This window comes from Bacillus sp. ISO11 (assembly GCF_003458115.1).
Classification (GTDB): Bacteria; Bacillota; Bacilli; order Bacillales; family Bacillaceae_G; genus Bacillus_A; species Bacillus_A cereus.
On sequence record NZ_QXCO01000011.1, the window covers coordinates 115343 to 162867 of the forward strand.

Below are 47525 nucleotides of genomic sequence, written 5' to 3' on the forward strand. Positions count from 1 at the left end.
AAACTCCTCTCGTATGTGCGGAATTTTGTTGGACAACGTACATTGCATAGTTTGTCTACATTTTATAGTATAGAGCACTTTTTACTATAAATGAAATGAGATGATTGTGTGCCTTTTATAAACCGTTTTACAACAACAGTACCTGGTGCCGTCACGTTCACTGGGAACACGTTAGGGCTTAGCCCTACATCACCTGCGCCAGGTAATATTTTTGGTACACTTGCTGTATTTACTACGGTAAATACAGCGCTGCAAGTACCAGGGTTCCCAGCAGGAACGACGGATGAATGGCAATTGAATTCTTCAAGTGCAATTTTAAATCTTCCGGCGGGGAGTAGTGTGCTATATGCAGAGTTAGTTTGGGCTGGTACTTTTCGGACTGATACGGAAGATGTTTTACCATTTTTAAATGATGATATTACATTTACAACACCATCAGGGACGTTTGCTGTTACGCCAGATCCCGCTACCGCGCAGCAAGGTTCAGTAGGAAATCAGTTTTATTATGCTCGCTCTGCTAATGTAACGAATCTTGTTAGTGCAGGTGGGGCAGGCACATATACAACAGGTGCTGTGCCCGCTGCAAGAACTTCAGCTGATCCAACAATCAGTCGTTCAGCTGGCTGGACGCTTGAGGTTGTATATCAAAATGCAAGTTTACCTCTTCGGAATTTGTCAGTTTATGCAGGCCAAGAAATTATTGATGCTTCATCCCCGCCTGTTGATGCTACTATTTCAGGATTTGCTACGCCGGCAACAGGAGCTGTTACAGGAAGAGTGCTCGTAACTGCTCAAGAAGGCGATTCTAACATTGTTGGAGATCAACTTCGCTTTGGACCGAATGCAAATGCTACAGTTGCATTATTCGGACCGAGAAACCCTGCGAATAATTTCTTCCAGTCTCAAATTTGTAATGACATTGGAGAGTTAGATACAACCGGGACATTTGGAGATTTGAATCAGCCGTTAGGGATAGCTTTAGCTGTCCGAAGACAAGGGTGGGATATTACGAATGTAAATGCCTCTGCATCATTAGTAAATAATCAAACGTCAGCAACGGTTCGATTTGTTACAAATGGAGATGGATACGCTGCAGCTGGTTTTGGTGTTCAAATTGATGCAACAGGTCCAATTATTAATCCTGTTAAATCAGTTAATAGAACAATCGCAGGGGTAGGGGATACCCTCACTTATACGATTACGGTCCCAAATACAGGAACAGGAAGTGCAGAAAACGTTGTATTACGTGATAGTATTCCGAACGGAACGACGTTTGTTGCAGGTAGTGTTACGGTAGGGGGAGTAACACAGCCGAATGCAAACCCTGCTAATGGAATTAATTTAGGTACAATCCCAAATAACACGCAAAGAATTGTTACATTTCAAGTTCGAATAACATCATTCCCGAATCCCAATCCTATTTTAAATCGTGCAATGGTGTCATATCAATTTCGTCCTTTCGTTGGTAGTCCTCCTATTACAAGTACGTCTTCTTCAAACACAGTACAAACGACAGTGAATCAAGCAACTATAAGTATGCAGAAATCTGTAGATTTACAGACGGCAACGCTTAATGATGTATTAACGTACACAGTTAATGTCACAAATAATGGAAATGTCACTGCGAGCAATGTTATTTTTGTTGATAGTATCCCTGCTGGAACAACATTTGTCGCAAATAGCGTTACGGTAAATGGAGTAGCACGTCCAGGAGCGAATCCAGCAAGTAGTATTAATCTAGGAAGTATTAATGCTTCGCAAACGACTGTAGTGCGCTTTCAAGTTCGAGTAACATCGAACCCTCTTGTCAATCCAATTCCAAACCGTGCAAGTGCAACATTTACTTTTACCCCAGTGCCTGGTCAACAACCAGTTTCAGGGCAAGCGACAAGTAATACTGTAGTTACGACAATTAATATAGCTGATATAACAACGAGAAAAACAGTGGATAAAGCTTTTGCAACGGTTAACGACGTTCTTACGTACACGGTAACAATTCAAAATACAGGAAATGTACTTGCAACGAACGTTATTTTTCAAGACCCAATCCCAATTGGAACGACTTTTATCGCAAATAGTGTGACTGTGGACGGGGTTTCACAACCTGGGGCAAATCCAGCGAGTGGGTTTACGGTAGCTAATATATCTCCTGGCGGAAGTAGGACTGTTACATTTCAAGTACGAGTAACATCTACGCCGTCAGGAGGTACGATTCCGAATCGCGGAAATGTGTCTGCTAATTTTGTCGTTATTCCAAATCAGCCACCGATAACAATTAATAGACTAACGAATACAGTTGTGACACAAGTTAATACAGGTGGTTTGAATGTAATAAAAGAAGTGAATACAATGCAAGCAGCAGTAGGGGATACTTTAACATACACAATTGCCGTCCAAAATACAGGGAACGTTCCGTTAACAAATGTATTTTTCCAAGACCCTATTTCTTCTGCTGTTTCATTTGTTGCAAATTCTGTAACAATTAATGGAGTACAGCAAAGTGGACTAAATCCGAATACAGGATTTTCTCTTCCGAATATTCCTGCGGCTCAAACAGTTGTAGTCACATTTGACGTGTTAATTGTACAGGATCCAGAAAATGAAGATATTTTAAATCAAGCGAATGTAACAGCAAGCTTTCAAGTGAATCCGAGTGAACCACCAGTGACAATTAATGTTCCGAGTAATGTTGTGAATACGACAGTACAATCAGGAAACTTTGAAGTTGTGAAATCAGTGAATACAGATGTTGCGACGGTAGGAGATGTTTTAGTATATACAATCGAAGTTATAAATGCAGGTAGTGTACCAGCTACAAATGTATTTTTTCAAGATTCAATTCCACAAGGGACATTATTTATTGAAAATAGTGTATTGGTTAATGGTGTTTTACAAGAGGGGGCAGATCCAGGACTTGGATTCCCATTAAATGATTTACCTACTGGCGCCAGTGTTATTGTTACGTTTGAAGTATTAATTGATGAAATTCCCCAAGGAAATAATGTCGTAAATAATGCGAATGTAACTGGAGATTTCCTTGTAAATCCAACAGAGCCACCGATTACTGTAACAGTACCAAGTAATACTGTTATGACGGTCGTGAATTCTTCAGGGTTAAATGTAAGGAAAAGTGTAAGTGCTACTGAAGCCGGTGTAGGAGATACGTTAACGTATACAGTCCGTATACAAAATAGTGGAACGGTGGCAGCGACAAATGTATCATTCCTTGATCCGATTCCAGTTGGAACCACTTTTGTAGCGAATAGTGTAACAATAAACGGGACACCTCAACCAGGTTTAAACCCGACAACTGGATTTCCACTTGCTAATATTCCAGTAGGAGGTATGGTGACGGTCACTTTTCAAGTGACAATCACGAGTATACCACCAAATAGAGTTCTTCCGAATAATGCGAATGTCACTGCTGATTTCCAAGTAAGTCCTCTCCAGCCACCAATTACAATTGTAACGATTAGTAATATTGTTGTGACGCGAGTGAATGTAGGATCACTTAATGTAATGAAGAGTGTAAATACACCACAAGCCGGTGTAGGAGATACGTTAACGTATACGATTCTTATTCAAAATACAGGAACTGTTCCTGCAACGAATATTGTTTTTCAAGATCCAATTCCGTCTGGTACTGCCTTTGTATCAAATAGTGTGACGATAAATGGAGTCGTTCAGCAAGGTGCGGATCCTATGGTAGGTTTCCCAGTACCAAATATTCCGGTCGGGCAAACATCTACGATTACGTTTCAAGTTACAGTGACGAGTATTCCGAGCGGTGGAAATATAAGAAACCAATCGAACGTTACTGCAAGTTTTCTTATAAATCCAGCAAACCCTCCAATAACGACTGTTACAAATAGTAATTTTGTAGTGACGCAAGTAAACACAGCACAGTTAAATATACAAAAATCTTCATCTGTACAACAAGCAGCACTTGGAGAAACTTACACGTATTCTGTTGTCATTCGAAATAACGGTACAGTAACAGCAACGAATGTCTCTTTCCTTGATCCAATTGCTTTAGAAACACCATTTGTAGCAAATAGTGTAACGATAAATGGAACGCCTCAACCTGGATTTGATCCAAATATTGGTTTCCCGCTTCCTAATATTGCAGCTGGAACATCATTGACAGTAACGCTCCAAGTTACGGTAGTTGCACCGTCTACACGTGGAGCAGTATTAAATACAGCATCTGCTACAGCTACTTTCTTATTGAATCCTTTACAACCACCTGTAACAACAACGAATTCAAGTAATACAACGGTAGTTACAATACCGTTACCTCCTCCTGGTGAAGTAACAGCAACAAAAACAGTTGATGTTGCAACTGGGGCTGTCGGGGATGTATTAACGTATACAGTGCTAATAACGAATGTAGGAATTATCCCTGTTACAGATGTACTCTTCCAAGATGTCATTCCAGAAGGGACGACGTTTGTTGACAATAGTGTAACGATAGGTGGAGTGCAGCAACCAGGATTAAATCCAGAAATAGGATTTACAGTTACTCCATTATTAATCGCTGGTGGAAGTATTGAGGTCACATTCCAAGTGACGATTACAGAAATTCCAGATAATGAAGTCATATTAAATGATGCAGATGTTACATTTACTTCACAACCAAATCCGCAGGAACCACCGATTACGGAAACGATATTAACAAATTTAGTCGTTACGACAATTAATATAGCGTTTATTTTTCCATTGAAACTAGTAGATAAAGAAGTAGCGACGGTAGGAGAAATATTAACGTATGATGTATTGATTTTTAATTTCGGAACAGTGCCAGCGACGAATGTTCAATTTATCGATACTACTTCCGCGGGTGTAGCATTTGTACCAGGAAGTGTGAGCATAAACGGGGTACCAGCACCAGGATTAAATCCTTTCATTGGTTTTACAGTTCCAGATATACCTGTCGATGATTTTGTACTTGTCACATATCAGGAAGTGGTTACAAGCATACCAGAAGGTGGAACGATTGTTAATTTTGTAGACGTTACAGCTACATTTGCTGTAAGTGAAACAGAACCGCCTATTACGGAAACAACGACAAGTAATACGACATTAACAGAAATCAATGAATCTGGTTTGAATGTTTTAAAATCAGTAAGTCAGCCGGTTGTTGCAGTAGGCGATACAATCACATATACAACAGTAGTTCAAAATACGGGAACAGTGATAGCGACGAATGTTCAATATAGTGATGTATTACCATCCTCTATAACATTCGTACCAAATAGTGTAACGATAAACGGTGTGTTACAGCCTGGATTAGACCCTAACACTGGCTTCTCACTTCCCGATATAACTCCAGGTGAAAGTGTAGAAGTCACATTCCAAGTAACAGTTGTTAGCGTTCCGTCAAACGGAACAATTGCCAATACGGCAAATGTTACTGGAAGCTTTATTTTAGTACCAGGAGAACCACCAGTTATAGTAAATCAGCCAAGTAATACAACACTCACAACTGTAAATAGAGGACGCTTTAATGTTATTAAACAAGTAAATAGAGCCGCTACTCTAGTTGGAGATGTATTGACGTATACAGTGCAAATAACGAATACAGGAACAGTAACAGCTAACAATGTTCAGTTTATTGATACGATTTCAACAGGTGCGTCATTTTTACCAAATAGTGTAACAATAAATGGAGCCCCGCAACCAAACTTAAATCCGATTACTGGATTTGGAGTTGGAGATATTCCAGTTGGTGAAACAGTTATAGTGACGTTTCAAGCGACAGTTACAAACATACCGTCATCAGGAACAATTACGAACGTTGCAAATATAACAGGAAGCTTTACTTTAGTGTCAGGAGAGCCACCGGTTATAGTAACAGAGCCGAGTAATACGACGATAACTAGAGTGAATAGAGGACGATTCAGCGTTATAAAATCTGTAAATAAAGAAGCGACACGATTAGGAGATACGTTAACGTATAGTGTGCAAGTTACAAATACGGGAACGGTAACAGCGACGAACGTTCAGTTTAGCGATGTTCCATCACCTAGTTTAGAATTCGTTCTTGGAAGTGTACAAATAAATGGGATTCCGCAAGTAGGTTTAGATCCATTTATAGGCTTTGCATTGCCTAATCTTGCAGTAGGGGATAGTGTATTAATTACATTTGAAGTAAATATAATCGCAGTTCCGCCTTCTAGTAGCATTATGAATACAGCAAGAGTAACGGGTGATTTCGAATTGATTCCAGGAGAACCTCCGTCTACAATTACAAATTCAAGTAATACGACAGTCACACCAGTAAATAGAGGCAGTTTAGATATGCAAAAAGAAGTAGATCATTCAATTGTTGGAGTAGGAGAAACAGTAAAGTATACGGTTCGAATATTAAATACTGGTACTGCTGATGCGATGAATATTCAATTTATCGATGTCCTATCTCCGGAAGCTGTTTTTGTACCAAATAGTGTAACTGTAAATGGAGTAGCTCGTCCGGGAGTGAATCCGCAGGTTGGATTTACGATTGTAGACATTCCAGTCGGTGAGACGGCGATTGTAACATATGAAGCTACGATTACGAGCTTTCCAGATGGTGGTACAGTAGTGAACGTTGCTGGGGCGTTAGCAGAATATATTTTAGTACCAGGGGAGCCGCCAGTTACAGTGATGGATACGAGTAATACAGTTATAGTGACGGTAAATACTGCAATCTTATTTGTTGCAAAAGGAGCAAACTTTGAAGTAGCAATGATAGGGGATGTTGTCACTTACGGAATCGCTGTTATAAATGATAGTACAGTTCCTGTGACCAACATTGTGTTAACAGATATCATTGATCCGAATACGCTATTTATAAATGGCACGGTAACGGTAAATGATGTACCTCTTCCATTTGCTAATCCGAATACCGGTATTCCGTTAGGTGATTTTCAGCCAAATGACGCAGCAATTATTAATTTCCAAGTTGTAATAACAGGAGGACAAATAAATAATTTAGTTACAAATACTGCTATAGCAAATGGGCTCGCAACTGTAAATCCGAATGAGCCGCCAGTAGTAGTTGAAGGTGATAGCAATACAGTTGTTATCCCGTTTATTCCTCAAAATGTCTCAACGACAGTCGTAAAAACGGCAAATTTACAGGCAGCAACAATTGGCGATGTTATTACGTTTACGACAGTTATTACAAATACGGGGGATACAGCAATACAAAATATTCGTTTTCAAGATATGTTAGATAGTAGTGTTCAATTTGTCCTTGGAACTGTAACGATTGATAATACGCCAGTGCCAAATGTAAACCCAGTATCAGGTTTTATTATAGGAAATTTAAATCCAGGTGAAGCACGGACAGTTTCGTTCCAAGTAGTAGTGCAGAGCGCGCCAAATGGTTCAGGAAATTATATAAATCAAGCGAGTATTCGTTTCGAACATCAAGTAGGCACAGTATTGCCACCTGTTACACAAATGGTAGAAAGTAACATAGTTGTCATTCCATTTGTTCCAACGATAGAACAAATTTGTGAAACGAATCTTAATTGCTTAAGGAAAATTCCTTTTCAATGTTCTCCGTGTAATCATTTGCAAATAAATAAAAAATAAATACAGAAAGAGCATCCGGAAAAAAGGATGCTCTTTCTGTATTTATCATGTAGATTCTTTTTCGGGTGAGGTGAAAAATTCGTCGATTTTGTCGGAGAGTAGTAATGGAATGGCTCCTTTTATAACAGAAATGTCCCAGTCCCACCATGCGAGATTCTCTAGTTTGTCAATCGTTTCTTGTGGGAAACGATATCGAACAAATTTTGCAGGATTACCAGCCACAATTGCATATGGAGGGACGTCTTTTGTAACAACACTTTTTGCACCAATAATGGCACCGTTACCAATTGTAACACCAGATAAAATGCAGGATTGATAACCAATCCATACATCATTGCCGACTACGATATCACCTTTTGAAGAAGGGTGACCAGTAATATGTGCTCCTTCATCAAAAAGTGCATTAAATGGATAAGTTGTTATCCAGTCTGCGCGATGTTCACCGCCAAGTATGAAAACGACTTCTTCTGCTAATGAACAAAACTTACCTATTTTTAATTTTGTTTCATCGTTCCAAGAAAAAATGGTTGGCCCTACTTTACTATAAGTATAATCACCAATATCATATTTATTATATTCAGGTTTTTGATTTAAATATAACATGCTTCTTCAGCCTCCTTTCTCAATTAAGTGATACGTATGGAATATTATATGCAAGATGTAGTAATGTGAACTGTATTAATAGGTGAAATGAACAAAAGGAAGTGGGATGTATGCGATACGAAATGGGTCTATATAATAAACCGTTTCAGTCAATTCAATCAGGAAAAAAAGTATATGAAGTACGCCTATACGATGAAAAACGTCAACTAATAAACAAAGGCGATGAAATCGTATTTACGAATCTTACGACAAAAGAAATGATGACGGTAAAAGTAACGGAAATAAAGCGATACGAGAGCTTTAAAGCCATGTATGAACAAATCGATAAAAAATTATTGGATTGTGAAAATGATAGTTTAGAGGAAATGTTAGAAAGTACATACAAAATATATACGAAAGAACAAGAAAAAGAGTGGGGAACAGTTGCGATTTGTATTGAGGTAATAAAATGATAAGAAATCGCGGGGCGGCTATCATTGTACAGGAAGGAAAAATCGCTCTTATAAAACGTATTCGAGAAGAGGAAACATATTATGTTTTTCCGGGCGGAGGGATTGAGGAAGGTGAAACGCCTGAAGAAGCAATGAAAAGAGAGGTATACGAAGAATTAGGGGTACATATAAAAGTGGAGCACCTCATTGCAAAGGTAAAATATAAAGGAAATGAATATTATTATGCTGCCTATATTACAGGCGGAGTGTTCGGAAGCGGAACAGCTGAGGAATTTCAGTGGGAAGGTAGAGGAAGTTATATTCCGTTATGGCTACCGATAAACGAGTTGGAAAAAGTGAATATAAAACCTTATGAAGTGGTCGAAAATATATTTAGTCATTATAAAATATAACGTCTGACAACATACAAAAAAAACCATTGACATAGGCTTCTGATTTAAGTATTGTATTCGAGTATGTTTATAATCAGGAGGTTTATATGAGCAATCAAACTACTACACATCATGTGAAAATGACAACAGCGGATCCATCTGGAATTGGTCTATTTGGATTAGCGATGGTAACACTTGTAGCATCATCTCAAAAGTTAGGCTTAACAGATGGCGTTTCACTTGTATTACCATGGGCAATCTTTTTAGGAGGATTCGCACAAATCTTTGCTTGCATTCACGATGCAAAGCATAACAATACATTCGGTACAACAGCATTCGGTGCGTACGGTCTATTTTGGCTAGGTGTTGGAATGACTTGGTTAATTCAACTTGGAGTATTTGGCGAAAAATTAGCACAAGCTGCAGATTCAAAACAGCTTGGTGTAGCCTTTATCGGATATTTGATTTTCACAATCTTTATGACAATTGGTGCAATGGAAACACATAAAGTATTATTTATGATCTTCGTCCTTATTGATTTCTTATTTATCGGTCTTTCATTAAGTACTTTAGGTGTTATGCCGCATGCAATGCATAATTTAGCAGCATATTCTGAACTTCTTATTTCATTATTATCTTTCTATGGTTCAGCAGCAGCAGTGTTAAACACACACTTTGGAAAAGTTGTTTTACCAGTTGGAAAGCCGTTTGGTATTTTTAAAAAGTAATAAAAAAGCACAGATGATTGTATAGTCATCTGTGCTTTTTTATTTATTCCGCTCTTTGTGGGCTGTCTGAAAAAGCTTGATTGGTGAGGACTCATTAAACTTTCACTTTATTTGAAATAAGTAATGTGAAATGTAAATAAAAGTAGAAAAAAATAATTGAAATTGATTCTCATTATTAATATAATGAGAATGAGAATCATTTATTGTTAGAGGGGGATGCCAAAGTGGCAAAGATTTTAATAGCTTATGCAAGTATGTCAGGAAATACAGAGAGTATTGCTGATTTAATTAAAGTTAGTTTAGATGCTTTTGATCATGAAGTAGTATTGCAAGAAATGGAAGGCATGGATGCTGAAGAATTATTAGCTTATGATGGAATCATTTTAGGATCTTATACGTGGGGCGATGGTGAATTACCATTTGAAGCGGAAGATTTTCATGATGACTTAGAAAATATAGATTTAGCTGGGAAAAAGGTAGCGGTATTCGGATCGGGTGATACGGCGTATGAACTGTTTTGTGAAGCGGTAACGATATTTGAAGAACGTCTTGTGGAACGCGGTGCAGAGCTTGTACAAGAAGGGCTGAAAATTGAATTAGCTCCAGAAGATGAAGAGGATGTTGAAAAATGCAGTAATTTTGCAATTGCATTTGCTGAGAAGTTCTAAGAATGGGAGTGTCAACGTGGAGACAATGTTAAGTGCAACTGCTATTACAAAGTTAAGAGATGGAAAACTGTTGTTAGCTACTACATATAATGGCTTATTTGTTGAACAAGACGGAGAATGGAAACGAATTTTAAATGGTTTTCAAAAACGAATTAGGGATTTACATAGCGAAGATAATGTAGTTTATGGTGTAGGTGACGAAGGGATTTTTATTCGTAGTATGAATGGTGGAGAGAATTGGACAATTCAGCGTTTTCCAACAAAAGCAACGAGTTGGAATGTATGTAGCAATGTACAAGGAACTGTTGTTGCTCATGGAGAAAAAATGCTGTATCTTTCTAATAATTTCGGTTCGACATGGGAAACTATTCATCCGTTTCTTGAGTATGGCAGTGCGGCACCGTCTATTCGATCGTTATTTTTATATAAACATTACTTATTTATTGGTACGAAAATTCATGCTAAATATGGTGGTGTTTGGCTCTTTGATTTGAAGACACGTAAATTAAAGAGGATTAAAATTGCGATGAATCAAATGATCTCTGCGTTGACTTTACACAATTCTTATTTAGTAGCGGCAAGTGGATCGTGCAAGGGAGTTAGCGGGAATATTTCTTATTGTAAAATAGATGAAAGTATTGCAAGTGAAAAAATATATTGGCACACATGTCAAAGTGAGCAGAAAGCAAGTAGTTATTTAGACTTAAGTGTAGATCAACATATTTTATATACAACTTCAACGCAAAATAAGGCGGGTATTAGTAGTGTGTGCCGTGTGCTTCTTGAAGAAGGTATTGTTACAGTATGTGATTCGGTTAAAGGGCACGGATGGCGCATTGTTAATCAAAAAGATGGCTATGTAGTAGCCGGATCAGGTGAATTAAAAGCAATGCAGTGGGAACAAAAAATAATTTAAGAAAAAAACTTTACTTTTATTATATTGATATGATATAGTATATTTAAACCATTTTACTTTTAATAATATAGAGATTTAAATGAGCTGTAACTTCCGAGGAGGATAGCAATGTTAAATCTCCTCAGGGGTTGCAGTTTTTTAATATCTGGCTTATTATTGTAAGGTGGTTGAAAATGAATATGTACATATAGGTACATTGTAGGAGGATTTTTTTCATGCAAAACGGTAAAGTAAAATGGTTTAACTCAGAAAAAGGTTTCGGTTTCATCGAAGTTGAAGGCGGAGAAGACGTATTCGTTCATTTCTCAGCTATCCAAGGCGAAGGCTTCAAAACTTTAGAAGAAGGTCAAGAAGTTACTTTCGAAGTAGAACAAGGTAACCGTGGACCTCAAGCTACTAACGTAAACAAGAAGTAATTTTTGAAAAAAGAAGGGCTCGCCCTTCTTTTTTTTTGCATTTTTATAGATGTCCTCCTACTTACATATCATAACGAGACTGAATTTTCATTTATTTATTCGGAGTATTTTTGTATAAAGTACATGAATAAATAAATACTGAAAATAAAGTGTTTGTGTGAAAAGGAATTTAGAAAGAGGTAAATAAATTGAAAAACGCTACACATTTTATTGTGTTTGATATTGAGAGGAATTTCAGACCGTATAAATCAGAAGATCCGTCAGAAATAGTTGATATCGGAGCTGTAAAAATAGAAATAGGTACAATGAAGATAATTGAAGAATTTTCGGAGTTAGTAAAACCAAGTGCACGATTAACTCGTCATACAACAAAATTAACCGGTATTACGAAAAAAGATTTAATGGGTGTAGAAAAATTCCCTCAAATTATAGAGAAATTTATTCAGTTCATCGGCGAAGGTTCTATATTTGTTTCATGGGGAAAAGAAGATTATCGCTTTCTATCTCATGATTGTACATTATATGGTGTTGAATGCCCAAGTATAGAAAAAGAAAATAGAATTGATTTGCAAAAATTTGTTTTCCAAGCATATGAGGAATTGTTTGAACATACGCCAAGTTTACAATTTGCGGTAGAACAGCTCGCTTTAACGTGGGAAGGAAAACAGCACCGTGCTTTAGCAGATGCTGAAAATACAGCAAATATACTTCTTAAAGTGTATAGCGAGAGAGATATTAATAAGCGATACAAAAGACATGGTGAACTTGAACTTGTAAAAAACGGAAAACTAACAGAAAAAGCGAAAAAAAAGATGCGAAAATGGGTGTTTAAAGAACTAAAGAAAAATACAGAACGCCCTTTTGAATGGAGTACATTTGAAAGTGGTGACACGTGGGAAAGTATAACGGAAAGATATTATATAAGTGAAAATACAGTAGAACTCCTGAAAAAACATTTTCGTACAGCAGTGAGAAAAGCGGAACGGCAGATTAGGTATTTGGCTGAGGTGGAGGAGAATACAGAGGTTAAATGAATTGCTCCTCCATCTCTAACTACATACATGTAATAACAGCGTATTGATATTAAATAGGCATCAACTTGTTGTTGTGATTGTGCATTATAATTGCTTTGGGAGTGTTAAGACGTAATAAGAGTTTTAAACTGTATTAATAAAATAAAAATATATATAAAGAAAAGAGTGTAGTTTAATGGAAACAATCTTTAACATTTAAACTGTTTTAGTTTTTTGGATAATATTTACTACACAATTAGCATTAACTACACTTTCTTTCATAGTAAAGAAGAATTGGAAAAAACTTAATATCTCTTTAAGTTGTGGTGTATTAAAGTTTAAAATAGAAGAGTAAGATTGAGTTTTGTATAAGGGAGGTATGATAGTGGTAGACTTGGATATTAAAGATGTCACAGTAAAGATGGAATTAAACGGTGTCTTTTGGAATGAGGATCGGATTGCTGAAATGAAGGTGACTACAAAAGAAGAGCATTCTGTTATTCTTCGTCTAGTAGTTGATTTAGAAAGTAAAACTATTAGGGCGACGAGTGCGGAAATAGTGAATGGATTCTGCCCTCTGTGCAAACAGAAAAAGGACGAATGTAGTGAACTTAATGACTTGCAAAACAAAATGGAAATTTTAGAAGAAGCCTACGATTGGGTGAGAGAACATCCGGAATATCGTTTTCAATTATCTTTTTACGAGTATAATAAATTTGAGGTAGTAAAGTGAAATTTGTATTTTAACAACTTATAGAAGGACTTGGTCAACTAGAAATATTGAAGTAGATATTTCTAATAGAAATAAGCTTGTATAACAAGGAAGGGATATATTTGATTCTGCAACAAATGTCATCTTGCATCAAAAAAATTTGAAAATAAGCATGTTTTATTATAAAGCAGAAAAATCGATTCTTAGTAGAATCGATTTTTAATATAAATAAAAGAGCGCTTATTAAAAGCGCCCAGTAACAACAGTTATATGGAAGTATTTATCCCGTAAAAGCCCGATTGGTGAGGGCTAATAATTAGTGGGGATGAACAAAACCCCACTGATTAAAGTTTCACTTTATTCAATACCGCTCGGATCAAACGAATACTGCTGCTTATTCTCAATCCGCTCAATCACATCTTGCAGCTCATCCGGCTTCAGAAACTCAATAGGAGAGAAGCCTTTTTCAAATGTAAGTGTGTCTGCTTCAATCATAAGTACGTATCGATCATTTACCTTCGCAATATGTATTTGATCCCCGAAATCCGCAAGCAACGCCTTCACAGAGATATGATCGGCTTTTAGTTTTAATTCCACTTCAGGAGCATGCTCGACGATTTGAGCGGTTGCTTCCATTACTTCTTCGGTTGAAAATTGTTCCATAATTTCGCGTTTCGGACTGGCAGCCCATACTTCCATCGCTTGGTCGAATTGTTCGCGTTCTTCCGTACCTTCTTCAAATACATCTTCAATTTGGTCGTATACCATGTCCATTACTTGTGTTTTCATAATTTCAGGCATAGAGCGTTCATATTCGACGAATTTTAAGAAGTCTTCAAAGTAGCGGGCATGTGATGCTTGATGTATTTTTAGTTCGCCTACTTCAGCCATCCCTTCTTCAGGCATGTACGGATATTGGACAGATTTCATATTCTTTGTTGTGATGGCCATTTCAACGTTACGAATCAGTGTTGATTCATCAGAAATAGAAGCAACCTTTGGTTCGAAGTCGCATTTCATTACGAATACAAATGGATCATCAAAGTATTTGCGTAGTTTTGCCTGAGCAATTAAAAATACACCACCACGTACAGCGCTTGTGTCAAGATATGTATAAACGAGAGGTTCGCTCATATCTTTAAAGTTTTCTTTTGTTTCTGCAAAGCGAATACGATTAAAAAGGTTGTAATGAGGGTTTGAATCAAGTTCGTGCCCTTCTTCTACAATAAAGCGACCAATTTTTGTTGGGGCTTGTTCTGTTTTTGCATGACGTTCTACTTTTCGCTTCGATATTTTTAATAACTCACCATTCAAAAATTCTTTTAAGGAACTATCTTCATATTCTTCAGCGTCTAAAGTTTGAAAATGTTTGTAGCGTTTATCAACTGCTTCACCTTTTCCTTCTACTTGTACAACATAAAAGGAAAGATAATTTATTTCAAAATCCATATTTATCACCTTGTTTCATTTCATTAACTCTTATCAGTATAGAGATGGAAAAAACTTTCGTCAATTTATATAAGGAAGGGGGAGCCCCTTCCTTATATAATTTTTATTTTTTCAATTAAAATCCGTCTTCTAATGCTGCGAATGGAATGTTTAGTCTGTTTTCTACTGTGCGTAAACGTTGGTTTAAGCGGTTGAGTCTACGTGTATGGCGCTCAACTGTATTTTCTAGTTGACGTACTCTTTGTTCAAGCTCATTTACGCGTCTTTCTAATTGACGATTTCCAGTGCCAGGAAAAGAGATTGGAAGTTGGAATTGTCTATTTTGGTCGTATGGATTCGTGTGCTCTGCTTGATCTATATAAGATTGATATTGTGTTTGTAAGTCATACTGTGGTTGTTGGTACGCATATTGATTATATGGATCATATGGATTGTAGGGATACATAATAACATCCTCCATTTCTTTAAAATAGGTTGAATACACCATAATGTATGTGCAAAAGCGGAGCGGTGGCACGGCAAATACCTATTTATGTTGACGGGATTTCTCTTTATCCCGCTATTTGCTGGGCAATAAGACCCCCACTGATTACAGTTTCACTTTATAAAAAATAGCTTGAGGGTTTTTGATTTGTATTTCTTTTGTATGATGGTATATACTGGATAAAAGGGAGAGTTTACATAAAAGTTACAATTCTATCAAACTCAAACTTTTATGTAAATATGTATAGACATTTATAAAAGAAAAGAGTAATTTATATAGAGTGAAAAATAACTTGTAACATTTTATAAACATATTGTAAAATGATTGTAACAAAACATACATAAAAATGAAATAAATACATAATAGTGATGTTGGGGAAAGGGAGAGAGTATATTGTTCCGTAAAGTAAAGGGTATATTAGTTGGGGTGTTATGTGTAGCTATAATGAGTGGCTGTGGTGCAAAAGTAAGTGATGTTGCATTTGTAAGTGATATTGGTGGGCACACTGTAGAGGCTAAAGCAGAAGTACAGGATACTATTAGTTTAGTTGATGGTCGAACTGGTACTGAAGTGAAAAAATTAGATTTATCTAGTTTAGGCTATTTTGAAGATGAAGCGAAATTTAAAAAGTCTGTCACAAAGGTTGTTGGTGAGGTTGGAAAAAGCGTCGACAAAAAAATGGTTCCTTCACGTATAGCACCTGATGGAAGTTGGCAAGAAGGAAAACCTTCTTATGAATTAATGGAAAAAGAATTAGTAGATAAATTGTTAAACGTTGGTATGTGGGATGCTACGTATCAGTTGCCGATCGTGGAGAAAAAACCAGTCGCAACATTAAGTGATGCGCAAGGAAATGGTACGGTAATTGGTAGATATGAAACGAACTTAGGTGGTTCAACAGGTGGCCGTATTGAGAATATTCGTTTGTCAGCAGCGAGCATAAACGGAGTTGTGTTAGCAAAAGGAGACCGTTTCTCTTTTAATTCATTAATCGGTGATACAACACCAGATAAAGGATATCAATTAGGGAAAGAAATAGTTGATGGTAAATTAGTAGATGGATATGGCGGTGGTGTTTGTCAAACATCTTCAACTTTATACAATGCAGCAGATCAAGCTGGCCTGAAAATGGTGGAGAGAACTACACATTCTAAAACGGTAGGTTATGTTCCACAAGGAAGAGATGCTACAATTGCATATCCATATTTAGATTTAGTATTTGAAAATACGAATGATGCACCTGTGAAGCTTTATATGGGCATTCAGGGTGGAAAGCTAGTTGCTGAAGTACATAAAATGAGATAAGAGTTATAAAGCCACCTTTTCTGAAATTTAGAAAAGGTGGCTTTTTTATTATGAAAATAAAAATGTATGTAAATTCTGACTTTTCTTATTTACATAGGATGATTTTAGTTGTATCCTTCATAGTAACGGTTATATGTAATGGAAAAATATAGGGATAAGGAGATGGAGTTATTCATGGTACAAATTCATCCGAAAACACGTATTGGTCATGTTGAATTTAAAGTGAAAGACTTAGAGCGTCAAATTGCTTTTTATGAGAATGTTGTAGGATTAGAGGTAATTAAGCAAGAGGGGAATAAAGCATATTTATCTGGAAAAGGTGGAAAGAACGCGTTACTTGTTCTTGAAAAGTTAGAGGACGGGGTACTGCAAGAACCGCGTACGACTGGTATATATCATGTAGCCTTTTTAGTTCCGACTCGTGAAGCTTTTGCTTCTGCGCTATTTGGGGTTCTTCGTAATAAGAATGTAATTGACAGCCCGGATGAGCAAGAAGGGCGTTATACATATTCAAATGAAATTTTACCAATTTCAAGGTTTAATAGTGCAAGTGATCATACATATAGCGAAGCTTTTTATTTGCAAGATTTAGAGGGGAATGGTATTGAAATTTATGCAGACCGTCCGCGTGATCAATGGGGAGAAGGGTCAGGAGGAAGTACACCACTTGATTTAAAAGAATTGGCAACACTCGTTGATTATGAGTTTGATGGTTTGCCTGCTAATACTGTCGTTGGGCACGTACATTTACGAATAGCTGATGTAGAGAAATCACATGAATTTTATGTGGAAACAGTAGGTTTTGAAGTACAACAGCGTGAAGAGGGTTGCTTATTTATTTCAGCAGGGGGATATCATCACCATATTGGTGCAAATACGTGGAACGGAGTAAACAATCCACACCCACCAGTATATGCAACTGGACTAAAGGTATATGCTATTGTACTACCGCATAAAGAAGCGTTAGACGATGTGAAAGAAAGATTAATAGAAAAACAACATGAAATAAATGAAACTACAAATGGGTTTGTGGTGGTAGATCCAAGTGGTATTACAGTGCAGTTTGAAATAGAAGCAGTGTAAAATAAGCGAGAAAGTGTATAATCACTTTCTCGCTTATTTGTGATCATTCATAGCTCAATCCAATATCTTCTTACTATATTCCCATCTTCCTCAGTGAAATCATCATCACGAAGCCCGCCGTTATGTAAAATCGTTTTTTCAGAAGCGGTGTTCACTGCGTCGCAAACGACAAGTACTTTCGTGATGTCTAATTCCTTCGTTTTTTCTAATGATAATGCTAGTAATTTCGTAGCATAACCTTTTCTTCTTTCAGAAGGGCGAATACCATAACCGATATGACCGCCAGCGTTAAATAAATGTTTGGTTAAACTATGACGTATATTAACAGCTCCCACAATTTTATTTTCATCTGTAACAAGCCAATATGTAGAGTCTGGTACCCAATTTTTAGGGATATTTATTCCGTTATGCGCATCGAGAAGTTCTTGAACCATAGCTGGGAAGTTGGCAGGATTTTTTGAGATAACCCACGGAATCATTGTTTCACCGCTATCTTTCCATTCGTTATAGAAATCTAAGTATTCTTCTTGTAAATCAGTAGTAGGTGTGAGTAATGAGACGTTCATTGTTAGTAAGCTCCTTTATTTATATAGTTTTTATAAAAAATTACGATACAAAATGAAAGCGTTTTCTATAATTTCTCAACCTAATTTTATGTAATCCATCTTTGTTTTTTTAAAAAATTAGTGGAGGTTTAAAATTAGAAGTTATTTATTTTATGTTAATATTTTAAATATTAACATAAAATAGTCGGAGTATTAAGTGTATTTTAGTGGTATTCCTTCATGTTGATAAATGGATATTTGTGATAATTTTTGTTTTATCTATCTATAATGAATGAAAGGGGGAAGTGCCCGTGAGTGTAGATTTTGATTTTATTATACGAATCGGTGTTGCTGGCTTGTTAGGAGCAATGATTGGTATTGAAAGAGAAATTCGATCGAAAGAAGCTGGATTAAAGACTCATTTCCTCGTAGCGGTAGGAAGTGCGTTAATAATGGTTGTTTCGAAATATGCCTTTTCAGATATTGTGTTTGAAGAGCATATGTCTCTAGACCCAAGTCGTATTGCAGCACAAGTCGTTAGTGGAGTTGGTTTTTTAGGTGCAGGCACAATTATTATTCAAAAGCAGGCGGTGAAAGGATTAACGACCGCGGCTGGTTTATGGGCTACTGCCGGCATAGGATTAGCAATTGGAGCGGGAATGTATGTAGTAGGCATTGGAGCGACGATTCTCGTTTTAATTGGTTTAGAAATTGTAAGTCGTATTTTTAAGGTGCAATGTTTATTTCCACAAAATATAGCAGTGCAAATGTTTGTAAATAAACATGAAGCGGTACAACAAATATTAGAAACACTACAAGTGAAAGGCATCCCAATACTTTCATATGAGGTGGAAGCTTCACAGCAAGGTACAGAAACTGTTTATAAGGTAGGGATGCAACTGAAAAATATATCGTCAGAAGAAAAGAATGAGTTTATTCAGCATATACAAACATTACCGGAAGTTACATTTATAAAGTTAAAATCATAGTGTTGAAAACGGGGATAGATGTAGCAGGAATTTTGCTATTATCTATCTTTTTTTGATATAAAATGCACGGAAAGTCAAGCGTTAATTTTATATGGAATGGATACATGTGTGAACGTTACCTTATTTTTCTCAATACAGGACAAAAAGTAAAAATAGTAAAATAATGGAGCGGGACACTAAAAATGTAAGGTAGGGGAGAGCATGAAAGGCTATTCAAAGAAAATGTTAGTAGGGGTAAGTTTTGCTAGTTTAATGTTAGGGAGTTTTCAAGGGGTAAGTTTGGCAGAAGATACTAAGGGAGAGCAAGTTTCTTATCGAAATGTGCTCAAAATGGAGCCAGTCGGTGTACAACTACCAGTACAAGAATTAGCTCATTCATCGAAAGTGCTCGAAAGCAAGTCTTTTGAGAAAAGGTTACAATTTGCCGATTTATCACAAAGACCACCTGAGGTGAAAAAAGAAAGTAAGCAATTAGCTGTAGCGAAAACTTATACAATTGCTGAATTAAATCAATTAAGCAATCAGCAGTTAGTAGATTTACTTGTAACAATTGATTGGGAGCAAATTACGGGGCTATTTCAGTTTAATACAGACAGTCTAGCATTCTATCAAAATGATAGTAGGATGCAGGCGATTATTGATAAATTGAAGCAGCAAGGACAAGCCTATACGAAGGATGATTCAAAAGGGATTGAGACATTAGTAGAGGTATTACGTTCAGGATTTTATTTAGGATTTTATAATTCAGAACTTAGTAAATTAAATGAACGGAGTTATCATGATAAATGCTTACCTGCATTAAAAGCGATGGCTAACAATTCAAATTTCAAGCTGGGTACATTAGAGCAAAATAGAGTGGTATCATCATACGGAAAGTTAATAGGAAACGCTTCAAGTGATGTGGAAACGATAACATCGGCTGCAAAGATTTTTAAACAATATAATGATAATTTTTCTACATTAGTAGATAATCTTTCAGCTGGAAATGCTATTTACGATATTATGCAAGGTGTTGATTACGACATTCAATCGTATTTGTACGATACGAGGAAAGCACCGAAAGATACAGTATGGTATCAGAAAATAGATAGTTATATTAATGAATTAAGTCGTTTTGCATTAATGGGAACGATTACAGCAAAAAACGGTTGGCTTATTAATAATGGCATTTATTATACAGGTAGACTCGGTATGTTCCATAGTACAGGAACGAAAGGGTTACAAGTTGTAACAGATGCGATGAAAATGTATCCGTATTTAGGGGAGCAATATTTCGTAGCTGCTGAGCAAATTGCAACGAATTATGGCGGAAAAGATGCAAATGGTAAAGTGGTGAATTTAGATCAAATAAGAGAAGATGGAAAGAAAAAATATTTGCCAAAAACGTATACGTTTGATGATGGGGCAATTGTTTTAAAAGCTGGAGATAAAGTGACAGAAGAAAAAGTAAAACGTTTATATTGGGCGGCAAAAGAAGTAAAGGCACAATTCCATCGTACGGTTGAAAGTGATCAACCTTTAGAAAAAGGAAATCCTGATGATGTATTAACGATGGTTATTTATAATAGCCCAGCAGAATATCAATTTAATCGTCAATTGTACGGTTATGAAACGAATAACGGTGGTCTTTATATAGAAGGAACAGGTACGTTCTTTACTTATGAGCGTACGCCAGAAGAAAGTATTTATAGTTTAGAAGAATTATTCAGACACGAGTTCACGCATTATTTACAAGGTAGATATGAAGTACCAGGGTTATGGGGACAAGGGAAAATATATGAAAATGAAAGATTATCTTGGTTTGAAGAAGGAAATGCTGAATTTTTTGCAGGGGCAACGAGAACGGATAATGTTGTACCGAGAAAGAGTATTATAGGAGGATTATCTTCAAATCCAGCAGAGCGTTATACGGCAGAGCGAACGTTAAATGCAAAGTATGGAACGTGGGATTTCTATAATTATTCCTTTGCTTTACAATCGTATATGTACAATAAGAGATATGATATGTTCGATAAAATACATGATCTTATTAGGAAAAATGATGTAACAGCATATGATGCATATCGCTCTACATTAAGTAAAGATGCGAATTTAAATAAAGAATATCAAGACTATATGCAAATGCTAGTTGATAATCGTGAGAAATATAATGTGCCATTAGTATCAGACGATTATTTAGCGAATCATGCATCGAAGCCAGTTTCAGATATTGCAGCAGAAATAACAGCGGAAGCAAAATTGAAAAATGTATCAGTGAAGAAAAATAAATCACAGTTCTTTAATACATTCACACTACAAGGAACATATACAGGAACTGCAGCAAAAGGAGAATATGAAGATTGGAAAACAATTACACAAAACGTTAATGATACGTTAAAACGTTTAAGTGCAAAGGAATGGACAGGCTATAAAACAGTAACAGCATACTTCGTAAATTATCGCGTGAATGCATCAGGACAATTTGAATATGATGTTGTGTTCCATGGTATTAATACGGAAGAAGGGGCAGAGAATAAAGCACCAGCTGCAGTTATAAATGGTCCGTATAGTGGAAATGTAAATGAAGCAATTTCATTTAAAAGCGACGGTTCAAAAGATGAAGACGGGAAAATTACTTTGTATAGATGGGAGTTTGGTGATGGAGCAGTAAGTAATGAGCAAAATCCAACTCACGTATATACAAAAGAAGGAACGTATACGACGAAATTAACGGTAACAGACGATAAAGGAGCAACTAATACTGCTACAGCGACTGTAACTGTTCAAAAGAAAGAAGATAACAGTGTAGAAAAAGAACCGAATAACTCATTCCAAACAGCAAACAAACTGCAGTTAAATCAAGTTTTACGTGCTAGTTTAGGAAATGGCGATACAAGTGACTTCTTTGAAATTAATATGGAGAATGCTAAAAACCTTCAAATTAACGTAACGAATGAAAATAATATCGGAATGAACTGGGTACTTTATTCTGAAGCAGATTTAAATAATTATGTTACGTATGCTCAGCAACAAGGGAATAAACTAGTAGGTAGTTACTATACGTATCCAGGGAAGTATTATTTACATGTGTATCAGTATGGCGGGGGGACAGGGAATTATACGGTGGAAGTGAAGTAGTAAAAGGGGAGTTATCTTGTTCAATGAATGGAAAAAGGTCTGTACTTTAATGAAAAAACAACTGCAGGCAATGTCTCTAATGATAATAAAAAATTAAGTGTCGCGAGATGTTATATTTATATTAAACCAATCTAATCAGTAAATAAGATAAAATCGATGAACTAGTATTTCATCACGATGTAAGAAAAGTTATAAATATTAAGTGTTTTTAATTGAATTAAACTAAAGGATCAGAGTGTATCTGTAACAATAGATAGGCTCTGATCCTTATTATATTTAATTAACGCATATGAATTTAAGATAATTAATAAGTAAGCTAGCTAGCGGGATTCTTAAAATTCATTTATGTAATTAACTAAACAGAAAATTGTTATCACATTAGCAAGGGATACTAATAGAAAAGCGTGTCCCTTTACCTAATTCACTCTCTATTTCTATATCTCCGTTTAATTCTCTAATAATACTATAAGCAATCATAGTACCAAGCCCAGTTCCTTTTTCTGTTGTTGAATAGAATGGCAAAGCAATTCGTTTTATTTGTTGAGATGACATCCCAATTCCTGAATCAATAATATCAATTATGATATTTCCTTTTACTTTTTGTATATTTATTTGTAATAATCCACCATTTTTCATAGCCTCAATTCCGTTTTGGATGATGTTGTTTAGACAGAGTTTGAATTTTTCGGGGTCCCCATTTATATAAAAGGAATCTGTACTATTTTGTTTGATTTCAACTTTGTATGATAGAGCGAGTGGTGAAATAGTATCTTTCACCTGATTTAAAATGTGATTAATATCTATTTTTTCTTTTAGGGTATTCTGTGGTTTGGTTAAAGATAAATAGTTATTAATAGTAGATTGTATTTGCTGCATTTCAATTAACATGATTTCTAAGTATTGATCCTGAGATAGCTTAGAGGCATGTTTTTCATTTAATAATTGAGTGAATCCATGTACCGTGGTTAGTGGATTGTGGATTTCGTGTGCAATTGACGCTGCTAGTTCGCTAGCTATATAAAATTTTTCAGCCCGTTGCAGTTTTTCTTTCATTTTATATTTCTCAATCATTTCCTCTATAAAATAAACTGATAATAATACTGTGAAAATATTAATGACTATATAATTTAATAAAAATTCTATGAGAGTAGAGTCTATTTTACCTCCTGTATTTATTTGAGTTACAATACCGCAAATAGAAAGGGAAGCTGTACATACTAAAATAAGAAGTAAGCTTAATAATATCTTTTTTTCTTTAAAATACATAGGTAATAAGTAACGAAAGAGCATTGTTATAACAGAAATGATAGTAAAGATAATAAATGATGGAAGAACGCCATTTCCGCCTAAGTAAAACCGGTAAGAAAGATATAAAATTCCTATAAAAACAATGTTTTTTGTATTTCCATATAGAAAAACTAATATTATAGGAATAAAACGTAAATCATAAATAAATCCCACATGTAAATGAAAAGGAAAAGTCATACAAAAAATAATAGCAATGGAGGAAAGGATAGAAAATAACATATTATTACATGTTATTTTTTCTTTAAACTCTAGCCAAAATACGTGATAGCTAAGGATACAAATTATTATAATAAAGGTATTTAATAAAAGAGTAGAAATTCCCATAGTTTTGCATCTCCGATAGTTTGTAAGTAGAATTATGTATGAGTTGGACATAGATGTTTAGTATTAGTAGACTTTTTATCTAAAAAAGGAAGGGTACTTGAAAAGTGCTGTTATATTACTCGTATTAAAATTGATAAGGAAAATAGAAAAAAATAATAGATAAAAAATCTATTTAAATTTATGTACATATGAAATCATAAACTAACTTTTGTATAGGTGAAATTTGGATTGAGTTACTGATAAAATAAGTCTTTTTAAGTATGAATATTCTGTGAAAAAGATATGCGTGGTGACTCCTGTTTTGTAGCCTTCGTTATATTAACATGGAATATATCAAATTACAAAGTGAAATTTTAGAAAAATTTTATTAGTACATTTTATCTGAAATAGAAATGCTATTTATTTGAGTATTTTGGTACTTACTCGTATAAAACTTTGTTAGAAAAAGACTTTAAAATTTACATGTTTTTTATGAAGTGTAATATTGTAGCTTTATCTATGGGGCTTTCTCAATAACTATTAAGGCGAAAAGTTAAAATATATAGGTTTATAGATATGAATTATTACATAAAAACGCACTTAAAAAAGGATGTATGATGGTAATAGAATACAAACATCAAGGGGGAACTTAAAATGAAGTTAAATAAACTAGTGCTTAGTTGTGGAGTAGTTTCAGCATTAACACTTGGTGTGTTAGGGAATAATACTTATGCTGAAGAAGTACACAAAACGAATGATCCAATTCATGTAGTTGAACATGTTTCTGCAGACTTATTATTAACCCAAACAATGAATTATAGTGGCGAGGCTGTAACTTCTTTCGTATATGATGGGAGTACTGACTTAAGCTTCTCTATGAAAAATAATGGTCAAAATACAATGGGATATAGTGTAAAAGGTCCAAATACAGAGCTAATTGTTGGTGGTTATATAAAACCTGGAGAACAACAAATTAATGTTACAAATGTACGGAATGCTTTATCTCCATTACCGAATGGAACATATAAAATTTACGTTTCAAATGATGATGGTTCTAAGGGGCAATTCCAAGTTTCAGTAAGATCTATGAATTAAATTTAAAACGCTTTGTTTTTAAGTTAATTTAATCTTTGCTTATTGGAAAGAAGCTAAAATGAATTGAGAATTACCGATAAAAATGAAAACGAGCACCTTATCTAATTGTGAGAGGGTGTTCGTTTTTTGCTATTAAACAGAAAATAATTATAAATATATTTTGATATCCCCATTGCTAACCTACTAGATTGTGTCAACGAGAGAATGTCTACTATAAAAGATATTTAAATAAAGATGATGTAACATTCTGCTAAATTATATGGGGAAATAGAAAAACCACCCTTATATGAGTGGTTTTTAGTAATTATTTTTAGGTTATACATTTAAAATTAGGCTAAGTTATAGAAATAATAAACATTTAATCCGTTGTTATTATTTTGGTTCTGGATAATGATTATAGTATGAGATTCTAATAAATTCTTGGTAGACATTTGTTAATTTGGCATCTCTAAGAGCATCGTTGAATTTTTGCATACGTACACTCCCTTGAGCGTAGCCTCCACCTGGAGTATAAGGGTTTCTAGCTTCAAAGTCATCCAAAAATACTTTTAATTTTTTATAGTCTTGAGATTGATAGAAAGCCACGGCCTCTTCAGGAGTGACATCAAAGTAAGAGGATGACGTTGAGTTATAAGAAGCTGCTTGAGCAGTAGGTGCCTCTAGCATAGTTGCAGCTCCACCGAACATAGTAAGCGCCATAGAAGATACAATAATTTTTTTAAACATAATAAAACCTCCATGTAGAATATTAGATTAATAGTAATCCTGTAATCATTATAGTTACAATGAAAATGATTATCAAATGCAATATTGCATAATATATCCCGTTATTTTTGGGCAGTAAGACTCCCGCCCAAAAATTCAATGAAAGCAAAGCAGTTAGGTGGGAATCGGGCGGATTAAAGTTTCACTTTATTATTTGAACGAGAAGTCACCTTTATATTTAAATGGAGGAGTGTAATAGATTAAAAGAGGTGTATAAATTACTCAGGTTAACAAGAAAATGAAAAGGCTATTTTTAATAGGGGAAAGCTTAATAACTGGAGTAAAGGAATTGCTATTTATATATTTAACATACATATTTGTCTTTTAAATTGTAGGCGTGTTTTAGAATTTGTATATAGTAAATTCGTTAAAAAACTTGATAAATAATAAAATGTGTAAATTTTTTGACTATTTCATTAAAATTATTTAATATTTGTAATTTATTGTTTTATAATGATAATTGGGTCGATCGTGAATGTTTTAGATATTGCGATATATACTCGGATTAATTTATTTTAGGGAGGTTACAAAATTGGGTAAGAGAGTCATTATAAGAGTTTTTACATTATTATCAGTACTGGCATTATTCCTTAATGTATTTTTACCTAGGGCTAGTGCAGAGGTTATGACGCATGAGAAATATTCAATGGACTGGAGTTATAGTAATAGTCTAGGTAAGTACATTCGCACTGAAATGATTAAAAATTCAAGTGGTCAAATTGCTTATTGCTTAACCCTTGGATTAAAATCACCAAATGGTGAAGATCTTCCTGAAATGGGGAAAACAGATAATGTAGTATATAGAGTCTTATTAAATGGTTTCCCGCAAAAAAGTGCTGAACAGCTGGGAGTAGCTAATAAAAATGAAGCGCATTATGCAACGCAACTTGCGGTTTGGAATGCATTAGGTCAACTCGATGTAAATGAATTAACACATGAGAATAAAAATGTTGAAAAAGCAGCTAAGGCTATTATTAGTAATGCTAACAATAGTGAAGAGACTCAAGATGTTTTTATGAATGTGATTCCTGCTGAAAAGCAAAAAGCAGAATTAAAGGGTGAATTCTTCGAAACAAATCTATATTCAGTACAAACAAATGCTAAGAGTGGTTCTTATAAGGTAGTAGTGAAAAATGCACCTAATGGAGTTAGAATTGTTAGTGAAAATGGAGAAGTGAAAGATCAGCTTTTAGTTGGAGAAAAATTTCGTATCCAAATTCCTAAGAATACAAAAACGGGTGAATTTAATTTAAGTGTTGCTGCTAATTTAACTAAAGTTCAAGCAATTGCTTATCGTGGTACGGATACTGTTCAGAATGCTACAGTACTATTAGAGAGAAATGAAGAAAAGCTTAGTAGTGATCTTGCAGTAAATTGGGAAGCAGCTGGTTCTTTAAAAATTAAAAAGGTTGGAGAAAATGGAGAAGTTTTAGCTGGTGCAGTATTTGAGGTCTTTAATGCAAATAATGAATCAGTCGGAAAAATCACGACTGGTGCTGATGGTATGGCAGAATTAAACAACTTACCAATTGGTACTTACACATTAAAAGAAATTAAAGCACCAACAGGCTATGTTTCAGATGATAAACCACAAACTATTGAAGTTAAGACAGGGGAAACAGGAGCTGTCCAAATAGTAAATAACAAAGTAAAAGGTAACATCGAAATTAAAAAGCTTAGTGATTCAGGAAAGATTTTACCAAATGTTGAATTCACAGTCTTCACTGAAGATGGAAAAGAAGTGAAAAAAGTAGTAACAAAAGAAAATGGAATTGCAAACGTTGAAGATCTTACGTATGGTAAATATTATTTCTTAGAGACAAAAACACCTAATGGATATATTGGAAATAAAACAAAGTATCCTTTTGAAATTAAAGAGCACAATAAAACACTTACTTTTACAGTGGAAAATACCGAAGTGAAAGGTAGTGTAAAATTACTAAAAGTAGATAATGAAGATATTAGTAAAAAATTAGAAGGTGCAGCATTCGAGCTAAAAGATGCAAGTGGAAAAGTAGTTGGGGAATATAAGACAGATAAAAATGGTGAGATTAACGTCAAAGATTTAGCGTATGGTAAATATTCATTTGTAGAAAAGGCTTCTCCAAATGGTTACGTTCTTGTTAAAGAACCGATTATGTTCGAAATAAAGGAACATGGAAAGGTTATTGAGTTATTGGCAGTTAATCATCTTATCAAAGGTGATCTAGAAATTACAAAGGTAGATGTAGCTGATGGAAATAACAAGCTTCCAAATGCAGAATTTACGATTTATAACGAAGCAGGAAAAGAAGTAGTAAAAGGAAAAACAGACGATAAAGGAATCGCTAAATTTGAAAAGTTACCATTTGGAAAATACACATATAAAGAAACTGTTGCACCAAACGGTTATGTATTAAATGAAGAAACGTTTTCTTTTGAAATTAAAGAGAATGGTCAAATCATTAAACACGTTGTCAAAGATGAGAAGATTCCTTCAATTAAAACAACAGCATCTGATAAAAAAGATGGTACAAAAGAAATGCACACTTCTAAGTCTGTAACAATCCAAGATAAAGTGGAATTCAAAGACCTACAAGTAGGTAAAGAGTACACTTTAAAAGGTAAATTAATGGATAAAAAGACTAATAAACCATTCGTTGTAAATGGTAAAGAAGTAACAGCTGAAACGAAGTTTACACCAAAAGAAGCAAATGGTTCTATTACATTAGACTTAACATTTGATGCAACTGGTTTAGAAGAAAAAGAAGTAGTAGTATTTGAAGAGTTACTGAAAGACGGAAAAGTTGTTACGACACATGCTGATATCAATGATAAAGATCAAACAGTTAAGTTCGTTAAGCCATCAGTAAAAACAACTGCTACAAACAAAGCTGATGGTGGAAAAGAGATTCATTCAAAGGATTCTATCACAATCCAGGATAAAGTGGAGTACACTAACTTAGTTGTAGGTAAAGAGTACACTGTAAAAGGAAAATTAATGAACAAAGCTATTAACAAACCATTACTAATTGATGGTAAAGAAGTAACAGCTGAGACTAAATTTACTGCAAAAGAAAAGAACGGTTTTGTAACATTAGACTTTACTTTTGTTGGTGCTGAACAGCAAGGAAGAGAAGTAGTTGTGTTCGAAGACTTATTACATGAAGGGCAAGTAATTGTAACTCACGCTGATATTAACGATGTAGGTCAAACAGTTCGATTTGTAGAGCCTTCTATTAAAACGACAGCTACAAATAAAGCTGATGGTTCTAAAGAGTTAGACGCTTCTAAAACTGTAACAATCCAAGATAAAGTGGAATACAAAGACTTAATCGTGGGTAAAGAGTACGTAGTAAAAGGTAAACTAGTGGATAAAGCAACAAACAAGCCATTATTAGTTGATGGTAAAGAAGTAACAGTAGAATCTAAGTTTACTGCTAAAGAGAAAAATGGTTCTATCACACTAGATTTCACATTTAATGCTTCTGTATTACAAGGTAAAGAAGTAGTAGTATTTGAAGAACTGTATCAAGATAATATATTAGTAGCTATTCACGCTGAAATTGAAGATAAGGGACAAACAGTGAAATTTAAAGAGGGAAAATCGGAACAACCAAAACCAGAACAGCCAAATTCAGGTAAAAATACGCCAACACCAGAGCAACCTAACGAGCAAGTAAAAGAACAACCACAACTTAAGAAAGAAATTCAATCTAAAATTGGATGGTTACCGCAAACAGGTACTAATCTTACAAGTTGGATCTCTATGGCCACAGGAGCATTACTGTTAATTGTTGGTGGAGTGATTTTCTTAAAACGTAAAAATGCATAGAAATTAAAAAATAAGCACATCTGTTTTTATAACAAGATGTGCTTATTTTTATCATTTTAGCCAAGAAGACTCCTATATTTAAGCGTGAATGGCATTTAAAATAGCAACTTTATTTGTAGTAAACAATACATAATTTTGTTTTACTGTTTTAATTAAAATACGGTCTGTTGTCCCATAAGCTGTTCCAATACGTATTACATCTACTTCTTCAACACCAGCATAGGTAGCATCTTCGGTAACCTCAATCACATCACGTAATGGAATTGTAATCTCCGCCAATTGCCATGAAATAATTAACTCTTCATTTGTTTTTTTTACATTAATGCCTAGCATTATACCAAGACCTTTCAATAATAATAATATGCTACACTTCTAATCTTATTATATAAATTTTTAGATTATTTATCTATATATAGGAATAGAATTTATTTCTATTTGTGAGCATCTTAATGATGTCAAACAAATAGAAGGATATAAAGTCTTTCTATTAAGAAATATGTTAAGAACAAAATTTTACTTCAAATTAATATGAATTTGATATGGTTGAGATATTATGAACGAGAAACAGTAAGAGTTGCAGGAAGGAAATGAATAATGAGACTTAAATTAGTAGGGATTTTCATTTGTGTAATTATGATGTTAGGTATCTTTATAATTTACACCAATCAATCTATTGGTAAAGAATCAGATAAGATGAACTATGAATCTCGTGAAAACTTCATAAATAAAGAGAAAGATAGTAGAGGAAAAAGGCAATCAAAATACAATGAAAGTTCTTTTGCTAGTATACAGGCTGTAGTTAATAAGGAATATGGATTACCCGAAGACTTAGTGGACAGGATTGTTACTGCATTAACAGATAAACCTAATGTGTAAATTATTCAGTGTTTATGAATTCTATTATTACTATTTAAAGCCTAATTTCTCAATGTATTGTAGAGAAATTAGGCTTTTTTTATCAATTCATTAAAGTTTTTATCATCCAAGGACTCAAGTTAATGATTATATTTTCAAGTATTCGTTTTGAGCTACATAGATATAGTTTTCGTTGCAACTGTTTGTTGAAATATTTTATCATGCTCAACAATAACCATTGTGGGATTAAATTGTTGAATAAGTTCTTCAATCTGCATGCGGGAATAGATATCTATAAAATTTAGTGGTTCGTCCCATATATATATATGAGCTTTTTCACATAAACTTTTAGCGATAAGCAGTTTTTTCTTTTGTCCACCAGAATAATGAGATATATCTTTTTCAAATTGAATTCGGTCAAAGTCCATCTTACTTAGGATGGACTTAAATAAGGTTTCATCAATCTTGTGCTCTTCAATAAAGCCTGATAGCGATCCCTTCAAATGAGAAGTATCTTGTTGGACATAGGAAATGATGAGTCCTGTACCTAAAGTAACTAAGCCTGTATGCTGTATCGGATGTCCTAGAATTAGTTTTAGGATACTACTTTTTCCGCTCCCATTCGTTCCATCAAGTACAATTCGGTCACCTTGTTCAACTATGAAGCTAATCGGCTCATTCACAATTTGATCATTGTACTTAACGGACACGTCAACTAAAGTAACCAATTCATTTGATTTAAATTGCAATTGTTCCAATTTTAATGACTCAGTTTTTTCCACATTTTTTAGTAATTTTGATTTTTCCTCAATAGCTTTTTGTTGCCTTGATTCAAGGTTTTTTGCTCTTTTCATCATCTTGGCTGCTTTATGTCCTACAAACCCCTTATCCAACTTAGAGCCTGAATTCCTCGTTCCATTTTTTGAAGCTTCCACGTCATGAGACCAACTTGCTGAACGTTTGGAAGACTGTTTTAATCGCCCTATGTCTTTTTGTAGACGCTCATTTGTAGCCTTCTCGTGTTCTTGCTGTCTATCAAAATTTAACTTCCAAGAAGAATAGTTACCACTTTGAACTTCAATATTTGCTCTATTAATAGATAGGATATGGTCAACGCACCCATCTAAAAAGATTCTGTCATGTGAAATTAAAATAAATCCTTTTTTCTTCCTTAGATAATCGGAGACTATCTTTCGTGCATCTGTATCTAAGTGATTTGTTGGTTCATCAATTAATAGAAATTGACCCGCATTTAAAAACAGTGCAGCAAGCAACACTTTTGTTTGTTCCCCATTTGATAATGTTTTAAATGGTCTGTACATGACCTCAGCATCAACATTTAAATAGGATATCTCACGTAGAAGTTCCCAATCTGCAGCTTGGGGACAAATTTCTTCAAGGATTTCATGAGTGAATTTGTTCTTATCTGAAACAGAGTAGGGGAAGTAATTGAATTCTACTGAAGCAAGGATTTTCCCGCTATACTCATAATTCCCTAACAATAAATTAAAGAATGTCGTTTTACCTCGTCCGTTTCTACCAATAAATCCTAGCTTCCAATCCGTATCTATTTGGAAGTTTACACTTTCAAAAATATTATCAAAGCTACCTGGGTATGAAAAAGTTAAGTCTTGGACCTTTATCATTGACATAATAATTCCTCCTTTATATATCGAAACGTTTCATATAAAGTCGGAACATCCATCCATTTTTTAATTCCTCTATATAAGTTTGATGGATATTAACGACTTATATAGAGCATTACATGTGTAACAATAGTATCTGAAGTACTCATTTTTCTCGCTCCTTTATTTGTGAAGTACATTTAACAATTAGTAAGTTTCAACTAAGACAAACGGGAATAAAAAAATCCCCCAATTTGTAATCGGAAGGATTAGTCTTTCGTCTATACTTAATAAGTACTTATTAATCATTTGAATCATGACAAATAAAGTATGAACTGAATTTTAAAAATGGATAGACTAACCCTATATTTTGTAGTTTGAAGTTATAAAATTCAACTTAAAATATAAATTAGTTAATCATTATTCATCCATCATTCCTTTCATAATTCTATTTTTAGAGTAACATTCTTTTTAGGGAGATGCAATATTAGCTTCAATTTCATCTAATTCTAAATCATTTATAATTCTTTGAGTAAGGAGATAAAACTTTACCGCCCTTTTTATAAACATCACATTTTTGTTCAATAGGTCATGTCTTTTGTCCGTTAAAAAGGGAGGATATGAAATTGACATCAACTTTTTGTGTAACTATAATAGTTACAGTTGGTTTCGTAAACTAATTTGAATTTCTATTTTAATGATAGTATATTTTCATTCCTTTTTAAGTGTGACAGATAGCAACTATAATCCAATAGAGGAGTAGATTCTATCTCATATGTAAAGAGTAGATAAGTTGTACCCGCCAAATTTACGATGCTCAAATACTTAAAAAATTACATTTTTCAGCTTATCCTTTTTAGAATCCTCAGTATTGATAATTGTAAACATCTACAAAAAGTTAATAAGATTGTTGTGTGTAGAAAGAAATCTTTTAAAAAGGTCATAATATGGATAATAGGTAGCACACATTTTAATTAGTAGGACTTGTGCCACCATCAAGCCATTTTTTAATAAAAGTATAGAAAAATCAAGAAGGTGAATCCATTGCGTAAACATGTATATGTGCAATTTTATGTATTGATATTGGCTTTAATAACTTATATAAGCTTTTGCTTTATATTTTTATTTGTTTTTCCGAATCATTATTTCGTATCAGATTTTAATATCCGACTATCATCTTTAGTCGTTGAAACTACTGTATTTATCTCATTACTGTATTCTATATTATTCCAAAAAATTAAGTTAGGAGTATTCTGGGTTTGCATTACTATTGCAATAGGGTGTTTTTTGATAGGGAATTTCATATCCGCTTTTCAAGTACTTAATGTAGAATTACCAATACAAAATTTTAATATTTCTGATGTATTTCTACTGTTTTTCTTATTCTTCTTTCTTTTTGCGTTCTTTTATAAAATTATGATGGAATGTAACAAATGGGAGAAAGCGTATTTACTTTGTGATTTATGCATTGTTGTTACTGCTATTTTTACATTAGAGTGGTACCTATTTAATAAACCATCTGCAAATATTTTATTCTTATCAATTGGAGATGTTTTTCTCTCATTTATTTTTCCGATTATAGATTTATTGCTTCTATTACTTGGAGTTACACTGATCTTTCGACCTGCTATTTTCAATGCAAAAAGTAAATTGTTTATTTTTATCCTAGTATTAACTGGATTGGCTATTACGGACTATTTGTATTTTTACTTACAAGGTGATTTGTCAGAGCGTTCAGTTATATTTTTAAGGTGTTTGTATAGAGTTTTCCTATTATTTATCGCTATTGCTGCTACAATCCCAAAGAATACTTCTTCTAAAAGAAATTATTTTATTATTAATCCGACATTTGGAGAGAAACTTCTTGGTATATTCCCTTATCTTGCAGTTGCAGTCTTAATTGGCTTTACTTTGAAAGAGCAAACTTCTTCAGCTACATTAATTACGGGAAATTGTATTGCTTTTGTATTTGTACTGATTCGTCATACAATCGTACGAATGCAAAACAAAGAGTTAACTAAAACATTAAAAGTGTTTAATAATCAATTAGAACAAACAGTATCTCAAAGAACAAGGGATTTAATAAATAAATCTAATGATTTAGTAAAAAATCAAGAGAGATTTAAGTCATTATATGAGTATCATCCGGATCCTATTTTAACGATTGATTCAAACGGTATCGTATTAAATATAAACCAGGCTGGAAGTATGTTATTAGGAAAAGAAAGTGCTGCATTGATAGGGAAAGAGTGCTTCTCTATTTTTTTAGATGAAGATAAATCTGAATTGGAAGCAGCTATAAAGAAAGGGAAACGATGTAGTTCATCTTCACTACAGTTACGTGTGAAAAATAACAATGAGAAGGATATACTCTTTTGGTATGTCACTATAGTTCCTATTATGATAGAAGGACAAACCTTTGGGAGCTATGTAATGGTAAAAGACATAACAAGGATGAAACAACAACAGGAAGAGATAAATTACCTTGCATTCCATGATACGGTGACGGAGATTGGAAATCGTATATTCTTCCAACAAGAATTAGATAGATCTATTAAGCGTGCACAAAAAACACAGGATAAGTTTGGGCTCCTGTATATTGATTTAAATCGCTTTAAGACTATTAATGATACATTGGGTCATTCGATTGGTGACAAGGTTTTAAAAGAAGTTGCCAAACGTTTTAGGACATGTCTGTCACCGACTATTCCTCTAGCAAGAATAGGTGGTGATGAGTTTGCGATCATTGTCCATAACCAAACAGAGCAACAGCTATTGGATTTGTGTAAAACTCTATTTCGTATAACTGAAGAACCATTTGTAGTAAATCAGCATAGTTTTTACTTATCTCTTAGTATAGGAATAGCAGTGTATCCATTTGGAGGAATAAATACTACTACACTTTTACAACACGCTGATATCGCTATGTATAGCGCAAAGGAAAAAGGTAACAATGCTGTTTGTATGTATGACGAGACATTATCTCAAAAAGTAACTCGTCGATTACGATTAGAACAGGATTTACCAAATGCAATTGAAAATAATGAGTTGTTTTTATTGTATCAACCACAAATTGATAGTAAGGCAGGTAAGGTTATTGGTGCAGAGGCTTTAATACGTTGGCAACATCCAGAGCTTGGGCTGATTTCTCCTTTTGAGTTTATACCTATCGCAGAAGAAACGGCGCAGATTATTTCAATTGGGAAGTGGACGTTACAGAAAGCGTGTCAACAACTGAAAGAATGGCATTCTGCGGGCTTTTCAAATCTAAAGATGGGGATAAATTTATCAGCTATAGAGTTTGAACAGAAAGATTTTGTTCAAACCATTATATCTACCATAGAAGAGATAGGAGTACCTGCTAATTCGATTGATTTGGAATTAACAGAGCGAATAGCAATGGTAGATGAAAAGGAAACCTTATCGAAGTTAAAAGCATTAAAATCATATGGTGTACATTTATCAATTGACGATTTTGGTACAGGTTATTCTTCATTAGCGTATCTGCCTCTTTATCCAATTGATACTTTGAAAATTCCAAGAGAATTTGTTAATAGGATTGGAACTTCTACTGATGGAGATGAAATTATACAAACCATTATTTCACTTGCTCATACTTTAAACATGAAAGTGATAGCAGAAGGGGTAGAAACGAAGGAACAATTAACAGTGTTACAACGTAATGCATGTTATCTAATTCAGGGCTATTACTACAGTAAACCTGTAAATGAAGATGAATTTATTGGTTTTTTAAGTACAATACAAAATGAATAAGTGAAAAATCAGTATATGTATGAAATAAAGTGAAAAGACGATCTATCCATATGGATTTGAACGTCTTTTCATTTTATTTTCAGTAGTTATGCAGCAAGGTTTCAGCCTTTGAAAGTAAAATAAGTATCTATATTCCTTGTATTTAGGGCTAATGGGATATGAGGTGAAAGTTGCTTCTTGTGAAACCGCATTAGGGACAGCTCGTATATTCTTAAAGCAATTTGAAAAAGCGGAAGAACATTTCAATCGTTCCATTGACCTTTTGCAAAAACATAATGAAGAAAAATTGATTTTAATAGTAAGGCATAATCTAGGACTATTATATGCAACTCAAAATTTATCTAAATTAGCAATTCGTCATTTATCAGAAGTCACAGAGAAGAATATTGCCCATTTTAAAGCAGTGTTCTTACAAGCGCGTGAACACTATAAGCTAAGAAAAACAAATATTGTAAAAGAACTTATTGAAAAAGGATTAGCAGTTTGTATGGAATTAGGAAATGAAGAGTATGTATATCATTTCAATATTTTACGTTCTCTTAATGAAGATGAAGCAATTAAACTCCTAGAAGAAGTGAAAAAAGTATTTCTTACTTCGAAAAGCAAGGTTTATGGGATTTCGTAGAAGAATATGCAGATCTAAAAAAGGAAGAAATTATACAATAATCACATGCTATCATTTTTAATAGCTAATTAACAAAAGGACTCCAATTATGGAGTCCCTTTGTTAATGGGATAATGCTTTAGTTTATCTAATTATAACAATATTTGTAAAAAGTGTAAAGGGGTCCTAGTTTGGAGGGGGAATTATTTAATCTTTTTTATTTAATAAAGGGATGATATTTAGTTATCTGCGCTTCTTAATTATGTTTTTTATCACAATTTGAAGTAAATTTCAGTTAATCTTATTTATTTTATAGGAATTATAAGTTATACTAAAAGTAGGTGCAAAATGTACCATTTGAAAAAGAGTGCATTGCAAAAAGGAATCCGTAAAGGATTCCTTTTTTGTTTCTTTTAAAATGAAGCAACGTTCTAATTATCTCTTTCTTTTTTTATGAATGAACTACCAATGTATAAATTTAAAAGGTATTTTTGGAAAATTGCCATATTCCTGTAACAAAACAAAGGTATGTTATGTGTGTTAAATATAAAGAGAAAGAAGGAAAAGTTGTGAAAAAAGTTTTGCCAATTGTTGCGTTATTAGGCATGATGAGTTTTGGAGTACAGGAAATGAATGTAAGAGCTGATACATACCACAAGGGCGATTCAAAAATTAGTTTTTGGGATTCGAAAAGAAAGGGTACTAATTTCATGAATAGTACGTCATTACCTGAAAACTATAAAAGTGCAAAAGAAGCTAATATTGAATATGTACGTTTAGCACCTGATAAATGGGCAAAAGATAAAGATTTTCTATTTGAGGATAAACCAGATACTTCTGGAAAGGATTTTCTGATAGGTAATGCAGATAACTATCGGGGATTAGTAAAGGAAGATCTAAAAAAATTAAAGGCGGATTTAGATGCCGCACAATCACAAGGAATGAAAGTCGTTCTTACAATGTTATCCTTACCTGGTGATCGATGGCGCCAATTTAATAATAATAAGAATGACGACAGAATATGGGAAGAAGAGAAGTATCAAGAACAAGCAAGTCAATTTTGGAAGGACCTCGCTCTGGAACTAAAAGATCACCCCGCGGTGGTTGGTTATAATATTATAAATGAACCACATCCAGAAACAGCTAAAAATAATAGATATAATGATTTTTGGACGGAAGATTACGAGAAATGGTATGCAAAAGTAAAAGGAACGACAGCTGATTTAAACAGATTTTATGAAAAGGTGATTAACTCCATTCGTGAAGTGGACAAAGAAACACCGATTATTTTAGATTCAGGTTTATATGCTACTCCATGGGCCTTTAAATATTTAAAACCAGTAGAGGATAAAAAAACACTATACGCATTTCATATGTATGAACCATATGAATTAACGAGCCAAGGTGAAAAACAAAACAAGGAATATCAATATCCAGGATTAGTAAAAGTAGGGGGTTTAGAGAAACCTGTAATGTGGAATAGACAGGGATTAGAGAAGTTTTTGAAGCCAATTCAACAATGGTCTAAGAAAAATCATGTACCATCTAATCGAATTATTGCAGAGGAGTTTGGAATTAACCGTACTGTTCCAGGTGTTACCCAATACATGCAAGATCTTATTTCTATCTTTAACCAAAAAGGATGGCATAAATCATTCTATGCATTCCGTGAAGACACATGGACAGGGATGAATTATGAATTGGGAACAGAAAAAATAAAATGGGATGAAGAGGGTAAACCGATGCGTCAAGATAATTCACTCTGGGATGTAATAAAAAAAGATTTACAAACGCGTAAATAGTTTAGAATATTAGGTTTAAGGACTAAATATAAGCATCTAATTCAAATAGAATTAGATGCTTTTTATTTCGAAAAAAGGTGGAGTTGAATTAAAGGTTCCATCTTTTCTTTTGCATAAAGGGTACCAATCAGGTTTATTTACAACGAAAAATAAGATTTTTAGAGAATAGCTTAGAAAAAATTGTGGAGGTTTAAACAAATGTGGTCACAATTGTTTAAACCTTTAAAGTAAAATGGAAGTTGGACAGTTGCTATACAGGCAGCAAATTTACAATATGTTTCGGCTGAGCCTTCGGGAAATATAATAGCAAATCGTAATGCAGTTAATGAATGGGAGAAATTCGAATTAATTCCGACTGGGGAATTATATACGTACGCTTTAAAAACTAAAAGTAATCGGAAGTATGTTTTGTTTGAGCCAAATGGTAGAGTAGTAGCAGATCGTACATCAATTGGTGCATGGGAAAAGTTTATCTTATATAATGGTGGAGACAATAGGATATATGTATTACAAGCACTAAGTAATAGTAGATATATATCAGCAAATGGTGGTAGAGAATTAACAGCTACTAGTTATGTAGCTGGAAGTTGGGAAAGATTTGTTATTGTATACTTCTAAACTTTGAAGTGTTATATATCTAAATGATAATGGCATGTTTAGTTGGTATAAATACCTAATACAATAAAGTTTTAAGCATGTAATACAAGTGTATATTAACGTGTAAAAGGGCTGCAAATAATTAGCAGTCCTTTTTGCATGGACTTACTGAGGTTATAATGAGAAGAAAAAGAACCCTATAGGGTTCTTTTTCAAGGCATATTAACAGTAAGGAGAATCATGAAATGCTACTTCAAATCTTTATTAGGGGAAAGATTTTGAAAAAGCTTAACATGTATTTATTTTTACATAAATGTAAGATGTAGTAAATTGATAATGTTTATACTTACTATTACTAATATTCAATTAAGATAGTTAATACTATTTATATAGTGTTAACTGGTGTATAGTACAGTATAGATTTAGAAATTTAATATTAGATTACATTTGTTAAAAAAGTTAATAGATATATTATTTCAAATTCTAACTAACATTTAAACGGTTTTAATTGAAATTGGTTGTGTATTAACCTTTATAAGCCAATAAAAGTAAATAAAATAAACAAAGACCCTGTAATAAATACAGGGCCGGATACAGGGTTAAGGGAACGCATAGTTTCTTAATATCATAGTAGCATATATTCTTTGTATAGCTACATGAGGATTTTGACAGAATTAAGAACAAGACAGAAAATCTGTAAGAAAGCAAATATAGTGCTGGAAATGTGATTTTAAATTAAGCTATAGGTATATTGAAATGGATGAAAACTCTTGAGTACCATGATTAAATTGCCTTTAATTATGAGGTTTAGGTTAGAGGGATAATTGGATCTTACTGAACAGAAAAAATGTTTTTTAGATTAAAAGAAGAAAAGACACCTTTTGGTTGTCTTTTCTTTAGGTAAACAGTTCACATATTGCTGAATTAGATACGAAACTATAATTCGACTACGAAGTAAATCCTAACATAATCTGAACAGAAAAAATATGTAATATTATATTTTTAGTTTTTAATTATTTTATTCAATATAGAGAAGCAACGTAAATAAAAGGGCATGCAGTCGTATCTGCAGCCCTTTTTAGGAGGAATTCAAGACACCATTAGGACACGTATCGGTAAACAGGTTCAAAAATAGTATGTGTGAAAAGAAAAAGTCCTATACCAAAAGTAGACAGGATCTTATCTTTTTTACATTTTTAAAAATGAAATGCTGTCCTTTTGAAATCAGTACAGCACACATTTGGTTTGTAATGAAATTAGAAAAAGTATACATGAAAATGGCAGACAACTATTTTGTTGCCTGCCGGTGCCAGTGGATTGAATGAGTTAGTCAATTCAATAAATTGTGCTATCTCATTACCAGAAGAGTGAAGCCGCTAGTTCAAACGGCTTAGACATAGTTTGTCTAATAAAGAAAAAATTATGAGTAGAAATTTTGTTTGCTCTATATGAAAAGATAAATAGATATTCATCAGACAAGGATAATTTAGCATATCTTGAATAGGGTGTAGGAACGAATTAAAGAAAGGGATATTTGTTTAGGAAGGGACTGACTCAGGAGTGGGACTTTCGGACAGGGTTTGGGGAGCGGTGATTGCCTTTGGCGTTGCGACTAATATCGTTGCTTGTATAATGGCAGTATACATTCAAAAATATGAGCTAATGATAAATCATCTTACAAATATTTTATTTTTAATAATTATCTCTTTAACGTTTATAAAGATGAAAATTAACAGATGGGTGGCTTTAGGATTTACATTAGTTGTAATAGAGAAAGGTATTAAAGCGGGCTATGACTTCTACACACATAATTATTATAGTGTCAGTTGGAGTTTAGCTATCATTGTCTATTGCATATACGAGATGGAAAAGTATCATATTGAAATAAACGAATAGGCGCAACAAAAAGGTGTTAGTAGGTGGAATTCTTTTTAAAATACTATAAAAAAGACACTACAAGAGTGTCTTTTTTTTGAAAATACTCTATAATTAACTTTGGGGAAGGTAATGTTAGAGTATTCGTTTAGCATTATCTTTATATTTGATAAACCATGAAATCGAAAGATTTTGTGGTTTATTTTATGAACAATAGATATTACAGTATTGGCAGTGAGTTATTAATCATTTTAAGCATTAGGGGAGAATGGATTAAAAGTCTAACATCGAATAACGGTTCCGGAATATAGTGTTGCGAAATGATCTCCCATATCCCAAACGGTACTTGCCTGTATATAGCCCTTAAAGCCTTCTGAAGAATAATAAATCTTTTTTGGTATACTTTCTTTAGTTTGGAAATGTGCTTTAGAGTACTTTACATAATGGTTTTTAACAACTTTTGCTTCTGGAACAATAGTGTTTTTTTGTTCCAATTTTGGCCTAGCACTAGAAGGTGGTATGAATTTTACATTGTCTTGGTAATTAGGATCTAAGGTGTCAGCTTGTACACTGTGTGACGAAACAAAGGTGCTTAGACTACTTCCCGCGATTAAAGTTGCAAATACTAACTTTGAGAATTTTGTTAATCTACTCATTCTATAATCTCCTTTTTATTATTTTGTAAGGTATCTCCTTACACCTCACAGTCTATATCCACTACAAAAGGGTGTACATACATATTGATAGACAAAATTCTACAAAATACCGCATGTTTTTGGGATTTATGTATAATAATCCAATGTCTAATAATCTATTAAAAGTAAAAAGGTAGGTCTTATATAAAAGAAAATGAATAATTTATGCAGGTAATGTATATGGGATTATTGTTTAAATATTCTAAAATGAGTTGATAAAGATGTTGGTAGGTTTTTTGGAAAACAAATAATTCCCTAGGTGAAATTTGGAAGGAAGATTCTCTGTTAGAGTTTTTATAAGGGAATTCATTTTCGTAGATTCAAAATGCAAAAATAACTAAAAGAGCAAGTGTTTCAATGGGTAAAAAGCTATGTTGAGTCTTTTTTCTCTGTCGGTTGTCGTCTAATCAATGAAATGACGGATGCTTATGATAGTTTGTGTCTAGCAACATTCGCGTATAAACGAATGAATTAAGAAAAGGGTGAAATATTGGATAACTCGAAATGGATGCCTTTAAGTAATGTTGATGAGGAAATTTGGATAGGAGCAAGAGTTAGGTTGTACAATGTTGGTATGAATAGAGAAGATAAAGAAAATAATTTCTATGAATATATTATTTCTTATATCTACGACAACACTAACTACTTACAACTAACTAATTTAACAACAGGAAAAGCAGGTTATATTATTTGTGTCATTGAAAAAGAATTACCAAATAATTATGCTTTGGGCAGAACATTAAAGCAAAGAATAGGTTTAGAAAATACCTATTTTAGATTTGAATAATCAACAAATAAGGGAAGCACCAACTCTAAGGTGTCTTCCCTTATTTTATACTTTTTATCAATAATCAATATTAATAGAGCCTAAATAAAAAAGTGAGAAAAATGATAAACACTCTTCTCACTTTCATCAATTAGGGTGGCATATACATAAATATGCGTTTGGGTGGATTTTGGATGAAAAATCCACATGCATAGTATAACAAAAAAATTATGGCTTTTCGCATGTAATATTGCATATGAAAAATAGTAAAATTTTAAATTTTAATATTAACAACTTATATATATGTGTTACAATGTAATTCTCTAATTTATTTTATTCTCCTATTTAGAATTTATAGTTTAGTGATTCAATAATACAAAAGTGGTTGTAATAAATAGATAAAACGATGAAATAATACAGTTAGAATGGTTAAAAGGCAGTTAAATATAAGTATTAAAAGAAATAAATTTACTTATTTATGTTTAGTGAATGTATTATGGTAAGAATTTCATCCGATTGGATTAGCGCTAAACTAGATTTTTATCCAAACAAATCCAATAATTATTTTTTAAATGAAGTATATGTTGCATCAAGTTTATTTGGAATAATTCGTAGTCTAATAATTGCTGAATCTAGAAAAATAACATATTCGAAAGGAGAGCAGATAAAACTCTGTCTGTGAAAATTAAATCTCTAAATTATAAAGTACGGATAATAGGATGTAATTGTGGTTTCATTTCGAATGGTACCATAAATGAATGTGGAAAAGTAAAGGAGAAAAATTTAAATAAACTATATAAGTAGTAAAAATGAAAAGGAGAAGTAGCTAGTGTTTAATATAAAAGAAAGATTGGGGCAAATAAAGCTTAAAACGAAGTTGTCTATGGCATTTATAGCAATATTAATTATACCAAGCCTTATCGTAGGAGTATCATCTTATAATAAAGCAAAAACAGATCTTAATGAAACAATTCTACAATCAGCAAAAGATAATATAAGTATTTTAGATAAGATTGTTGATGATGAATTAGAAAATAAGCATACAGATATCACTCATTTTGCAAAGGTACTCACACAAGGGGATTATAATCCTGAACAATCGCAAAATGTACAGAATAAATTTGATCAATATATACAGTTACATCCAGAGATAGAAACGATTTATACGGCATCCAGTAACAATCAATTTATTCATGCACCTGTTGGAAAAATACCAGAAGGGTTTAATCCGTTAGAAAGTAGTTGGTATAAGGATGCAGTAAAAGCAAATGGAGAGATTATTGTTTCATCTCCCTATAAATCAAAGTCTACAGGAAATATGGTAATTGCAATTGCAAAGCAGAATGCAGATAAAAGTGGTGTCATTGGCGTAGATTTGAATATTAAAGATATCGTAAAAACATCCAAAATGATAAAAATTGGGAAGCAAGGATTTGTATCTATAGTTAGTCAAGATAAAACTATAGTTGTTCATCCATCACTAAAACCTGGAGAGAAATTAGATAAAACTTTAGTGGATGAATTGTACAAGACAGAAGATGGAGTAATTACTTATAGCCTCAATGGTGAAGATCGAAACATAAGCTTTAAGACAAATAAAAAAACAGGTTGGAAAATAGCTGGCGTAATGCCTACGAAAGAAATTGAAGAAGCTACCAATCCTATTTTTTATAAAACGCTCACTATAATAGGTGCTTCATTATTGTTAGGTGGAATTGTAATTCTATTCATACTCAAATCTATAATTACTCCACTAAGACAATTAGTCATTTCAGCTCAAAGAATTAGTCAAGGAGATTTAACCGAGAAAATAGATATTCGTTCAAAGGATGAACTTGGTCAATTAGGTGGTAGTTTCAATACAATGGCAGAGTCGTTACGTAATATTATTTCTCAAATTAACACATCTGCAGGACATGTAGCTGCGTCTTCTGAGGAACTAACTGCTAGTGTAGAGCAAGCAAGTGTTGCGACAGAACAAATTACAAAAGAGATGGAAGAAATCTCGAACAGTGCAGAGGTTCAAAATAATGAAGTTGAGTCTGGAGCTGAATTAATTGGTGAGGTAACACGAAATATTCAATACGTAGCTGAGAATGCTTCTGAAGTATCGGCTTCATCCATATACACTAAACAAAAAGCCAATGAAGGTGAACAATTAGTAGAACAAACTGTAACACAAATGCAGTCTATCCATCACTCTGTTTCTCAATCCGATAATGTCATAAAATTATTAGATAAGAAATCACAGCAAATTGGCAGTATATTAGAAGCGATTCAAAATATTGCGGAACAAACAAATTTATTAGCATTAAATGCAGCGATTGAAGCAGCTAGAGCTGGGGAACAGGGGAGAGGGTTTGCAATTGTTGCTGATGAAGTTAGAAAGTTGGCGGAGCAATCATCCGAATCTTCAATGGAAATTGGAAGTTTAATTAAGGAAATACAAGCAGACGTACATGAGACTGTAAAAGCTATGAATGAAGTAGGCGTAGAAGTACAGTCGGGAATTAAGGTTGCGAATGATACAAAACAAAGTTTTTATGAGATTTCAAAATCTGCAAATGATATTGTATCAAAAGTGCATGGTATGGTAGAACTATCAAATAAAATGACAACTGATGCAATGAAAGTTGATACATCGATTGATCAAATAGCTATGGCTGTAAAAGAAAATTCTTCAAGTATGCAAACGATAGCTGGTTCATCTGAGGAACAACATGCTTCTATGGAAGAGATAAATTCTTCAGCAATACAATTAGCACAGATGGCGGAAGAACTTCAAGAGTTAATTGGTGGATTTAAGATTTAAGTTGAGATTCTAGGAGAGAATGCTAGAATCTTGTTACAGAGTGGAAATGAAAAATCTTATAACATAGTAAATAAGTATAATATGTACTCTCTATGCGTATTGAACAGGCAGATAAGCCATTTAAAAACCCTCCATTTGGAGGGTTTTTAAATACATTTACATTAAATTTTTGGTGGTGCACCACTATAATCGCCAACACTATATGAAGGAGCAGGATAATGCCCATGAGTAGCAAGCTGATCTGTTTTAGAAAACTGAAAAATTCCCACCGTTAATACCCCAATAAAAGCAATGCCTGATAATAATAAGCTAATTTTTTTCATTATTTTAACACTCCTTTTGCGATTGATTTTTGTCTTGCTTGATAACAAATATGGAAATAGTCACTTACTTTTTGGTGGTTCTCTAATTGTCTACATTTTGTGGCAAATAATTCGGCGTATTCGACAACATATTCCCATAATTCTTCTTCCTCAAAGTATAAGATTCCTTCTTGAATGATTTTTTCTAATTCTTCCAATGGAATATTTTCGTTTAATTTTTTTAAAATAGAGAAGTGGTGTGTGTATTCTTCGTTATGAATTTCTCTGCAAATCTGTAGACCCTTATCAATGAGTTGGCTGGCCGTTGATTGTTCTCCTAACTTATAATGTTCCTTAGCTTGTAGGAAGATGGCCTTGAAGTGTGTAGGGATTTTCTCTGTTACTTCTGAAAGGTGACGAATAGCTAAAGTAGACATACTTTGATCAGAATACAGCCACCCCATAGTATTTTTTACGTATAACAAGGAATCTTCTTCCCTATTTTTTTGTAGTAAATCAATTGCACAATGTAGATATTCTTCTGCTTGTTCGTACTGTTTTAAATAGATGCAGCAACCACCTAGCAAACTATTACAAAAGGCTGTTTTTACTTCATAACCTTCGTACTTTGAAAAGATTGCTCTCGATTTATTTGCGTATTCGATAGAAGCGAGATTGTTATAGGTATGGTGATAGAAAGTAGCAATTCTATAGTAAAATTCGGCGTGTTCAATTTCATCTGGTATAGCTACCAATATTTTTTCTGCTAGTTTATAATGTTCCTCTGCCTCAGTATAATTTGATATAAAAGTGGAATGAATGGATTTGAAAAAATGATAATAGAATTGTAGAAATTGATCTGTAGGCATATCATAATCGCTAATAGTATCAAAACTATTTTGTTGAATACCAAGGCTATCTGTTAAGACCTTGTAACGAAATTCGAGTAGTGAATAGTATAGTAACAAATTTTGATCCTGATGCTCTTGATTCGGTTCAATGCTTAACTTATTAATTTTTTCATCAATTTTCTTTTTTAGATTAGTAGCTTTTATAACTTGCTGAGATAGCATAGATCGATACCAGTCGTTCAATAGAGAGGTTAATTGCTCATTTCCTTTTACTGAGACACTCATAATATACGCCCCCATTTTCTAAAAAAATCCTAATCCAATTTAATTATAAACATCATAACAAAATAGAAGAAAAAATGGAGTGATATTACAATATTTTTCAAGAAAATTCATAAAAAACAATCAATTTGTGTCGAATATACGTAGAATAAAACATCCAAAAATAATCAAAAGATGATATGAGTCTTTATACGTTCTATTAGGTGAACTAAGAAACTGTGATTGAAGATTTATGAAATCTCTTTTTCTTAAAACGATCAATTATGTGTTAATTTTTAGATTATTTTATCGGATAAATATAGTATGTATCACCACCAAATGTATAAATCTTGCGTATGTAAATAAGAAGAGAATAAAGGAAATAAAAAAGAACTTGTAAGAATTCCTACAAGTTCTTTTTTAGATAATGTAAAAGGTGAAACAGACTATGTCATTATTTGTAATAGTAAAATTATCTTATGTATGGTTTTGTTTTATTTTATCATTTTAGCCAAGAAGACTCCTTCCTCAAGGAGCGTGAAGGGTCACAGTCCAGTGAGTAGGCGGGAGATGAATTGGCCTCGAACAAGAGATGGCAGGAAGCCATCTTAATTGTTCGACATATAGAAAGTATTACTCTACTATCTATCGAATATATGTTCGGTGTATAATAGTCATATACCGAAATGGAGGTGAATCAAATAATGATTAATAAAGCCTATAAGTTTCGTATCTATCCAAATCAAGCACAAGCAATTCTAATCAACAAAACGATTGGGTGTTCTCGCTTTGTATTCAATCATTTTCTATCCTTATGGGATCACGCATACAAAGAGACAGGAAAAGGCTTGACCTATGGTATATGCTCTGCCAAACTACCTGCCATGAAGAAAGAGCTTGTTTGGCTAAAAGAAGTGGATAGTATTGCGATTCAGTCGTCTGTTCGCAACCTTGCGGATGCTTATACGCGCTTTTTCAAAAAACAAAAC

At 33.5% G+C, this 47525-nt stretch carries 33 protein-coding genes and 2 pseudogenes; 24 read left to right on the forward strand and 11 right to left on the reverse strand.

The window, feature by feature from the left end:
- Positions 1 to 108: 108 nt before the first annotated feature.
- Positions 109 to 7581, forward strand: a complete 7473-nt coding sequence (locus D1166_RS14430) for a DUF7507 domain-containing protein (RefSeq protein ID WP_047386596.1) — start codon at positions 109 to 111, stop codon at positions 7579 to 7581.
- A 45-nt stretch (positions 7582 to 7626) separates the two neighbouring features.
- Here the strand turns inward: D1166_RS14430 and D1166_RS14435 are convergent, their stop codons facing one another.
- Positions 7627 to 8184: a CatB-related O-acetyltransferase gene (locus D1166_RS14435; protein WP_000966304.1), complete on the reverse strand. Its 558-nt coding sequence runs from the start codon at positions 8182 to 8184 to the stop codon at positions 7627 to 7629.
- A gap of 110 nt (positions 8185 to 8294) precedes the next feature.
- On the opposite strand from D1166_RS14435, the gene D1166_RS14440 reads away from it, so the two are divergent.
- From D1166_RS14440 to D1166_RS14475, 8 genes are all read left to right on the forward strand, one after another.
- On the forward strand, positions 8295 to 8636 hold the full coding sequence (locus tag D1166_RS14440; RefSeq protein WP_001268347.1) for an ASCH domain-containing protein: 342 nt from the start codon (positions 8295 to 8297) through the stop codon (positions 8634 to 8636).
- Positions 8633 to 9028, forward strand: coding sequence for an NUDIX hydrolase (locus tag D1166_RS14445; protein ID WP_000620827.1), 396 nt, complete (start codon positions 8633 to 8635; stop codon positions 9026 to 9028). Before D1166_RS14440 ends, D1166_RS14445 begins: the two co-directional genes overlap by 4 nt.
- 86 nt (positions 9029 to 9114) lie before the next feature.
- Complete coding sequence (locus D1166_RS14450; protein ID WP_000070938.1) at positions 9115 to 9735, forward strand: acetate uptake transporter; 621 nt, start codon at positions 9115 to 9117, stop codon at positions 9733 to 9735.
- A 224-nt stretch (positions 9736 to 9959) separates the two neighbouring features.
- The gene (locus D1166_RS14455) at positions 9960 to 10403 is read left to right on the forward strand and encodes a flavodoxin (protein WP_001062752.1); all 444 of its coding nucleotides are present in this window, start codon (positions 9960 to 9962) and stop codon (positions 10401 to 10403) included.
- A 16-nt stretch (positions 10404 to 10419) separates the two neighbouring features.
- Positions 10420 to 11319: a WD40/YVTN/BNR-like repeat-containing protein gene (locus D1166_RS14460; protein WP_000449493.1), complete on the forward strand. Its 900-nt coding sequence runs from the start codon at positions 10420 to 10422 to the stop codon at positions 11317 to 11319.
- A 215-nt stretch (positions 11320 to 11534) separates the two neighbouring features.
- Positions 11535 to 11735 (forward strand): cold shock-like protein CspB, encoded by a 201-nt coding sequence (gene cspB / locus D1166_RS14465; RefSeq protein WP_001179150.1) that lies wholly within the window; start codon positions 11535 to 11537, stop codon positions 11733 to 11735.
- A 188-nt stretch (positions 11736 to 11923) separates the two neighbouring features.
- Positions 11924 to 12769: an exonuclease gene (locus D1166_RS14470; protein ID WP_000786418.1), complete on the forward strand. Its 846-nt coding sequence runs from the start codon at positions 11924 to 11926 to the stop codon at positions 12767 to 12769.
- 364 nt (positions 12770 to 13133) lie between these two features.
- Complete coding sequence (locus D1166_RS14475) at positions 13134 to 13481, forward strand: hypothetical protein (RefSeq protein ID WP_000227982.1); 348 nt, start codon at positions 13134 to 13136, stop codon at positions 13479 to 13481.
- Between the two features lie 336 nt (positions 13482 to 13817).
- On the opposite strand, the gene D1166_RS14480 is transcribed toward D1166_RS14475, so the two are convergent.
- Together D1166_RS14480 and D1166_RS14485 are read right to left on the reverse strand one after the other, a co-directional pair.
- On the reverse strand, positions 13818 to 14909 hold the full coding sequence (locus D1166_RS14480) for a DUF3900 domain-containing protein (RefSeq protein ID WP_097855722.1): 1092 nt from the start codon (positions 14907 to 14909) through the stop codon (positions 13818 to 13820).
- Positions 14910 to 15024: 115 nt separating this feature from the next.
- Positions 15025 to 15354, reverse strand: coding sequence for a hypothetical protein (locus tag D1166_RS14485; protein ID WP_000283715.1), 330 nt, complete (start codon positions 15352 to 15354; stop codon positions 15025 to 15027).
- A gap of 432 nt (positions 15355 to 15786) precedes the next feature.
- Here D1166_RS14485 and D1166_RS14490 point away from each other — a divergent pair, with 432 nt between their 5' ends.
- Entirely contained in the window at positions 15787 to 16698 is a 912-nt protein-coding gene (locus tag D1166_RS14490; RefSeq protein WP_000488969.1) for a VanW family protein, read from the forward strand.
- Between the two features lie 174 nt (positions 16699 to 16872).
- On the forward strand, positions 16873 to 17781 hold the full coding sequence (locus D1166_RS14495; protein WP_097855721.1) for a VOC family protein: 909 nt from the start codon (positions 16873 to 16875) through the stop codon (positions 17779 to 17781).
- Between the two features lie 47 nt (positions 17782 to 17828).
- Here D1166_RS14495 and D1166_RS14500 read toward each other — a convergent pair whose 3' ends face one another.
- Complete coding sequence (locus D1166_RS14500; protein WP_001103124.1) at positions 17829 to 18347, reverse strand: GNAT family N-acetyltransferase; 519 nt, start codon at positions 18345 to 18347, stop codon at positions 17829 to 17831.
- 290 nt (positions 18348 to 18637) lie between these two features.
- On the opposite strand from D1166_RS14500, the gene D1166_RS14505 reads away from it, so the two are divergent.
- Positions 18638 to 19315: an MgtC/SapB family protein gene (locus D1166_RS14505; RefSeq protein ID WP_000109718.1), complete on the forward strand. Its 678-nt coding sequence runs from the start codon at positions 18638 to 18640 to the stop codon at positions 19313 to 19315.
- A gap of 201 nt (positions 19316 to 19516) precedes the next feature.
- The gene (colA, locus tag D1166_RS14510; protein ID WP_000679522.1) at positions 19517 to 22432 is read left to right on the forward strand and encodes a collagenase ColA; all 2916 of its coding nucleotides are present in this window, start codon (positions 19517 to 19519) and stop codon (positions 22430 to 22432) included.
- A gap of 378 nt (positions 22433 to 22810) precedes the next feature.
- Here the strand turns inward: colA and D1166_RS14515 are convergent, their stop codons facing one another.
- Positions 22811 to 24064 (reverse strand): sensor histidine kinase, encoded by a 1254-nt coding sequence (locus D1166_RS14515; protein WP_000513017.1) that lies wholly within the window; start codon positions 24062 to 24064, stop codon positions 22811 to 22813.
- 633 nt (positions 24065 to 24697) lie between these two features.
- On the opposite strand from D1166_RS14515, the gene D1166_RS14520 reads away from it, so the two are divergent.
- Positions 24698 to 25138 carry a hypothetical protein gene (locus D1166_RS14520; RefSeq protein WP_000773525.1) on the forward strand — a complete coding sequence of 147 codons (441 nt, stop codon included), beginning with the start codon at positions 24698 to 24700 and terminating at the stop codon, positions 25136 to 25138.
- 372 nt (positions 25139 to 25510) lie between these two features.
- Here the strand turns inward: D1166_RS14520 and D1166_RS14525 are convergent, their stop codons facing one another.
- Positions 25511 to 25864: a hypothetical protein gene (locus tag D1166_RS14525; protein WP_000473483.1), complete on the reverse strand. Its 354-nt coding sequence runs from the start codon at positions 25862 to 25864 to the stop codon at positions 25511 to 25513.
- A 571-nt stretch (positions 25865 to 26435) separates the two neighbouring features.
- On the opposite strand from D1166_RS14525, the gene D1166_RS14530 reads away from it, so the two are divergent.
- Positions 26436 to 29717, forward strand: a complete 3282-nt coding sequence (locus tag D1166_RS14530; protein ID WP_000520170.1) for a VaFE repeat-containing surface-anchored protein — start codon at positions 26436 to 26438, stop codon at positions 29715 to 29717.
- Between the two features lie 78 nt (positions 29718 to 29795).
- On the opposite strand, the gene D1166_RS14535 is transcribed toward D1166_RS14530, so the two are convergent.
- Positions 29796 to 30050 carry a SunI/YnzG family protein gene (locus D1166_RS14535; RefSeq protein ID WP_000900695.1) on the reverse strand — a complete coding sequence of 85 codons (255 nt, stop codon included), beginning with the start codon at positions 30048 to 30050 and terminating at the stop codon, positions 29796 to 29798.
- Between the two features lie 261 nt (positions 30051 to 30311).
- On the opposite strand from D1166_RS14535, the pseudogene D1166_RS14540 reads away from it, so the two are divergent.
- Positions 30312 to 30545 (forward strand): annotated as a pseudogene (locus D1166_RS14540) (hypothetical protein); the annotation flags it as partial.
- A 200-nt stretch (positions 30546 to 30745) separates the two neighbouring features.
- On the opposite strand, the gene D1166_RS14545 reads toward D1166_RS14540, so the two are convergent.
- A complete protein-coding gene (locus tag D1166_RS14545) occupies positions 30746 to 32224 on the reverse strand; it encodes an Lsa family ABC-F type ribosomal protection protein (RefSeq protein WP_000061795.1) in 1479 nt (492 codons plus the stop codon).
- A gap of 1017 nt (positions 32225 to 33241) precedes the next feature.
- Here D1166_RS14545 and D1166_RS14550 point away from each other — a divergent pair.
- From D1166_RS14550 to D1166_RS14570, 5 genes and pseudogenes are all read left to right on the forward strand, one after another.
- Positions 33242 to 35971 carry a sensor domain-containing protein gene (locus D1166_RS14550; protein ID WP_001225599.1) on the forward strand — a complete coding sequence of 910 codons (2730 nt, stop codon included), beginning with the start codon at positions 33242 to 33244 and terminating at the stop codon, positions 35969 to 35971.
- A 151-nt stretch (positions 35972 to 36122) separates the two neighbouring features.
- Positions 36123 to 36596, forward strand: a complete 474-nt coding sequence (locus D1166_RS14555; RefSeq protein ID WP_002026151.1) for a tetratricopeptide repeat protein — start codon at positions 36123 to 36125, stop codon at positions 36594 to 36596.
- 512 nt (positions 36597 to 37108) lie between these two features.
- On the forward strand, positions 37109 to 38377 hold the full coding sequence (locus D1166_RS14560) for a glycoside hydrolase family 5 protein (RefSeq protein WP_001986412.1): 1269 nt from the start codon (positions 37109 to 37111) through the stop codon (positions 38375 to 38377).
- 231 nt (positions 38378 to 38608) lie between these two features.
- A pseudogene (locus D1166_RS14565) lies at positions 38609 to 38995 on the forward strand (fascin domain-containing protein); the annotation flags it as partial.
- 1539 nt (positions 38996 to 40534) lie between these two features.
- Positions 40535 to 40870 (forward strand): hypothetical protein, encoded by a 336-nt coding sequence (locus D1166_RS14570; protein WP_000524435.1) that lies wholly within the window; start codon positions 40535 to 40537, stop codon positions 40868 to 40870.
- Between the two features lie 260 nt (positions 40871 to 41130).
- Here D1166_RS14570 and D1166_RS14575 read toward each other — a convergent pair whose 3' ends face one another.
- Positions 41131 to 41505: a hypothetical protein gene (locus D1166_RS14575; RefSeq protein WP_000088961.1), complete on the reverse strand. Its 375-nt coding sequence runs from the start codon at positions 41503 to 41505 to the stop codon at positions 41131 to 41133.
- A 547-nt stretch (positions 41506 to 42052) separates the two neighbouring features.
- Between D1166_RS14575 and D1166_RS14580 the strand changes: the two genes are divergently transcribed.
- Together D1166_RS14580 and D1166_RS14590 are read left to right on the forward strand one after the other, a co-directional pair.
- Positions 42053 to 42331, forward strand: a complete 279-nt coding sequence (locus D1166_RS14580) for a hypothetical protein (RefSeq protein ID WP_033689314.1) — start codon at positions 42053 to 42055, stop codon at positions 42329 to 42331.
- A gap of 808 nt (positions 42332 to 43139) precedes the next feature.
- Positions 43140 to 45122 carry a methyl-accepting chemotaxis protein gene (locus tag D1166_RS14590; RefSeq protein ID WP_000481860.1) on the forward strand — a complete coding sequence of 661 codons (1983 nt, stop codon included), beginning with the start codon at positions 43140 to 43142 and terminating at the stop codon, positions 45120 to 45122.
- A 161-nt stretch (positions 45123 to 45283) separates the two neighbouring features.
- Here the strand turns inward: D1166_RS14590 and D1166_RS31295 are convergent, their stop codons facing one another.
- Together D1166_RS31295 and D1166_RS14595 are read right to left on the reverse strand one after the other, a co-directional pair.
- Positions 45284 to 45445, reverse strand: coding sequence for a hypothetical protein (locus tag D1166_RS31295; protein ID WP_000724108.1), 162 nt, complete (start codon positions 45443 to 45445; stop codon positions 45284 to 45286).
- A complete protein-coding gene (locus D1166_RS14595; RefSeq protein WP_000116962.1) occupies positions 45445 to 46560 on the reverse strand; it encodes a Rap family tetratricopeptide repeat protein in 1116 nt (371 codons plus the stop codon). Before D1166_RS14595 ends, D1166_RS31295 begins: the two co-directional genes overlap by 1 nt.
- Before the next feature lie 680 nt (positions 46561 to 47240).
- On the opposite strand from D1166_RS14595, the gene D1166_RS14600 reads away from it, so the two are divergent.
- Positions 47241 to 47525: helix-turn-helix domain-containing protein (locus tag D1166_RS14600; protein ID WP_179951333.1), on the forward strand; the 285-nt coding region annotated here is incomplete at its 3' end.

What these genes read in the sequence shown, in the direction of transcription:
- D1166_RS14560 (WP_001986412.1), top strand. Translation starts at nt 37,109, where the DNA reads ATGTGTGTTAAATATAAAGAGAAAGAAGGAAAAGTTGTGAAAAAAGTT.
- D1166_RS14580 (WP_033689314.1), top strand. Translation starts at nt 42,053, where the DNA reads ATGCCTTTAAGTAATGTTGATGAGGAAATTTGGATAGGAGCAAGAGTT.
- D1166_RS14520 (WP_000773525.1), top strand. Translation starts at nt 24,698, where the DNA reads ATGAAGTTAAATAAACTAGTGCTTAGTTGTGGAGTAGTTTCAGCATTA.
- D1166_RS14575 (WP_000088961.1), bottom strand. Translation starts at nt 41,505, where the DNA reads ATGAGTAGATTAACAAAATTCTCAAAGTTAGTATTTGCAACTTTAATC.
- cspB (WP_001179150.1), top strand. Translation starts at nt 11,535, where the DNA reads ATGCAAAACGGTAAAGTAAAATGGTTTAACTCAGAAAAAGGTTTCGGT.
- D1166_RS14535 (WP_000900695.1), bottom strand. Translation starts at nt 30,050, where the DNA reads ATGCTAGGCATTAATGTAAAAAAAACAAATGAAGAGTTAATTATTTCA.
- D1166_RS14500 (WP_001103124.1), bottom strand. Translation starts at nt 18,347, where the DNA reads ATGAACGTCTCATTACTCACACCTACTACTGATTTACAAGAAGAATAC.
- D1166_RS14595 (WP_000116962.1), bottom strand. Translation starts at nt 46,560, where the DNA reads ATGAGTGTCTCAGTAAAAGGAAATGAGCAATTAACCTCTCTATTGAAC.
- D1166_RS14450 (WP_000070938.1), top strand. Translation starts at nt 9,115, where the DNA reads ATGAGCAATCAAACTACTACACATCATGTGAAAATGACAACAGCGGAT.
- D1166_RS14435 (WP_000966304.1), bottom strand. Translation starts at nt 8,184, where the DNA reads ATGTTATATTTAAATCAAAAACCTGAATATAATAAATATGATATTGGT.
- D1166_RS14480 (WP_097855722.1), bottom strand. Translation starts at nt 14,909, where the DNA reads ATGGATTTTGAAATAAATTATCTTTCCTTTTATGTTGTACAAGTAGAA.
- D1166_RS14555 (WP_002026151.1), top strand. Translation starts at nt 36,123, where the DNA reads ATGGGATATGAGGTGAAAGTTGCTTCTTGTGAAACCGCATTAGGGACA.
- D1166_RS14545 (WP_000061795.1), bottom strand. Translation starts at nt 32,224, where the DNA reads ATGTCAATGATAAAGGTCCAAGACTTAACTTTTTCATACCCAGGTAGC.
- D1166_RS14485 (WP_000283715.1), bottom strand. Translation starts at nt 15,354, where the DNA reads ATGTATCCCTACAATCCATATGATCCATATAATCAATATGCGTACCAA.
- colA (WP_000679522.1), top strand. Translation starts at nt 19,517, where the DNA reads ATGAAAGGCTATTCAAAGAAAATGTTAGTAGGGGTAAGTTTTGCTAGT.
- D1166_RS14445 (WP_000620827.1), top strand. Translation starts at nt 8,633, where the DNA reads ATGATAAGAAATCGCGGGGCGGCTATCATTGTACAGGAAGGAAAAATC.
- D1166_RS31295 (WP_000724108.1), bottom strand. Translation starts at nt 45,445, where the DNA reads ATGAAAAAAATTAGCTTATTATTATCAGGCATTGCTTTTATTGGGGTA.
- D1166_RS14515 (WP_000513017.1), bottom strand. Translation starts at nt 24,064, where the DNA reads ATGGGAATTTCTACTCTTTTATTAAATACCTTTATTATAATAATTTGT.
- D1166_RS14440 (WP_001268347.1), top strand. Translation starts at nt 8,295, where the DNA reads ATGCGATACGAAATGGGTCTATATAATAAACCGTTTCAGTCAATTCAA.
- D1166_RS14525 (WP_000473483.1), bottom strand. Translation starts at nt 25,864, where the DNA reads ATGTTTAAAAAAATTATTGTATCTTCTATGGCGCTTACTATGTTCGGT.
- D1166_RS14495 (WP_097855721.1), top strand. Translation starts at nt 16,873, where the DNA reads ATGGTACAAATTCATCCGAAAACACGTATTGGTCATGTTGAATTTAAA.